This is a genomic window from Dyadobacter sediminis (assembly GCF_005860765.1).
In the GTDB taxonomy this organism is placed as follows: Bacteria; Bacteroidota; Bacteroidia; order Cytophagales; family Spirosomataceae; genus Dyadobacter; species Dyadobacter sediminis.
This window is the reverse complement of record NZ_VCEI01000021.1, coordinates 1,153,431-1,211,101: the sequence shown is the minus strand read 5'-3', so window position 1 is coordinate 1,211,101 and position 57,671 is coordinate 1,153,431. Positions and strand designations below refer to the sequence as shown.

Here is a 57,671-nt window from a genome sequence, read left to right as displayed (position 1 = left end):
GCTTTTCATGACGCGAACACCCAATGGTGCGCGCTCATCCGGAATTCCTGAACTTAAAATAAGCTGGACGGATTTGTCATTGAGAACTTCGGCCTCGCTGGCAGCCTGTTTTACATTTGGGTAACGCTTTACAAACGCAGCCGCCAGATCCGCTTCTTTGGCATAAAAGGATACCAGTTCGCCGCCGCCTCTGGTTACCGCTTCAACCTGTCCGTAAATATGGCCGTGATTGATACCGATTACCGAAAACCTGATTCGGGGCGCCGGGTACTGTGCTGGGGTTTCCTGCGCCGGCTGCGATTTTACGGAAGCAAGTACTTCTTTTGACAAGGCCGGCATCATCATGAGACCGGCAGCGGTATTTACCGAATTTTTGATAAAACGGCGTCGGTTATCCTGTAAGTCTTTCATTGCTGTATCAGAAAGTTATAAATATGTATAAAAGCAACATTCGGCCGGATATAATGTAAACCCGGAAATTCATTGCGGTTTTATAAAACTTTATTTTCCCTGAAACTGCCGGTCAATTCCTATTTATTCCCGACCGAAATACCGAACGTAATGCGGGAATCATTGCGCCTTCTGGTGGCTTCCACCACGCTTTCATACGAATTCTCGAAACTTGTCCGCAGCGTAACCCATTTATTGATAGGAAGTTCAATGGACATAATTGTATTCCAGCGCAAATTGGAAAAGTCGTTCAATGCCGGCTGCAGAAAGGTAATATGGTTGAAACGGATCTTGTCCTGCAGCAAGGAATGCTTGCCTTTCACGCGGAAAGAGTTACGAATGGTTTTTACCAATGCTTTTTCCTGAAAATCGGTGGATTCATACAGAATCGCATTCGTAAGGCTCAGATTGTTGTTGATGTTCTGCACCAGTCTGTAACCGACGCCGGCGCCGATCATTTGACGCAGATCAATTTTTCGCAAATTACTCGTTTCCAGTGCGCCGAGCCCGAACAAATAGGTCTTTCTCTTTTTGAAAACATCTACAAATACATCCACATAACTGTCTCTTTCCGCCAGAATACCGTTCTGCTTTCCATAAGTAAACCTTGGATTGGTCGCAATATTAATGACCGGCCCGCTGAAAGTCACTTCGGCACGCAACACCATGAGGCTGCGGTTTACATTACCTTTGGCAAAGTTGCCGTCGCCGATAAAACGGTAACGAACCGTATCGATCAGTACATTCGGTATAATGAGCACACTATCCTTTCGGGGAACGGCCGTTGAATCGCCAGGCGACACCACAGTGCCGGACGGCTGCTGGGCAAATACCGGATAGGAAAAAAGAAACAGGCTGAAAGCAGCAAGCTTTGTAAAGCGGTGGAACGTCGAGTTTTTCATTAATCACTTTTGCAAAATAATAATGCCAAAAAGGGGAATAGTCGTTAGCTGTTAGCTACTGGCTGTTAGCTGTAAGTCATTAGCTAAAAAGCCACAACCGGTAGCCAACAGCTAACAGCCATCTATTTTTCCAGCGCTTTGACCTTTTCGAGCCGGCGCATGTGTCTTTCGGCACCTGTGAATTCGGCCTTCAGAAAGGCTTCTATCAATTCCTGCGCGACCATTTTACCGGTAACGCGTCCGCCCAGACACAGTAAGTTCAGATCATCATCCTCCACGCCCTGATGTGCCGAAAAATGATCGTTAATGAGTGCCGCGCGCACGCCCGCTACTTTGTTCGCGACAACCGAGGCTCCTACCCCGCTTCCGCAAACGGCAATTCCGCGCTCCACTTCCTGATTGACGATTGCATTGGCCAGCGGAATGACGAAATCCGGATAATCATCCTGATTATCAAGCCCGAAAGCGCCAAAATCCTTTATTTCATAGCCTTTGGAAGTAAGGAATTCGCTGAGACTTTCCTTTAATTCATAACCTCCGTGGTCTGCTGCTATTCCGATTTTCATACTTTTCATGTTTAATTTAATGATGTTTCCAGAACCAAAACCGGTCCGGATTAATTGTATAACTATATTTTTGAAAGCTGTTAGCGTTTAGCTTTTAGGATTGATTAATATTGGACCAGGAGAAGCCAGTAAAAACTTTCATCTGAATCAATTTAAAGAAGTGATTGTAACTAATTATTTCAAGGTTATCGGTATTACTGATTTACACTATATTAAACTCTTATTTACCAGAAAGCTAAAAGCCAATTGCCAAAAGCACACAGCTAAAAGTTAACAGCTGATTGCCAAAAGCTACTAAAACCGAATTTTTCAACGTTGTAATTGTCCTGTTCTGGCCTTTAACGGCAATTAAAGAATAAAAACCCTGAAAACAAGCATCTGTGCGCCGCTGAAAAGCGATTGATATGACCGGTTTCAACCAACATAAATTTGTATTCGATAATTTAAGCATTCAGGCACTTACGCATGCGCATATCCTGAAAAACAGCGCGGCTTTGCCTTCCACGGATCAAAGGGGCTATTTTGATATTCAGCCGGAAGATATTGCCGTTGATTACGCCTGTTTTAAAATCCAGCATTCTTTGTCCGACTTTGCCAAAGTCATTATCCGTCAGGATGCCGGTTCGCTGGCGCTTTACTGCGAGTGCCTGACGAAAGGGAAAAAACTGTGCGAGCACCAGATTCAGGTTCTGTATAATATGATGAACCGGAAAGACCTCCGGGCGTACTTTGATCCCGAATTGCGAAAAGAGCAGATACGGCTTGTGGCGGCGGATTACGGCATGCAGGATGAAGCGGATCTGGACGAATTTTTTCAGCTCGAATATGTAAATAAAACACTCCAGATTACGCCGAAAATAAAGGAACTGATCCCGGCTACGCAATCGGCGTTTGCCATTATAGAAAATGAGCTGGTTTCAGGGATTCCATCCGGGCCGGCAAACAAGGGTTTCCCGGAAAACAGGAAAACAATCGTCGTACTGGGCCAGAACCGCTATTACAATCATTTTTTCCTGGAACTGCATGAAATCCAGACTACAAAGGAAGGCAAACCGAAAAACCCGCTCGTTGCTGTCAATCCGCTGGATGTGATCTGGAAAACAAACAATCCGGAAGCGGTGAAATTTTACACGGCTGTTTCTGTTTTTCAGAATAATTTCCGCAAGAAAAATGCCGAAACGGACATAGAAGGCTTAAAATCCATTGCGGCAAACCCGGCCCGGCTGGATTTCTATTTTCACAATGCAGCCGTTTCCGAAAATATCGGCGCAAGTTCGATACTTCCGGTTCAGGTCAGGCATACGGCTGTGGATCTGGAACTGCTTATTCACCGGAAAGATCCGTTTTTCCATATCTCGGGAAAGCTCGTGATCAACGGCGTGGACCTTGATCTTGATGATGTGAAAATCCGGTATGATTACTTCGTGCTGCATTTGAATACGCTGTATCTGATCGACCGTGAAGCGGTTCTCAAGACCGTTGAATTTTTCAGCCGTCACAATCAGAAAATCGTTATTCACAAATCAAAGTTTGAGGAATTCCGGCAAAATGTCCTTTCCCGGATCGAGGCAAATTTCCGGATTACTTATTCTTACCTGAAACCGGCAACGCCCAGACAATTGCAGGAACAGGGTTTTGAACATGAAACCGAAAAGATCATTTACCTTGAAGATCTGGGTGATTACATTCTGTTCACGCCTGTCATCAAGTATGGAAACGTGGAAGTTCCGGTTTTTTCCAAAAGACAGATTTATTCCGTTGACAGTCATGGAAATCCGTTTACCGTACGCCGCGATGAAGATGCAGAAATCCGTTTCGGGAATGCTTTGCTCAGGCAGCATCGCGATTTTACGGATCAGCCGGAAAGAGAATTTTTTTATCTGCATAAGTCAAAATTCCAGGATGAAGACTGGCTTCTTTCCGCTTTTCAGGAATGGCAGGATTTGCATGTTACCGTACTCGGGTTTGACAAACTGGCAAAAAACCGGCTGAACCCGAACCGAGCGAAAGTATCGGTGCATGTGAGCAGCGGCATCAACTGGTTTGACACGACGATAAGCGTACTGTTCGGAAAGCAGAAGGTTACCCTTAAAAATCTGCATAAAGCGGTTAAGAACAGAAGCAAATACGTGCAGCTCGGTGACGGCACACAAGGCATTCTTCCGCAGGAATGGATGGAAAAATTCTCAAAATTCTTCGCAGAAGGAGAAATTTCAGAAGAAATAATCCGTACGCCAAAAATCAACTTTGCTTCCGTGTCGGCCCTGTATGAAGAAGCATTGCTGTCGCAGGAAACAAAAGACCAGATTGCATTTTACCAGGCTGCGTTCAACGATTTCCATTCCATCATTCCGGTAAAAGTCCCGAACGGCCTGAAAACATCTTTGCGCGAATACCAGAAACAAGGGCTGAACTGGCTGAATTTTCTGGATGATTTTGGCTTTGGCGGCTGTCTGGCCGATGATATGGGCCTTGGTAAAACGATCCAGATCCTTGCATTTCTACTGCTTCAAAGAAAAAAGAAGGCGCAAAATACCAATCTCATCGTTGTCCCAACGTCACTGATTTTCAACTGGCAGGCCGAAATGGAGAAATTTGCCCCAAGCTTGAAAGTACGCACCATCTACGGCGCATCCAGAATCAGGGAAATAAAGGATTTTGACAAGTATGAAGTGCTACTGACGTCTTACGGAACATTGCTTGCGGACGTTTCTTTTCTGAAAAAATTCTGTTTCAATTACATCATTCTGGATGAATCGCAGAATATCAAAAATCCGGAATCGCAGCGGTACAAGGCGGCGCGCTTACTGCAGTCGAAAAACAAGCTGGTGCTGACGGGTACGCCGGTTGAAAACAATACATTTGACCTTTATGGCCAGCTTTCCTTCGCTTGCCCGGGACTGTTGGGGAACAAAACGCAGTTTAAAGATTACTATTCCACGCCTATCGACCGGTTCAAGGATAACGAAAGAGCCCGTGAACTTCAGAAGAGGATCAATCCATTTATTCTGCGCAGGACCAAAAAACAGGTAGCAACCGAACTGCCCGATAAAACGGAAATGGTGCTATATTGCGAAATGGGAGAAGAACAACGCAAGGTTTACAATGCCTACGAACTGGAATTCCATACGTATCTTAATACCAAAAGTGAAGTCGATATTCCGCGCATCAGTCTGCACATTCTGCAGGGACTTACGAAGCTGAGGCAAATCTGCAATTCACCTGCATTGTTGAACGATGATTTGTATTACGGCAACGAATCCTCAAAAATCGCCGTACTCATGGAACAGATCGAAACAAAATCCTCAGGGCATAAAATCCTGGTTTTTTCGCAGTTTGTCTCCATGCTCGACCTGATCAAAAAAGAGCTCGGAAACAGGAATATCGGCTATGAATATCTGACCGGCAAAACCAAAGACCGTGCGGCGCGTGTTGACAATTTCCAGAATAATGAAAATGTCCGCGTTTTTCTGATCAGCCTTAAAGCAGGCGGAACCGGCCTTAACCTGACCGAAGCGGACTACGTTTACATCATTGATCCGTGGTGGAACCCTTCTGTTGAAAACCAGGCGATTGACCGGAGCTACCGCATTGGCCAACGGAAAAACGTGATTGCGGTAAGACTGATTTGTCCGGGCACGATTGAAGAAAAAATCCTGGAACTGCAGCAATCCAAAAAAGACCTTGCGGAAGATCTGGTCAAAACAGATTCGGCCGTACTTAAGACGTTATCCAAAAAAGATCTGCTGAACCTGGTTTCACCAAACTAGAACGGTTAGTTATCCGGAGAAATTTGAGCTTTCAGTCCAGATTGCGGCTGATTTCCTTAATCAGGTATTCCTTGGGATCGTTGAAATATTCCCAGAAGAAAATCCCTGCCAGCTTGTGTTTCTTCACGTATTTGCATTTGTCTCTTACCGATTTTTCGTCTTCGTACGTGATGAGCACTTTGGTGGAATCGTTGAAAAGATAAGGTGCCCGGGCTTTTTTGTCGTAGTATTTTTTGTAGCCGTTCTGATTGATCAGTGAATCTTTCAGCTTGGTGTAGCCGCCGCCCGGAACCGATCTGATGCGTTTTTCACCCAGTCCATTGTTTTTACCCGTTTCTGCTTCCCAGCCTTTTCCGTAGAAAGCCGCGCCCAATCCGATTTTGGAAGCCGGGACGCCTGCTGCGATAAAATTTTTAACAGACTGATCCGCAGACGAAACATCTCTGGAATTGCCATAACCGTAAAGATTGGTATGGTGCCCGACCGTACCGTTTTTACCACCGTAATCGTAAGTCATGATGAAAATATAATCCATATAGGGCTGCAACAAACCCATTTCGGTATTGTCAATAAAGGATTTTGAACCGCCGACGGCCGCTGTCAGCAAAAATTTCCTTCCTTTTTCCTTTTCCAGTATATTCAGTTCTTCACGCAATGCCTTGAACATGAGCGTAAAGTTCTGCTTGTCTTCCGGCCTGAAAACATTCCCTTCCTCACCGCGCATGGCAGGATATTCCCAGTCAATATCCACGCCGTCCAGATGATACTGCCGGATAATGTCCACGCTCGATTTTGCAAACAGCAGCCGGGAAGTCGGCGTCAGCACCGCATCTGAAAAATTCTCGCTCCATGCCCAGCCGCCGATTGAAATAAGAATCTGAAGATCCGGGTTTTTAAGCTTCAGTGCGTTCAGCTTCCTGAAATTGGTGGAATCCGTGGCCAAATTAGTCAGAACGGCAAGGCTGTCCTGAACGTTGACGAATGCATAATTGATATGCGTGAGTTTGTCCGCATTGATTTCTTCAGTATTCACCAGCCCGCGAAAACCGCCGACATAAGCATTCACAACATACTTTTTCTTTTTTTGCGCCAGCGTTTTATGAAAATGGAAGCAGCAAAATGCAGTTGTCAGCAGCAACAAACGAAGAAATGATTTCATGCTTACAAGCTTTGGTTCAGGGTTAATCAATGACAATTTTATGCGTCAAACGCGTGTTTTCAGTTTCCACAACAACGATATAAATACCCGGATGCAGCAAGCCAAGGTCAATTCGTGATGAAGGCTGCACATTCTGCTGATTTCTTAATATTCCATTCAAATCATAAATGCTGAGCTGGTATTGCGGCTTCGGTTTCAGATCAATCACCAAAGTTCGCCCGTAAGCATAAATCCGGTTCTGGTTTGTTAACGGCTCATTTGCAGTGATAATCGTAGATCCGCGAACAATGGAAATCAGACTGTAAGGCGAACTTCCGCCGGCATTGACGGCTTTGATCCGGTAGTAATAATCCGTTATGGCCAGTGAATCCTTGTCCTGATACTGCACTGCACTGGCCGGCAGGCGGGCTATTTCCCTGAAATTACCGTCCGTATTTTGTGATCGTTCCACAACAATGGCATTTGCATTGCCGGTTACCGGCGACCAGTTCAGCTGAATGAGATCAGGCGCAAGCGGTACAGCTGTCAAGTTTGACGGCATGTCGGGTACCGGAATTTGCTGCGTCGTCGCCGAACTCACCGCACTATATGCCGATGGCCCGATCAGGTTTACCGCCCTGATCCGGTAATAATATTTTGTAGCCGGCGCAAGATCCCTGTTTTCGTAACCGATCCTGTTGGCCGCAATGTCAGCAATTTTGGTAAACGTAACTCCGTCCAGCGAACGTTCAAGTTGAAAACCGGTTTCGTTCACTGCTTTATCTGTCCATGCAAGATTAATCTGAAAAGGTGAAACAGCCGTTGCAATTAATCCCGCCGGCGCATTGGGAACTACTTCCAGCGTCGTGGCACTCACCACGTTGGAATATGCAGATTTTCCGGCTGTATTTTTAGCCAGCAGTCGGTACCAGTATTTGGTTGTGGAAGCAAGACCGGTATCTGCATAAGCCGTAGCATTGGCGGTTATGTCGGCAATTTTAGCAAAAGCAGTTCCGTTCAAGGACCTTTCCAGTTCAAAACCTGTTTCATCCGTTGCGTTGTCAGTCCATTTCAGGTTGATTTCTTTTCCTGTTACCGTTGTCACGGCCAGACTGGAGGGCGCTTTCGGAATGGTGATTACCGGCGGTTTTGTCACGGCGCTCACAACATTGGAATAAGCTGAAAATCCGGATGCGTTTTTTGACCGTACCCGGTACCAGTATGTCGTTGAAGCAATAAGCTGCAGATTCTGAAAAGCCTTGCTGTTTGCAGGAAGATCGGCAATCCGGACAAAAACTTTGCCGTCCAGCGAGCGTTCCACTTCAAATCCGGTTTCGTCCAGAGAAGCATCCGTCCATTCCAGATTAATCTGCACCGGAGAAACAGCCGTAGCTTTCAGACTGGCGGGTACCACCGGAACTGCAAGGGAATATGCAGGCGGCGACAATACCAATAGGTTCATGATCAGGGCATATAGCACAAACCGCATGGCAGGCATGCAATGTTTTTTCATAAGTTGAGTACAAATTATTGAGTCAAAACAACGCTGAACGCTTTTTCAGAGCCAGCTTTTTCGCTTGAACCACATATAAATCCCGACCGTAATCAATGCCATCGCAAACAGGGTGACAGGATAACCGTATTTCATCTGAAGCTCCGGCATGTAGCGGAAATTCATTCCGTAAATGCCTACAATGAACGTCAGCGGCATGAAAAATACCGAAAACAAAGTCAGAATGCGTACAATTTCGTTGGTCCGCTGGGAAGATATGGAAAAATAGATCATCACGAGCTGATTCATGTTCTCAAAAAGTGTATCGTAAATGTTCTGAAGTTTTACAAACAGATCCCTTGTATCTCTGGTATTGGCATTGCCTTGTTCCGGCGTATCTATTTTTTCCATGATATCGTGCGAAAGCATAATGACCCTGCGCGTTACTTCCACTCTCCGACGCAAATAGTAAAGCCCTTTCAGCATTGCAGGCTTTCTGTTTTTCAGAAACATATTGGCTTCGTAGTATTCGATATCGCTCGTCAGTTTAATAGAAGGCTCTTCGTACGTCGTGAGACAGACTTTTATAATTTCATTGACAAGCTCGTGCGTATTGCTGCATGTATTCTGTTCTTTCTGGCTGTTCCGGATTGCTTCCGGTGCGAGCCATGCTTTTCGGTGCAGTGTTATGATCCGTTCTTCATTCATGAATATGGCCACACTGTCAGTAAGTTCCGGAACCGTATCCGCCTCCATTGTGACTTCCTCGGCATGTACTCGGAAAATAATAAAAGCATAACCGCCGACATTCTCGAATTTGGGAAGATGATCGGGCTGGCGCCAGTCTTTTATCGAAGAATGGTGCAAGGAATATTTTCTGGTTAACTCATCAATTTCTTCATCACTCGGATTTTCGGCATCCAGCCATTCAAAACCGTACTCGGAACTTTCGGTAATTACATGGATCATAATTATTTGTCAGGTTTCGCATCCAGGATAAAGCGCAGCGACTGATCTCTGGTAAAAAGCGCAACAATCCAGTTATATAATGTCTTGACCTGATTACGGTAACGGATCAACGAAAACAAATGCACCACAAGCCACATCATATAAGCAATAAACCCGTTGAAATGCATTCCCGACAAGTCCGCAACGGCTTTGTTCACGCCGATGATCGCCATGGAGCCGCGGTCATTGTAATGAAAGTCGTGCAGCGTTTTCCCTTCTATTAATGCCCTGAAATTTTTGGCAAGCGTCCTTCCCTGCTGAATGGCAACCTGCGCAACCTGCGGATGTCCGTCCGGGAATTTCTCATCGGTCGTCATCAGGCAAATGTCACCGATTGCAAATATATTCGTAAAGCCTTTTACCCGGTTATAACTGTCCACCAAAACTCTTCTGCCTTTTCCTATGGCTTCCTTGGGGAGTCCCGGCAAGGCAATGCCTGTGACGCCGGAAGTCCAGATCAGCGTTTCGGTTTGTATGGCATGGCCGTTTGCGAACGTTACGACGCCATTCTGAAAATCCTTTACGGCATGATCCAGCAGCACATTTATTCCAAGTCCTTTCAGTTCGCCCAGCGTATCCTGCTGCGATTTTTTTGTCATCGGGTTCAGCACATTCGGAAGCGCATCCACCAGGTAAATCTGTACTTCGTCTCTGTTCAGTTCGGGATAATCCCTTTTAAAAATATTCTTGTGCATTTCAGCGAGCATGCCCGAAATTTCCACGCCGGTCGGACCAGCGCCGGCTACAACGATGGAAAGCAGCTTTTTCCTTTCATTTACGTCCGCAATTTTAGTCGCCTTTTCCTTGTTCCATAAAATATGGTTCCGCAACGCCAGCGCATCTTTCACCGTTTTCATGGGAACCGCATATTTCTTAACGTTCTCCATTCCGAAGTAGTTGGTTTCGGTACCTGTCGCAAAGATGAGATAATCGTAGTAAACGTCTCCGGTGTCCGTTAAAATTCTGTTTTCTGCCGGAAAAACTTCCTGAAACAATCCCAGATTGAATCTTAAATTGCTCTTTTCCTGAAAGAACTTCCGGAACGGATAACAGATGTTGGAAGGATCCAGAAATCCGGTGGCAACCTGATAAAGCAGCGGCGGAAAGAAGTTGTAATTGTTTTTATCTACGATAGTTATATGAAAGAGATTGTCTTTTGCCAGTTTCTGCGCAAGGTTTATTCCTGCAAATCCGCCTCCGATAATTACTACTTTTTTTTGCTCCATGATATCTGATCTTTTTGACGGAAATAATCCACGTTGGATACTATAATTATGCCCGAAGTACGATGCAGCGCGCAGTTCAGGGCCATTTTCTGCTTTTTCCCGGTCAGTAGTGTGAAATTCTTTACTCAGTCATAATTTCCCTTCTTCATTTCATACCTTCCGCCAGAAGCCAGTGCCGCTCATTGTACTGGCATATCGTTTTTAGCAGTCCGGTTAGATTTAACCTTCATTCAAAAATTGTAAAGATGAATTACGAAATAGATACGAAAGGCCAGACGCAGGAATCACAGCCGGGCATTGAAAAAGAAATGGATCCGGCACCGGTTATTATCCGGGAGAATTACAAAGGCAGCAGCAGGCTGGAAGGAAAAACGGCTCTGATTACGGGCGGCGACAGCGGTATCGGACGTGCCGTTGCCGTACATTTTGCACGTGAAGGTGCCGACATTGCCATTGTATACCTGAATGAGAACGAAGATGCACAAAAAACAAAATCGCTTGTGGAAGCCGAAGGAAAAGCCTGCCTGCTGATCCCGGGCGATATCCGCAGCGAATCCTTCTGTAAAGAAGCCGTGGAACGTGTTGTAAGCGAATTCGGGAAACTGAATATTCTGGTGAACAATGCCGCCGAGCAGCACCCGAAAGAGGACGTGCAGGAAATTTCCGCCGAACAGCTCAAAGATACTTTTTCGACCAATATATTTTCTTTCTTCTATTTTACACAAGCGGCACTTCCGCACCTGAAAGAAGGCGATGCGATTGTGAATACGACTTCGGTAACCGCTTATCACGGAAGCCCTGCGCTGCTGGATTATTCCTCTACGAAAGGCGCCATTGTAGCGTATACCCGTTCGCTGGCGATTAATCTGGCAGAAAAGAACATCAGGGTAAATGCCGTTGCACCCGGCCCGATCTGGACGCCGCTGATCCCTGCTACTTTTGATTCTGATAAGGTAGAAAAATTCGGCAAAGATACGCCTCTTAAACGACCCGGACAACCCAGCGAAGTGGCGCCGTGCTATGTGTTTCTGGCCAGTGAAGATGCGTCCTACATGAGCGGGCAGGTTCTGCATCCAAATGGCGGACAAGTTGTTAACGGATAAAAATCAAACAAAGCTGTCATTGCGACAGGAAAGTCCGGATGTGTTTTCCGGCCTATTTCCAGCATCAATGACAGCTTTGTTTTAAGACAGCTCTTCTATTTTTTTCCTTTAAAAAGCCATTTCTGAATTGCTTCTTCCAGCGTATCCTTTATAACCGGTTTGGTAAGATAATCGTCCATTCCGGCTTCAATACATTTTTCACGTTCTCCGACAACGGTTCCGGCGGTCAGTGCAATAATCGGGATCTTTCTATCTGTTTCCAGCATCCGTATAGCTCCTGTGGCTTCATAACCGTTCATTTCAGGCATTTGTATGTCCATGAAAATCAAATCGGGATCAGATTGCTGATAGGCCTTGATGGCTTCTTTTCCGTTTGCCGCTTCAATCATTCGGACATTGGGAAGTATCTTTTCCAGCATCGTTTTAACCAGCAGCATGTTGATTTTATGGTCTTCCGCAATCAGAACCGTTACTTCCTGATGGTTATAGGCGCTGACTTTGCCTTTTTCATGTCCTGAATTGCTCGGTACGTCATGCCCGTTTTTCAGATTTATCTGTGACAAGGTGTGAAACAGCTGCGGAATCTTGACCGGTTTGATCAGGAAATGCTGAATGTTGAGTTCTTCTTTTACCGAATTGAGCATTTCTTCCTCAAACGAGTCATTAAGCAGGATAACAGGCTGGTTTGCAAGCTCCGTTTTGATGTTTCTGATCCTGCGCACGGTCTCAATTCCATCCTGTCCTGGCATTTTGAAATCCATCAGAATAACATCATACCTGTTTTCCGCAGCCAGTTTTCTGATTGCTTCATCGCCGTTCTGAACATAATCTGCACTGATATTTTTGTTGTTCAGAATATCTTTCAGGATACGCCCGTTTTTCAGATTGTCATCTACGATCAGTATTTTATCAATGTGCTCGTTATTTTGCCAGGCAAACTTGTTCTCGCCTTCCACAGAAGAAAACGTTACATCAAAATAGAACGTACTGCCCACATCCACCGTGCTCGTCAGCTGCAGTCTGCTGTCCATTAGTCCCAGAAGACTGTTGGAAATCGTAAGGCCGAGGCCCGTTCCTCCGAAGCGCTTTGTTGTGGAAGAATCTTCCTGTGCAAATGCTTCAAAGATTTTCCGCTGGTTTTGCAGCTCGATCCCGATTCCTGTGTCCCTTACGGAGAACCTGAAACTGTTTTCCAGATTACTCAAAGGAGTCAGTAATTCTATTTTAAGTTCGATTTCACCGGTTATGGTAAACTTTACGGCGTTGCTCAGCAGATTGACCAGAATCTGCCGCAGGCGAATGGAATCCGTCCAGACGAACTGCGGAATATCCGAAGGAATATTCAGCAGCATTTCCAGATGTTTTTGCTGTGCCTGATAAGTAACCATATCCATGACTTGCCCGCAGATTTCCAGCAAGTCTGTTTTCTCCATCGTAAGTTCCAGCTTTCCGGCTTCAATTTTGGAAAAATCCAGAATGTCATTGATGATATCAAGCAGCGAATTGGCAGACTGGAAAACCATGGACATGTACTGCTGCTGCGTTTCATCCAGACTGGTTTTCATCAGCAGATCGGTGAAACCGACAACACCATTCAGCGGTGTACGGATTTCATGGCTCATGTTGGCCAGGAATTCCGATTTCAGTTTATTGGCGGATTCGGCATGTTCGCGGGCTTCCAGCAATTCCTGTTCAGCCTGCTTCCGGAGCGTAATATCTCTGATGACGGCCTGAATGATTTCCTGTCCGTTGATACTGATCCGTGTTAACAGTACTTCGGCGACAAATGTGCCTTTGATCTTGCCAAAACGCTTGTAAGTCCATTCAAAACTATGGCTTCCGTCTTCATACACTTTATTGACGTGTTCTATCGTAATGCCTTGCCCGCTTTCCATTTCTACCATCGGGTTGTTGGACAAATTGCCCAGCGGCATTCTCAGCAGTGAACCAACGCTATCCAGCCCGAACATCATCAAGGCCGCATGGTTGCAATCCAGGTATTCATGACGGTTAAAAAGGATTACGGCATCACTTGTAGAATCATACAGGCTTCTGAACTTGGCTTCCGAATTTAGCAGCTCCACTTCATGGCGCTTGCGCAGCGTAACATCCTGAAAAGCCCCGTAAACCCTTTCGCAAAAGCCATTGTTCATATCCGCTTTTCCGATGGTCCTAACCCACAGCTCATTTCCTTTGCTTGTAATGAGCTGCAGTTCCATATCCCAGGCCGTACCGTGCGATACCGCTTCGTAAACCGCTTCCGTTATGATCTGGCGGCTCGGGCCTTTATAAAAGGAAATGGCAGACTGCAGATCAGGCATAAAATCGTCATCCACTTCATGAATTTCCCGCACAATGGACGTCCATGTAATTTCACCCGTCCGCGGATAAAACTCCCATCCTCCTACCCTGGCCACGCTGTTGGTCTGTTCCAGCATGTCCTTCATCCTGCGCATTTCATCATCCGTGTTTTTACGGGATGAAATGTCTCTTTCCACTGCTATGTAATTGATGCAGTTTCCTTTATCATCACAAACCGGGGTAACTTTCAGATCAACCCAGTATTTTTCACCATTTTTCTTATAACAAAGCAGTTCCTCCTGAACAATGTTGTTACTGATGCATGCATTGTAAATCCGGTCAACAGTTTCTTTATCCGTTTCCGGCCCGCCCATCATTTTCTCCGGCCTCATTCCTTTTACTTCCTTCCTTGTATATCCTGTCTGGTTTTCACAGGCTTTGTTGATCCATGTAATGTAACCTTTGTTATCCGTTATGAGGATGTAATCCGTCGTATTGGATGCGACAATCGCCAGTTCCTTCAGACGTTCTCTTGAATTTCTGAGCTCTGTAATGTTGTGGCTCGTCAGTATGATTTCCTTGCTGACCGGATTCACATTTGCCATCGTGCTGCTCCACGACCATGATCCGTCCTTGTGCATAATCCTGTGTTCCACGCCTCCTTTTACCGAATCTTGTGAAGTCAGGATTTTGTGCAATGCCTTGAAGCAGATTTCAATATCGTCCGGATGAATAAAACTGATGAACGATTTGCCGACGGTTTCTTCCACCGAATAGCCGTACATGGTCGTCCAGCTTGGCGACACGTATGTAAAAATCCCATCCGGGGAAATGGTGAAAAGGACATCGTTCATACTCGAAACCAGCACGGACAAATCTTCCTCCACCTTTAATTTCTGCGTAATGTCATACCCGATGCAGAATACTTCCGTAACCTGTCCCGCTTCGTTCCGGATGCCTGTAAATTCCCACTGGGTTGTATTTAATTCTCCTTTCAGCGACAGCTTTCTCAGAACGACAGCGTGCGGTATTTCCGGTTCCAGATAGCATTTCCAGCCGGTATCCAGGCACTTTTGTACATCTTCCGGCACAACGCCCAGCAACGATGACTTTCCGTATATGATATCTTGTGTAACCCCGTAAAAATTACAGAAATAATCATTTGCGTAAAAATAATTTCCGGCAATATCCACACCGACAGCATAGATGCTGCTGCTGTGCAGAAACGTTTTGTACAACGGATTGTTATAATCGGAACTCGGTCCGGCTTCCTCTGTTCTTTTGAATCCTGAAATGATCCGGATCAGTTCACCGCTGTTGTTATATATTCCCAGCGCATGCACGGTCAGAAACAGTTTTTCAGACTTGTTTTCGTTGATATGGATCCGCTTGCTGAATTCTTCGTTGCTGTTACTGAAATGGTTCCGGGCATTTTCAAGGTATTCCGAAAGTATTTCTGATTGCAACAGTTCGTCGGGTTCATTGTTTTCCGGTCTGGAATCCATTCCCAGCATTCTGTACAATTTATCATCTGCCCAATATCCGGAAACTTCTGATCCTTCCCATATCATCAATCCGTCCGTTGCCGAATCCAGAATAAAATCAAAAACATTTTCATTTTCCTGCAGAATGCTATACAGCTCTTTTTTCAGGTTATTCATCTTTAAAAGCCTTCCAAATTTAATTTCATTCTGCATGTGTTTAAATGATGTACAAGGTAACTCTTAATTTAGTCAGATGGTTAAAATCAAGCGTGCTAGTTGTAATACTTTTACTAATTTCCAATAATTACTACTACTTTCCAAGAAGCATTACATATAAAAGATTAGTGTGTAGTCATAAATTATTGTAACTGTCCGTTACTAATAATTCAAGTACAAGCATCCATTTCGGTCATGACAAAAACTGCACAATTTCAATCAAATCCTGCAATTACCTTCCCAAGTACCTAAAAAACCTGACCGGCATGTACTATACTTCAATTCTTTTTCTCCGGCACCTTTGCTCCTGCTTTCCGTGCTTCCGACAAGCCAATGGCAATGGCCTGCTTTTTTGAAGTTACCTTTTTGCCCGAACCCGTTTTAAGCTTTCCTTCTTTTTGCTCGTGCATGGCTTCCTCCACTTTTTCTCCTGCTTTTTTTGAATACCTTGCCATCATTTCAGGATTTAAGTCACGAATGGTTTATATTAACGATTGTTGCCGGGTTTAAGTTGTCAGTAAACCCGTTACAACAAATCTTGTACCAAAGAACCGCAATCAGTGACAAAAAGAATTGCAATGCACTTTATAACAAGCCATTTATTCCCATGAAACCATCTTTATTGCTAACCGGATTACTGGTTCTTCTTACAAGCCTCCTGCATACTTATGCGCAGCAGCCGGATTTGTACTTACTGAAAAATGCCACCATTATAGATGGAACTGGCACGGCCTCCAAAGAAAATCAGGATATCCTGATCAGAGGCGAGCGCATTGAAGCCGTCGGAAACGGGATTAAAGCGGATGGAGCAAAAGAAGTCAGCCTGAAAGGCAAAACTGTCATTCCGGCGATCATTTCTGCTCATGCACATATCGGAACGCTTAAGGGAACAACTTCCTCGGCCGAAAATTACACGCGTGAAAATATATTCAGACAACTCAGAAAATACCAGGATTATGGCGTCAACTCCATACTGGTGATGGGAACGGACCGTCCGCTCATATTCAATGGTCTGCGCGATTCCACAGTCGCCGGACTGTTGCCCGGGGCACGTCTGTTTTCAGCAGGATACGGTTTCAACACGCCCGATCCTTCGCCCGGCTCGTGGATGAACCTTTTGCAAAGGCCCGCCACGCCGGAGGAAGTGCCGGCCATGATGGACAAACTGGTTCCGCTGAAACCGACTGTCGTGAAAATCTGGGTGGATGACCATGGCGGCAATGCACAGAAAATGAAGCCCGAAATTTATACCGCCATTATCCGGGAAGCGCACAAACGAAACCTGCGCGTGGCAGCGCATCTGTTCTACGCCGAAGACGCACGCGCGCTGACCGAAGCCGGCATCGATATGATTGCACACAGCATTCGTGACAAAGTAGCGGATGAAGATCTTCTTGCAAAAATGAAACAGCATCATGTAACCTACATTCCGACCCTGTCGCTGGACGAATATCAGTTTGCCTATGCCGGCAATCCCGACTGGATCAATGATGAATTTTTTAAAGCTTCACTCGAACCCGGCGTTTTTGAAATGATCACCGATAAGGCTTATGCCGAAAAAATCAGAAACTCACCGGATTATGAAAAGAACATGGCGGCATTTAAGACAGCATCCGAAAACCTGAAAAAGATATTTGATGCCGGCATCACCGTGGCATTGGGAACGGATTCGGGCGCCTTTCCGGTAAGAACACAGGGATTTACGGAACATCTGGAAATGGAACTGATGGTGCGCGCCGGGCTTACGCCCTTGCAGGCCATTATGCTGGCCACGTTAAATGCAGCCAAAGCGTTGAAAATCGATCCTGATTACGGCAGCATTCAAAAAGGCAAAAAAGCGGATCTGATCATTCTGAGCGACAATCCGGAAAAAAATATTAAAAACACGCGTAAAATCGAATCGGTCTGGAAAGACGGAAAGGAAGCGAGCAAAGGGCCTTTGAAAAAGTAAAAACACATGTAAAGATGAGTATCTTGAATATAAAACCGGAAACGTTCCTTTTCAGCGACGACGGAAAAATCCCGAACAGCAAATTCCCTCTGGTCGTTTATAGAAATGCATTTTCTGAAAGGTCCTTGCAAGGTGCCGCCTGGATCGAACAAAGATTTGAAAGCAACAATTGGACAAATTCATGGCGTAACGGCGTATTTTCCTATCATCATTATCACAGCATTTCACACGAAGTGCTGGCCGTTTATGCCGGAAATGCCTTGCTGCACATGGGCGGTGAAAAGGGAGAAAAAATAACGGTCAATGCCGGCGATATCCTGATTATCCCCGCGGGTGTCGGTCACAAAAAACAGGATGCTTCTGCGGATTTTGCCGTTGTAGGCGCTTATCCGAACGGCAGCGACTATGACATTTTGAGAGGTGAGCCGGGTGACAGGCCAAAGGCCCAGCAAAATATTGCACGTGTACCGATGCCTGAACTGGATCCGTTATACGGCAAAAGTGGTGAATTATCAAAAATCTGGATTTAACCTGATCCGAAACAGCATGTAAAAATGAACATTGAATTCAAAAGACTGGACCATATTATGCTCTGCATTCCGGAAGGAGCAGAAAATGCAGCAAGGGAATTTTACGGAAATATTTTAGCACTGGAAGAACTTACAGACCTGGGTTATCCGCTGCCAAACGGAGCCATTTGGTTTCAGATAGGTGATATACAGTTGCACATCCGGGCTGAGAAAAATACTGAATTGTCGCAAAGGCATCCTGCTTTCGAGATAAAAAACCTTGAAAGCGCACGCTACTTACTCGAACAGCACGGCATTGCCATCCGAAACGACAGCCCGATCCCCGGCAGAAACCGCTTTTCATTCCGTGACCCGTTCGGAAACCGCATTGAACTGATTGAAATGGTTTGAAGAAAAAGGAAGGGAAAGAAGGAGGAAGGAAGTTAACATTTTCGGTTATTGATTGTCATGAGGTTGTCATGGCGTGTCATGAAGTTGAAATGGATTGTCATGAGGTTGTAATGGGTTGTCATGGATTGTCATGAATTGTAATGAGGTTGTTATGGGTTGTAATGGATTTTTATTTTGGTAAAAAAGAGTGTTTTTAGTGAGTCATGAACGGGTTCTTTTACTGCCTCTAATTGCGAGATAACAACCCCCTGACCAAAAATGACAACTTCATAACCATAAACAACAACCTAATGACTAAAAATGGCAACCTCATGACCAAAAGTGACAACCTCATGACCAAAAGTGCAACCTCATGACCAAAAGTGAGATGCCATTTTCCACGACAGAGCACTTATCTCCGCCGGCAAATACGCCAACGCTGCCGCAAGCACTTATTTGAGGTCCATATTCTGCAAAAAATCGTATTTGGCAAAAGTAATCCTAAATTTGCAGCGCGTTTGCAGAAGACACCGCCGATTTATAATGCTTAAATTTTTTTACCGAATCCTGATCCTTATTGTTCTGCTTGCAGGAATTGCTGAGATTGTATTGAGAGTAAAATACGGATTCTGCAACTCTCCGCTTTACATTTCCGATCCGGATTTTGAATATGTCTATGCTCCGAATCAGGATGTCAAACGTTTCGGCTATGCACTGCGCACCAATCGTTTTTCCATGCGAAATGAAGAAGTTTTGCCTACGGACAGCCTGGTTATCCTGCTGATCGGCGATTCGGTTGTGAACGGCGGAAGTCTTACGGATCAGGACAGCATTGCTTCGACCATCATGGAAAAATGGTTTTTACGCGATTTCAAAACAAGGGTCCGGGTGCTGAATATTTCTGCGGGTTCATGGGGGCCGGACAACATTGCCGCATACCTTAAAAAGTACGGAACGTTCCAAGCAAAACTGATGTGTCTGGTGACGAGCAGCCATGACGCGCATGATATCATGTCGCATCAAAGCCCGGTCGGTATCGACCCCGGAATGCCCGACAAGCAGTACAAAGTGGCATTGTATGAATTATGGGACCGTTACGGATGGATGTTTTTTTATTTTTACGACACGCTGTTTTCTTCGCCAAAAACGGATCAGAGTCAGCAAAACAATCCGCCGGACTCCACCAAAACGGAATCCGTCAAACAGACGGAACTGAACAATGCCGGCATCCGGAAGCCCGGACTTGTTTTTAATCCGGGTTATGAACAGCTTTACGAACTGGCGCGCGAGCAATCCATTCCGCTGTTCATTTATCTGCATCCCGAAATTTCAGAAATAGAATCCGGCCGTTTCAATGATCAGGGTGAGGAAATTATTGATTTTGCCAGGAGCAGAAACATCCGTTTGGTCAATGAATTGCAGTTGGGCATCTCCACAAAACTGTACCGGAATATGGATGTGGTGCATTATAACAGTCAGGGGCAGGTTTTTATGGCCAATAACCTGTATCCGTTGTTTCAGGAATACCTTAAATTTAAAAGATAATGCGTATTCTCATCATTCACAATCAGTTATGGGCGCATTACAAATCAAGGCTGTTCAGTGAAATATACAGTTCGTTGAAAGAAAAATATCCGGAAAGCGCTTTCCTTGTTGTGCAGATTGCCTTGTACGAAGCAAGCCGCAGTGCCATGCAAAGCGACGAAAGCATTGTTTACGATTACCCGTATCAAGTACTTTTCAGCCGCAGCCTTGATTCCGTTCGTTTCCCGGAAAGGCTGAAATCGCTTTTCAAAGCTTTCCACACATACAAACCGACGGTCCTGAATATTACCGGTTATTTTGACTGGGCGCAGGTGCTATTGATGTTTTATGCCCGAATGCGCGGTGTAAAAGTGGTTTTGTCTTCTGAATCTTCGTCCGCCGATCACAACCGCTCCGCCCTGAAAGAACGGTTGAAACGTTTTATTGTAAACCGGGCAAATGCATTCTTTTGTTTTGGCAAAACCTCGGCACAATATCTGGAAAGTCTGGGCGTAAATCCGGCCACTATTCTGGTACGCAACGCAGCAGTTATTGATGAGGAAATAATAAGAACGCGGTATGATCTGGCAAAAAAGCAGTTCGGCAATGAGCATTTAATCCGAAAATTCATTTTTACCGGCCGGCTTGCTCCTGAAAAAAACCTTTCCTTGCTGATCCGGGCATTTTATAACGTCCAGCATACCGATTCGGGTTCATGGCAATTGCTGCTGGTCGGTGACGGACCGGAGCGGGATTTACTCGAAAATTTAACAAGAAGTCTGAACCTGGCCGATAAAGTGACTTTTGCAGGCGGATTTCCGTGGTATAAAGTGCCCGAATGGCTTGCCAAAAGCGATGTGCTTGTACTGCCGAGCAAATCGGAGCCGTGGGGCTTGGTTGTGAATGAAGCGATGACGTGCGGCATGCCCGTTCTGGTTTCGGATAAGTGCGGATGCGCAGCCGACCTGGTGGAACCCGGAAAAAATGGTCTTACTTTTGATCCCGAAAATCAGTCAGCACTGGAAGAAGCCATGCGTTTTTTTATGCAGAACCCGGACCGGATCGTACCCATGGGAAATGAATCCATGAAGATGATTGCGCCTTTTTCGTCGAAGCACGTTGCTTCCCGGATGGCTGACTGCTACAAAAGCCTGAGCCGGAAAGGTTAAAAAGCTAAAACTTACAGATACTGAATTCAAGCATGCGGATTTTAAATATATGTGCATATACATGGGCAATCGGAGGTCCCGCCCGGATTATTTACGATCATACCAGTGAAGTAATCCGGCAGGGACATTCGGTGGACATCCTGAGCCCGATGACGCCGGGCGAGAAAATGTACCCGGTTCCGGAAGGCGCCCGGCTTATTGCCTGCGCACGCACTACGCCTGTAAGCGATATTTACCGCGAGTTTTCTCTGGACATGTATAAATACCTGAAAGCGCATATCGGCGAGTATGATGTCATTCATATGCATGGCATCTGGCATTTCGGAAGTCTGGCTCCGTTTCTGATTCCTAATAAAGCGGTGAAGGTAATTACGATTCACGGGCTGCTGGACAAATGGGCCGTGGCGCACAGCAAATGGAAAAAACAGATTGTTACCGCACTTTATCAGAAAAAACTGCTGGGAAAAGCAGATCTGATCCAGATCAACAATACGGATGAAGAAGAAGATGTGATCCGCTATCTTGGTTACAGGCCGGCCAACATGGTGATCGTACCCAACGGCATGAAACTTTCGGAATACAGCCAGCTTCCGCCAAAAGGGCTTTTCCGTTCCAGGCACCAGATCCGGAAAGATCAGCAGATGATTTTGTTCATGGGAAGACTGAATATCAAAAAAGGACTTGACCTGCTTCTGCCTGCATTTCTGGAAATTCATAACAAGCTGCCGGAAACCATTCTGGTCCTGGCCGGGCCGGATGACGGTTACAAGCAGGAAACCGAGGATTTTATCCGGAAAAATAATTTGAGCGAACGTGTCAGGCTTGTCGGTATGCTTACGGATACCGACAAAAAAGAAGCACTTTCCGATGCCGATCTTTTTGTTCTGCCGTCGTATTCGGAAGGATTTTCCATTGCAGTGCTGGAAGCCATGGCCTCAAAAGTACCCGCGCTGGTTTCTGACCGGGTCGGTTTCGGCGACTACATCCGCCGCTGCAATGCTGCTTATCTGACGCCGCTCAGCAGCCAAGGTGTTGCAGAAGGATTTCTTAAAATATTACAAGATCATGCATACGCTCAGGATATCGCAAATCGGGCATATCAGATGGTATCTGAAAATTTTGACATACAAGTTGTAGCCAACCAGTTATTGGAAGAATACAAGAAAGTTCAAAAAAGTACGTAACTTTGAAAGGTTCAAGCACCAGCAATTGGCCATTTTGTCCTGTCTAACATTGGGTATGATCGATTTATCCGTCATCATTTTAACACACAACGAATCAAAACATATCGGGCGCTGCATCAAAAGCCTGCTTGCCGTGACGGATAAAATTTTCATTGTCGATTCCTTTTCCACAGACGATACCGTTGTCCTTGCACGCAGTCTCGGCGCTACTGTAATCCAGAATCCCTGGGTTTCCTACTCTTTTCAGTTTAATTTCGGTATCCGGAACAACCCGTTCAACACCCGCTGGCTGATGCGCATGGATGCGGATGAATACATTTCCGCCGAGCTTGCCGATGAACTGAACAATACGATCAACAGCATTCCGGAAGACGTATCGGGTTTGTATGTAAAAAGGCGCGTGATGTTTATGGATAAGTGGATCCGCCGCGGCGGCTATTATCCGATATGGCTGCTCAGGATCTGGAGAAACGGGCACGGAACATGCGAGGAACTCTGGATGGATGAACACATCAAGCTCAGCAGCGGCAGTACGGCACAGCTTCAGAACGACATTGTAGATCACAACCTGAACAATCTGACCTGGTGGACGCAAAAACACAACAATTATGCGATCCGTGAAGTCATTGATCTGCTTAACATCAAGTATAATTTTGATAACAAGGAAACCGTTACACCCGGCTTTTGGGGAAGTCAGGAACAGCGTACGCGTTTCCTGAAAATCAAGTATGCCGGCCTGCCTTTATTTACAAGGCCGTTCATTTATTTTGTTTACCGCTACCTTATCAAAGCCGGTTTTCTGGATGGCGTCAAAGGACTGATCTGGCATTTTCTTCAGGGATTCTGGTACCGGTTTCTGGTCGATGCCAAAATCTACGAGGTTTATTACAAGGCGGGAAAAGACAAGCAGCAAATTATTTCACATTTCAGGACAGAGTATGGAAAAGACCTCAAGAACCCAAACCAGTCTGTCCGCGTATAACAACAGCTGGTACCGGCCCGGAAGCTTTCCGAAACAAATGGCATGGTATATGGCTAACCGGTTGTTTTTGAATACGTATTTGCCGTGGCCGATGATTGTCAAAGTTTTTATTTTGAAGTTATTCGGCGCAGAAATCGGAACCGGTATTGTCATAAAACCAAAAGTGAACATCAAATATCCGTGGTTTTTAAGCATTGGAAACAACTGCTGGATAGGTGAAAATGTGTGGATTGACAACCTCACAATGGTGACTATGGAAGCAAATGTCTGCCTTTCGCAGGGAAGTATGCTGCTGACAGGAAACCATGATTATACAAAAAGTACTTTTGACCTGATCATCAAACCGATTACGCTGGAAAGCGGTGCGTGGATCGGGGCGAAAGCCACGGTTTGCCCGGGTGCAAAAGTGGGATCGCATGCAGTGCTAACCGTGAACTCGGTTGCATCAGGCGATCTGGAACCTTATGGAATATATCAGGGAAATCCTGCTAAATACTTAAAAACAAGAAATTTAACGCATTGAAAGTAAGTATCATCACGGTTGTATATAACGGTGCACAAACCATCCGGCAGTGCATTGAATCGGTTCTTGCTCAGGATTTTCCTTCGGTTGAATACATTATCATTGACGGCAACTCGACGGACGGAACGCAGGAAATAGTCCGGTCTTACGGGCGTGCCGTTGCCCGGTTTGTCAGCGAACCCGACAGCGGAATTTACGATGCCATGAACAAAGGCATACAAATAGCATCGGGTGATGTAATCGGAATCCTGAATGCGGATGATTTTTATGCGTATGTTTCTGTTATAAAAGACGTTGTGAATCAATTGTCGGCAGGGAACTTTCAGGCGTGTTACGGTGACTTACAGTATGTTGACGCGTCTGATGAAAACATTGTCAAGAGACAATGGAATTCCGGAAAGTACAGCTCCGGCGCATTCCTGAACGGATGGATGCCGCCGCATCCTACATTTTTTGTCCAAAAAGAAGTGTATGAAAAATTCGGCAAATTCAGGCTTGACCTCGGAAGCGCAGCAGATTATGAACTGATGCTCAGACTTGTGCATAAACATGGAATCAGCATTACTTATGTACCGAAAGTGCTGGTCAAAATGCGGATCGGAGGCGTAAGCAACAGTACGCTGAAAAACAGGCTGGCTGCCAACCGGAATGATCTGAAAGCTTGGAAAATTAACAATTTGCGCCCGAGATTTTACACGTTGTGGCTAAAACCATTAAGAAAGCTGATTCAATTTATTTAATCCGGAATAAATACAACTTGTTCCGATTATTCCAGTAAATTTCGGCAATTGAATTCCGGCCAGATTCAACAACCATAAAACTTATATTACGCTTATTGCAGACACTATGAAATTAGAACTACCTCTTCAGATATTAAGCGAAGGAAATTTCGGCAACATTATCCATCACGACGTTTATCAATGCCTTCTTTCTTTTCTGATTGCCTGTTTTCTTTCCATTATTTCCATTCCGATCATTATCAATCTGTCCAATCTGCTGCACCTGACCGCAAAGCCGGGATTCAGAAGTTCGCATGAAACAGAAACGCCGACACTGGGCGGAATCGCCATTTTTGCGGCAACACTTATTGCCTATTTTCTATGGCCGCATTCCGAAAATATTCTGGATTCCAATCTGATCAGCCTGGCCATGACCGGTGTGATTATTCTGTTTTTTCTGGGCATCAAAGACGATATTCTGGCCGTTGATCCGACCAAAAAACTCATTATCCAGATTTTCGCATCGCTGATTCTGGTGGCAATGGGCAATTTCAAGGTTGATAATTTTTACGGCATATTCGGCATTCATGACGTTTCCGATTTTATCAGCATTCCGCTGACGGTCTTTATTTTCATTGCGATCATCAATTCAATCAATCTGATTGACGGCATTGACGGCCTGGCGGGCGGCATCAGCCTGATTGCCGGACTTGGCTTCGGGATCTGGTTTATACTGAACGACCATTTTTCCTTTGGCTGTCTGGCTTTTGCCATGTCGGGATCACTGCTTGGTTTCCTGCGCTTCAATTTTTCCAAAACCAGCAAAATTTTTATGGGCGATACCGGCTCGCTGATCGTCGGATACCTGCTTTCCATATTCTCTGTCGAATTTCTGACCCTGAATGTAGGTTATCAGCACGACCCGAATGCTTATTTCAATGCGCCGATCATTGTGATGGTTTTGCTTATTGTCCCCATCTTTGATACACTCCGCGTTTTCATTGTCCGTATCTTCAAAGGCGGATCGCCGTTCATTGCCGACAGAAACCACATGCATCACATCCTGATCGACAGCGGACTGAACCATTTCTGGGCTTCGTTCACACTCTGGATGGCCACCATCGTAAATACCACCCTGTTTTTTGCATTTCATGGCGACATAACCAATACGGCCTCGCTTTATGTGTACATCGGTATGTTCGCATCTTATATGATTATTGCCACCGTACTGAAAAGAAGAGTTACCAGCAGGAAAAGAAAAAGAAACCTTGCAAAAAGCCCTTCGTTCAACGACGATACGATTTCCGCTTCCAAGAAGCTGTTCAGAAGACAGTAAAAGCCTGCATTTTCGGCTATTTTTAATATACATGGCCAAATTCATTGCCTTGTATCGAATGTTTGTACCTTAGCATGAAATAATTGACTACAGGTATGAATAAAAAAATCAGAAAAGAAGACGCCTTACACTACCATTCCAAAGGCAGGCCTGGTAAAATTCAGGTGATTCCTACCAAAGAAACAAGCACACAGCGCGACCTTACGCTGGCCTATTCGCCCGGCGTGGCAGAACCCTGTCTCGAAATTGCCGCCAATGTGGAAGACGCCTATCTTTATACGGCAAAAGGCAATCTGGTTGCAGTCATCAGCAACGGAACTGCCGTGCTCGGACTGGGCGATATAGGGCCGGAAGCCTCAAAGCCTGTTATGGAAGGCAAAGGACTTCTGTTTAAAATTTATTCGGACATTGATGTTTTTGATATTGAGCTGAATACCAAGGATGTTGATGAATTTGTAAGAACCGTTAAAATCCTTGAACCGACTTTCGGCGGCGTTAACCTTGAAGATATCAAAGCGCCGGAATGTTTTGAAATTGAAGCCCGCTTAAAAAAAGAACTGAATATCCCGGTCATGCACGATGACCAGCACGGAACGGCCATCATCAGCGCTGCCGCCATGCTGAACGCGCTTGATCTTGTAAAAAAAGACATTGCCGAAATCCGGATTGTGGTTTCCGGTGCCGGCGCTTCCGCGGTTTCCTGTACCAAACTGTATCTCGCACTGGGCGCAACTCCTGCCAATATCGCCATGTTCGACACCAAAGGACATATTCACAACGGCAGAACGGATCTTGGCGAAATGAAAAAACAGTTTGCCACAGACCAGGTTTACGAATCGCTGGAAGATGCCATGAAAGGCGCAGATCTGTTCCTCGGGCTTTCTACGGCTGATATAGTATCCAAAGACATGGTAAAATCCATGGCCAAAGATCCGATTGTACTGGCTATGGCGAACCCGAACCCTGAAATTCCTTACCCGGATGCGGTGGAAGCACGCGAAGACGTGATTATGGCCACAGGGCGTTCGGATTATCCAAATCAGGTCAATAACGTACTTGGATTTCCGTACATTTTCAGAGGTGCGCTGGACGTTCGGGCGACTGAAATCAATGAAGAAATGAAGCTGGCCGCCGTGCATGCATTGGCCGATCTTGCCAAAAAACCGGTTCCTGACATTGTCAACCTTGCCTACAATGAAACCAATATTGTTTTTGGCAAAAATTACATTATCCCGAAACCTGTTGACCCGAGATTGCTGACAACCGTTGCGCCGGCCGTAGCCAAAGCTGCGATAGCAACCGGAGTAGCCCGAAAAGTGATTACGGACTGGGACGCCTACGAGCAGGAACTTTCCAGCAGGCTTGGCCGGAACGAGCAGATTTCAAGAGTCATTTTGAATAAAGCCAAACTGGCGCCCAAAAGAGTTGTTTTTGCAGATGCAGAAAATATTCAGGTGCTCCGCGCTGCACAGCAGGTTCGGGACGAAGGCATCGCTATTCCGATTTTGCTGGGAAACAACGAAACCATTCTGAACCTGATCAAGGAAAGCAAACTGGATCTGGGCGATGTTTCCATTATTGACCCGAGAGCCGAAATAAACGATCATATCGTGGACGTCTATGCCTCTGCGCTTTATGAAAAAAGAAAAAGAAAAGGTTTGACGCCGATTGAAGCCCGCAGGACCATTTATTTCAAAAGCTATTTTGGCTCCATGATGGTGGAAAACGGCGAAGCGGATGCATTCATTTCCGGCCTGACCCGTACTTATCCGGATACGATCCGGCCTGCGCTGCACGTCATCGGCAAGGATGAAGGCGTAAACAAGGTTGCCGGTATGTATATTCTGCTGACACCCAAAGGCCCGATTTTCTTTTCGGATACAACCGTCAATCTTAATCCGACCGTGGATGAAATTGTGGAAATTACGGAACTGACGACAAAGGCCGTTGAACGGTTTAATATTCAGCCGCGCGTTGCGCTGGTTACTTATGCCAATTACGGAAGTGCCGGCGGAGAGGATGCAGAAAAAATGAGAGACGCAGCCGCGATCCTTAAAAAGAGAAACCCGTCCATGATTGTAGACGGTGAAATGCAGGCGCACCTTGCTTTCAATACGGAGCTTTTAAAACAGAACTATCCTTTCAGTGATCTGGTGGACGGCGGTGCGAACACCCTTATTTTTCCGAACCTTTCTGCCAGCAACATTGCCTATAACCTGCTGAAAGAAGCTGCGGAACTGGAAACCATCGGACCTATTCTGTTGGGGATGAAAAAACCCGTTCACGTTCTTCAGATCGGCAGTTCGGTACGGGAAATTGTAAATATGGTCGCCATTGCCGTTGTGGAAGCGCAGATGAAGCAGTAAGATTGGAGCAGAATCAAAAATTTAAAAACCAGCCGGATTTCAAAATCCGGCTGGTTTTTAAATAAATCAGGGTTTCAGCTTGACGAAAGACGGATCGTACAATTTTAAATGAATTTGTTTGAGTTTGGTTTCAGGCATTTTGATCACCTTTCTGTCATACGTCATCAATCCGTTTATTTCCACTTCCACGTCTGTAGTCTGCGTGTAAACGGCAGCAGACAACCCTTTCCGGATCAATGGCTCGAAGCGTCCGATGAATGATTCGTATTTGTTGTAAAGTTCTTCCGGATTTTTAAAACTCTGATAGCCCCAGTTATCTTTCTGCTGCCACGTATGCTGATCTACAGGCAAGCCCAGTCCGCCGAATTCACCCAGCACAATAACCTGTTTTGCACCGAAAAGATCAGGTCTCGGCATGGCCGGTGCTGGATAATTATGCAGGTCCATAATGTGTCCTACAGGAAAGAAGTTACCGCCGCTTGCGCTGTTCACCAGTCTGCTCGGATCGTATTGCATTGTCCAGTTCGTAATTTCTTCGGTCTTGAACTGGCCCCAGGCTTCATTGAACGGAACCCACACAACGATGGAAGGAAAATGGTAATTCGCGTCCATGATCGCTTTCCATTCCGTTTTATACATTTGTTCTGATTCAGGCGTACGTTCCTTTTCCGTTTCATTTCCGGTTATTCCGGGATGCGGTTCCCAGTTGTTGCCCAAGTCGCCGCTGGGCATATCCTGCCAAACCAGCATGCCGAGTTCGTCACAGTAACGGTACCATCTTGCCGGCTCCACTTTTACATGTTTCCGGATCATGTTGAAGCCCATTTCCTTGGTCTTGATGATATCAAATTTCAGCGCTTCGTCCGTAGGAGCAGTATAGAGCCCGTCCGGCCACCAGCCCTGGTCCAGCGGGCCGTACTGAAACAGGAATTGATTGTTCAGCATCATGCGCTGTACACCGTTTGCGTCCGGCTGCATGGATATCTTACGCATGGCAAAGTAACTCTTCACTTCATCCATAACCTTTCCGTTCCGGGTAATGCTTATCGTCAGATCGTATAAAAACGGGCTTTCAGGCGACCACAACTTCGGATTGGCGATATTGAGAACGGCATTGGAGCCGGCTTCAAATTCCTGTTCGGCAACGGTTGCGGAACCATCCGAAGCCACGATCCTGATCTTATCACCGGACGCGGCATTGGCGATGTCCGTCTTCACCGTCAGCGTTTGCTTGTCCACATTGGGCGTTGGTTTGATGCCTGCAATGTAACTGGCGGGAACCGTTTCCAGCCATACCGTTTGCCAGATTCCCGTTACGGGCGTATACCAGATACTATGCGGGTTCTTGATCTGCTTGCCGCGCGGCTGCGGTCCGTCGCTGCTCGGGTCCCACACACGCACACTGATTTCCTGCTGTTTTTTCTTCGTCAGCAATGCGGTTATATCCAATGAAAAAGGATCGTAGCCGCCCTGATGGGAACCTGCCGGCTTGCCGTTTACAAACACATCGCATTTCCAGTCCACCGCACCGAAGTGAAGCAATACGCGCTCATTTTTCAGTTTCGGATTAAAATCAACCATACGCTGATACCACAGAATACTGTCTTTCCCGACTGTTTTTCCAACGCCGGACAAAGCCGATTCAACGGCGAACGGCACCAGAATCTGACCGTCGAAAGTTGCGGGCTTTGCATCCGTTTCACTTTTCGGCAAGATGGAATAGTTCCACAAACCGTTGATGTTCATCCAGTTTTTGCGCACCATTTGCGGTCTGGGGTATTCGGGATGCGGATTGGATGCATTTACTTTTTCGGCCCATTGTGTTACAATCTTTCCTTCAACGTATTTCCATTCAGCGGGCTTTTGCGCAAGTGTGCCTTCATTGAAAAACAAGAGCACAGCACCAATTAATAGCAGTATTTTTTTCATTAAAAATTCAGGTTATTGAAAAACAGAACTCGGTATTATTCATAAAAGGTCGGTTTCAGATGGCTCTACTGTCATCTTGGTTAATCGGGAATGCATATATATGCCTGATTCAATCCACAGGCAAGGTTAAAGGAATTTCAAAGTTTCCTTGCTAGATTTGGTTATCACTCCATTTAATCCATAATTCATGAAAACGCTTTACTCTGTTTTTCTCGCCGTTTTAGTTTATATGCCGGTTTCAGCACAAGACTATTCAGATAAAATCACACTGGCCATTCATGGCGGCGCCGGAACCATTACACGTGCCAATATGACGCCGGAAAAGGAAAAAGCATACAAGGAAGTGCTGAATACGGCATTGCAGACCGGCTATCAAGTGCTGAAAAAAGGAGGAACAAGCGTTCAGGCTGTGGAAGCTACGATAAAAGTGATGGAAGATTCGCCGCTTTTCAATGCAGGAAAAGGCGCCGTATTTACCAATGAAGGGAAAAATGAGCTGGATGCATCCATTATGGAAGGCAAAACGCTGAAAGCCGGTACCATCGCCGGTGTAACAACCATCAAAAACCCGATCAGTACGGCCATAGCGGTGATGGAAAAGTCACCGCATGTGATGATGGCCGGCAAAGGAGCAGAAACTTTTGCCAAAGAACAGGGTCTTGAAATTGTAGACCCGTCGTATTTCTATACCGAATCCCGGTTCAAAGCATTGCAGCGCGCCAAAGAAGAGGAAAAAACGGAACTGGACCATAATGCAAAAGAGGAAAAAGAAGTAAAAAAAGGCCCTAAAACCGGCGCACTGGAAGAAAATGAACTAATCTTTACAGAAGGAAAAAAATTCGGTACGGTCGGCTGCGTTGCACTGGACAAATTCGGGAACCTTGCGGCAGGAACTTCCACCGGCGGCATGACGAATAAAAGGTACGGACGCATCGGCGATGCGCCGATTATCGGTGCCGGAACGTATGCCAACAATGCAACATGCGCCGTTTCCGCGACCGGGCACGGCGAGTTTTTTATCCGTTCCGTTGTGGCTTACGATATTTCTGCCCTGATGGAATACAAAGGAATGTCGCTGAAAGATGCAGCCCACGAAGTAGTGATGAAAAAGCTCGTGGAGCGCGGCGGCGAAGGCGGTATCATTGCTTTGGACCGGCACGGAAATGTAGCCATGCCGTTCAACAGCGAAGGCATGTACCGCGGTTTTATCAAAAATGACGGTAAAAGCGAAATACTGATTTACAAGGATTGATTTGGCTCAGGATTTGTACATTTGTTTATTGCCCTGTCAATACAAAATGATGCTATCCCAACGTTCTGATCTTAGCAATGTCACTTACCGATTCCTTTTTAATTATATGAAATCAGTTTACAAAATATTCTTATTTCTGCTGCTGCTCGGCCCTGCCGCCTATGCAACGCATTTACAAGGAGGCGAAATTATGGCTTCGCAAGTAAGCGGCCAGACTTACAACATCAAGGTTCGCCTTTATCTCAACACTGAGAACGGAGCGCAGGCCTCAGAAGCGCAAAATGCAGTAACCGTTTGTTTTGGCGATGGCAACACCAAAGATTTTTCCAGAATTTCCATTACGCCGATTCCCGGGAACAACAAAGTAGTGGTTGCTGAATACGACGGCCAGTATACTTACCGGGCTGCCGGCATGTTCCAGATTTCCGCCTCAGTGGATAACAGAACGGGAAATCTGCTCAATTTATACAATGCACAAAACACTTCCATGTTTCTTTGGACCGTTATCGACACGCAGGTTGGCAATTCCACGCCTGTGTTTCCTTATCTGGTATTTGAAGCCGGCGTAAAGCAAGTATTTTCACTTGATCTGAAACCTTCGGTAAAGGATGCGGACAGCGTAACGATCCGTCTTCCAAAACTCAGCAAAGCATCGCCGGGAACCTGCGGCGTGCGGATGGAAGACAAAACGTACATGTACCCGAATGAAGTCAGTGCAAGCGGAACTTTCAAGGTAATCCCTGCTGAAAACAAACTGGTTTGGCAGGCACCGGAACATGTCGGATCCTATGTTTTCGCCATGATTGCGGACGAATGGCGAAACGGAGTCATTATCTCGCAATCCTGTCGTGAAGGCATTATTGAAGTTTTGGACAAACCCGGCCCCGTTGTAGACATTCCGCCTTACGAAGCAGCGGGTACAAACGGCGGCCCGATTACATCCGTTCCCAATCCGGATGCTCAGGAAATAGCCATATCCATTGAAGCTTACCCGATTCCTGCCGACAAATTTATTACTGCCAGAGTTTACAGCCAAACGCGTTCCGTTATCAAACTGCAGCTTGTGGACCTGAACGGCCGGACACTTCGTCAGATAGATTCCAAAGTTCCTGTTATTCAGTTGGAAGGAGAATTTGACCTGAGTAATCTGGCAAGAGGACTTTATTTGATTCGCGCAGCTAACGACAAGGAATCCGTAACCAAGAAAATTGTTCATTAATCCGAATTATTTCGGTTCCGTTCATGGTAATTACATTAAAATAACGTCATTGGTATAAAGACTGCTTACCGGATTCATTATGAAACAGCTTTTATCATAGGTTAATTATAATGAAGAAAAACGGCTGATCCTGAGATTAGCCGTTTTCTTGTTTTTTAGCTGTTGCTTTTAGCTATTGGCTGTTTGGCTGTTAGCTATGTATGCTGATTGTTGGTTTGGCCGGAAATACTCCATTTAGTTTCCAAGCTCTCCTGCTCCGCTGGCCACATCAATGGACGTCACCTTATCCTGAAACATCAGGCTTTTAAGCAGCATTTCCTTGATCATCGATAAGTGCGTGTAAGTAATCATATGACCGGCATTGTAGAGAAAAATATACTGCGCGCGTTTGCTTTGAATGTGCTTTTTGGCAAAGTCAATGTTGGTCGGATCGGCAATCCAGTCATTTCCCCCCTGAATGACGGTTGTAGGGATATGCAGATTTTGCCAGACGGGAATAAGTTTTTTCAGTTCGTCGGAATGGCTGTATTTTTCCGCAGTGGCCGTATTGAATTCACCGGGAAGAAAAAGCTGGATAAAGGCATTTTTGCCCCATTTCGAAAACCAGTAAAACCTTTCTTTTTCCGGGTCAATGACGGGCGAAACCATAATCAGTTCCTTTACCTTGTCCTGCACCAGAGAAACGAGCTTGGCGGCTATCGGCGCGCCGTATGACCTGCCGAGCACTGTTACTTTTTCCTTGCTTTTATTAAGGTCAAATACGGGAAGCAAAGCGTTGGCCTGTGTAGCAATGGAAGTTACATGACGGCGTTTTTTCAGTTTTGATTTCCCGTATCCTACCCGATCCACCGAAACGATGTGAAAATGCTTCTGGAGATCTTCATCGTCCATAAGGTTCATATAACCCCATAAAGATCCCGGTGCCCCGTGTATAAGCAGCAGCATAGGCAAGGTGTCGGCACCTACGCTGGCTATGCAAAGTGAAAGTGTGTCATTCTGAATGAGTTGTTCTTTGGGCTTGACTTTTTTCAACGAATAGTGCTTTCTTACCTGTTTGGCCGAAATAGTATATCTTGAAAAACAGGACGAAAGCGATACGGATACAAGCAAGATGACAACGACAGACCGAAATGATTTAAAACTTAGCATATAACTTACAAAATGTTACTGTATTTTATAACTTCACAGGATATTTGAATATACGGTTTTATCCTGTAAAAAGTAAACGCTGGCTGCCCTTTTTGCAAAGAAGCAGCAATTATTAAATTTTTCCGGCTAATTATTTGTTCAGTGTAAAAAATCAGTGCCAGATATCATTGCGACTGCGTAGGTCTAACTCTTAATGTTAATGACAGCCAACCACCAAGAATTTCTTCAGCGCCTGAGCAGGCAGAATGAAACCTATATTTATAAGTTGCCTTCCCGGCATGACGCCGGCAAATTCATTCAGGATCTGATTAATTTCTTGTTCCCGATCAGTCAGGATTGCCCGAGCTGCCCGAACAAGGATCTGGCTGTAAAGTATGCGGATCTCCGAAACAGTCTGGCCTGCATGCTGCATCCTCTGCAGCCCCAGCTGGAACAAAGCAGTGAAGAAATACTTGATTGTATATTTTCCCGGATTCCGGAAATTTATGAAATGCTGTTGCTGGATGCCCGTTCCATTACGGACAACGATCCGGCATCGGTAAGCATTGAAGAAGTAATTTCAGTTTACCCTGGTTTTATGGCGATTGCCACTTACCGTTTTGCACATTTGTTTGCTGTTTGCGGAATCCCGCTGCTGCCCAGAATGCTGACAGAATTCGCACATAGCCAGACGGGCATTGACATTCATCCGAATGCAACCATCGGACATTCATTTTTTATAGATCACGGAACCGGTGTTGTGATCGGTGAAACGACGCATATCGGCAACAATGTAAAATTGTACCAGGGCGTAACGCTCGGCGCCACACACGTATCTAAATCCCTTGCTTCCAGCAAACGCCATCCCACCATTGAAGACAACGTAGTTGTTTATGCCAATGCAACCATTCTGGGTGGCGATACTGTTATTGGCCACGACTCCGTTATTGGCGGCAATGCATGGCTTGTAAAAAGCGTACCTCCACATTCCCAGGTTTATCACCAGAGTAAAATAGAGATACGCCAGCAAACCGTTTCGGCTGCTACATAATACTTCGGATAAACCGGCGGATGCCTTCCATATAAACCGGCTCGGCCTGTGGAAATGCATACCTCGGCTGGGTCGTCATGGTGATGCTGATAAAACCGTATGTGAGACACCACCATTCGTAATAGGTTTTGGTGACGTGCTCGCCCGATTTGGGACGCAGACTTGCGATCATTTCCCATACCGGATTTCCCTTGATGCTCATGGCTTCGGAATATACCTTTCTGGAATCGCAGTAAGCACCTTCCAGATTGAACATAACCTGAAAAACTTCCGGGTTTTCAAAGGCGAAATTCCAGATATGCTGCGCGACTTCCACGAGTTGCTTCTGCGGATTGCTGAAATGATTTTTTATTTTTATAAACTCGGCCTGAAGAAAGTTAAAACCTTCCACCCGTATTTCTTCCAGAAGCTTGTCTTTACTCTCAAAATATTCGTACAGAATCGGCGGGCTGTATTCGATCACTTCGGCTATTTTCCGGATTGAAACCGCAGTCCATCCATCTTCACGGGCGATCACCTTGGCTGTCTTAACGATGTCAGAGCGTACCTGAATTTTAACCCGCTCTCTTCGTTCCACTATTCCCATGCTTTAACGTTTCTTTATGATTGAGTAGAATGAAATGCTTTCAAATATAAACATATACTCCTTATTGCTCAAGAACATACTGCCGTACCGAGGTCAGAGAATTATTTCCGTAACACGGCCCGTCAGCAAGACACACGTACTAAATCTAACAGTAAAAAATTTATTTTCACTGAAAAAACGGTTTAAAAAGTATAATTTTTATTCTGTTTTTTTTGCGGGGCCGCTTTTTTCCAGCTTTTCTACCAAACGGTAATTTACATCCTGGGCACGCACTTTCACACGTGTATCATCGGGTAATTTGAGGTTGTTCTGATAAAGGTCCAGCCGTACGGACTTCTGATTGTCATTGACGTAGTTTCGCAGGACGGTACGCATCTGGCTTTTCAGGTTTTCATCCAGGATGGGAAAACAGATGTCGATGCGGCGGTGCAGGTTGCGGTGGGTCCAGTCGCAGGAAGAAAGGTATATTTCATCGTTGCCGCGATTGGCAAAATGAAAAATCCTTGTATTCTCGATGTAGCGGTCTACATGCCGGCTTACGACAATATTATCGCTGATGGAAGGAAGCCCGGAAATCAGGCTGCAGCTTTCGCTTACAATAATCTGAACGGAAACACCAGCCTTTCCGGCCTGATATAATTTATCAATCAGCGTATGATCCTGAAGCTGATTGATTTTAATGGTTATAAATGATTTGAGCCCGGCATTGCAGCTTGCAATTTCACGATCAATCAGATTGATGATTCGCTGCTGTAAGGTAAACTGGGTTACGAATAAATAATTGAACGGCAGATATTTATACTTTTTAGGTTCGTCCTGCGTGGACAGATACCCGAAAAGCAGTTCCAGCTCGTTTGTCAGTTCGCGGTTACTTGTCAGCAGCGTATGATCCACAATTTCGCGGCTGGTCATCCTGTAAAAACCGCCGGTTCCGAGCAATGCGTAACGTTCCCATCCTTTTTGTACTTTCCTTTTGACCAGCGCCATTTTCGCGTGGACTTTCAATCCCGGAATGCTGATGATGATCTTGATGCCGGCATCACGCATCTTTTTTGACCAATGCATGTTTTCCTGAATATCCAGCTTGCTGTTGAGTTCAATGTAAGTGGTGACGCGTTTGCCGTTTCTGGATGCGCTGATCAGCGAGTTCAGGATAAAGGAATTGGAATTGATCTTGTAAAGCGAAACATGAATTTCCCTTACATGCGGATCAATGGCTGCCTCATTAAAAAACCGGATAACCGGCTCGTAGGAATGATACGGCAAATGCAGCAGATGATCCGATTTCTGAATCGACTCAAATACAGATCCCGTATCATCCAGTCCAGGATTCTGTACAGGTTTCTGATAAGGATAATCCAGCCGTTTGGAAAGTGCGGGAAAAGAAACAAGTTCCTGCATGTAAATATAATGGCCGCGCTCGTGAAACTCATTCATCGGAACGGCTGCCTTCCGCATCAGATATTCACGCATGTAAAGCGGCATGCCCGATTCGTAGTAGTAGTGGGAAGGCAGTACAAAGTTGCGTTTTTCAAGCTGTTTCAGAATGCGTAGCGCGATCGGTGCCGGATATTCGTCTTCAACGGTCAGCTCCGTATTCCTTTCGACACGCAATGCATAACTTTCCAGAATCTCGTATCCGGGAAACAGCAAAGGCAGATTTTCACGGATAATATCTTCCAGAAAAGCGACATGCCGTTTCCCTTCCAGTTCAGGCAGTTCAATGAACCGGCCGAACGGTTCAGAAGGCACGTTCACTGCTGCATACCAGTCTTCCTCCGAATCGCCGGCGGGCTGCATTCTGACGATGAGGTACAAATGCCGGGAATCAAACAACTGCAACTTTGAATTGCGCCTTCCATCCAGAAAAACAGGCTGAAGGTACCTGAACAGTTTATTCACAAAAAACCTGCGTAGAAAAGGCCGGTGTTCGTCTGCAAATGCTTCGCGGTAATACCAGTGGATTCCCTGTTCCTGCAATGCAGGCAGTATCCGGTTTACCAGAATGAGGTTGAATTCACGAAGCTGGTTTTCAACGGTCTCGTAAACATGTTCCAGCAGCGAATCCGGAAAGATATTGAGCTTGGAACGGATATCATTGCTTACTTCGCCCATTGCGAGCAAACCCGGAATGCGTGCACGGAAAAATTCTTTGGTTTCATATGCATACAATCCAAGAAAGCGCAGGCGTTCCCTAACCGGTACGGTATCATCATCGGCTTCCAGCAGTAATCTGTAATTATTCGAAAGCCAGCTCAGATTTGTATCGAAGTAAGGATAAGCAACATCTATCATTGAGTATGGTGAAAAGATTACAATTGTGCTACAATATAAATACATTTGGCGGGTAAGGATATAACTTTGCGTGACAAAAATTAACAATGCATAGTCCGAAGCAGACGTTGTATCCTTTTTTAAAAACATAATTTTATTACTATGCGCTATCAATTATTGGGCAGATCCGGATTGCGTGTTTCAGAAGTTTGCCTCGGAACAATGACTTTTGGAACCGAGTGGGGATGGGGAGCAGACAAACATGAAAGTTTTAAAATTTTTGAAACCTTTGCAAGCGCAGGCGGAAATTTTATTGACACTGCAAACCGATATACAGAAGGCTCCTCGGAAAAATATGTAGGGGAATTTATTGAAAGTGACCGTGACCACTGGGTACTTGCGACAAAGTTTACGCTGAAAGACCGGAACAATGACCTGAACTACGCCGGCAATCACCGCAAAAACCTGATGCGTTCCGTTCTGTCCAGCCTGAAAAGACTTAATACCGAATACATTGATCTGCTTTGGGTTCACTTGTGGGACAATACAACGCCCGTGGAAGAAGTAATGAGAGGACTTGACGATCTTGTTTCGCGCGGACTTGTTCACTATGTCGGGATTTCCGATACGCCTGCATGGATCGTTTCACAAGCCAACACAATTGCCGATTTCCGGGGCTGGAATGCGTTTGCCGCGATCCAGTTTGAATATTCACTGCTGCAGAGAACGCCTGAAAGAGACCTTATTCCAATGGCCAGGGCACTGGACCTTGCCGTAACGCCTTGGGGAACGATCGGCGGCGGCGCGCTCACCGGAAAATATTTACGGGGCGAAGCCGGGCGCGTTCCGGACGACAGCGCCAGACGTAATGAGCACAGCAGCCTTATTGCACAGGCCGTTGTGGAAGTTGCAAATGAACTGGATGTCACGCCTGCACAGGTCGCCATTAACTGGACGCGTCACCGCAATCAGGTGATGATTCCGATTATAGGCGCTTCCAGAGAAAAACAATTAATAGATTCTCTTGGCTGCCTGAACTTCACTATTCCTGATGCTATGATTCAGCGGTTAAATGAAGTCAGTAAAATAGAACTCGGGTTTCCGCACGAGTTTCTCAAATCGGACGGCGTCAAGGAAGAAGCCTTTGGCGGATTGTTTGAAAAACTCGATAATCACCGCGGCTAAAATTCCTCCGGCCTTCAAATCAAAGCATACAGCCAGGTTTGAAGGCCGTAGGAATTACTTTATCTATTTGCCCCATTTTTCGGGCGCCAGCCGCCATGCACTCAGGCTTTCCAGCTGGGTACTGTCAATATAATGATGTTCAAGAGCCGTTTCAATCAATGCATTGTAATTGCTGATGGCATCCAGACGAACATTTTTTTCCTTGAAATTTTTTTCTGCTACTTCAAAACCGTAAGTAAAAATAGCAACCATTCCCGCTACTTCTATGCCGGCTTCGCGCAAAACGTCCACGACTTTGAGCGAGCTTCCACCTGTTGAAATCAGGTCTTCAACGATGATAACCGATTGTCCTTTTTCCAGTCTGCCTTCAATCTGATTGCCCATGCCGTGCTTTTTGGGCTCCGGACGCACATAAGCAAACGGAAGTTCCAGTAATTCTGCCACCAGCGCGCCTTGTGCAATGCCGCCGGTTGCCACTCCTACCACGGCCTGAACGTCCGGATAGTTTTCCCTGATTATTTTTGCCAGCACTTTTTTAATGAAAGTTCTGGTATCCGGAAAGGACAAAGCAACTCTGTTGTCGCAATAGATGGGTGAAAGCCATCCCGAACTCCACTGAAACGGGTTTTCAGGTCTTAATTTGATGGCTTGCGCTTCAAGCAGCAATTCTGCAATTCTTTTACTGGTGTCCTGGTTTTCTGGCATTTTAGTCTTCGGATTCTTCTTGAATATTGTGGTTAATCAGTAATAACTTGTCAATGCGGCTTCTGTCCATATCCAGGACTTCAAACTCAAAATATTTCCATTTGAATTTTTCACCGGTTTTGGGGATATTTTCCAGTATATGCAGCACAAAACCGCCCAGCGTATTGAAACCTACAAGTTCACGCCTCTCTATATCGGTCATATTGATACTGAAATACTGAAGAAAGTTATCGAACGGCAACTGTGCATCAATCAGGTAACTTCCGTCTTCCCGCTTGACGATTTCCGTGGCTTCTTCCACATCTTCTGAAATATCGCCGACGAGCGCATCCATGATGTCATGCATGGTCAGTACGCCGAGCAATCCGCCGTACTCATCCACAATGATCCCGAAATATACGCGCTGTTCCTTGAATTTTTCCAGCGCCTGATAGGCACGGTTGCTTTCCGGCAAATAGACCGGATCTTTGACAATCGCGTTCAGATTGGCCATTTGTGCTTCAATATCAGTCGCAATGAGATCTTTCACATACACAAGTCCGACGACATTGTCAACGGTATCCCGGCAAACCGGATAAATGGAATGCCGCGATTCAAAAATTTTGGCCTTGTTTTCCTCCACTGTATCTTCCAGGTCCAGCCACACTATTTCTTGCCGGTTCGTCATAAGCGATGTTACTCTTCTGTCGCCGAGCTGAAAAACATTGTGTACGATTTCCTGTTCAATTTCTTCAAAAACACCGCCGGAAGTTCCTTCCTGAATAAGGCTTTTGATTTCCTCTTCGGTAACCGAACTTTCACTCGGCTTGATGTTCAGGACTTTAATAATCAGGTCACTTGAAAAACTCAGCAAAGCAATAAACGGAGCCGTAATGGTTGAGAGCAGGTTCATCGGGCGCGCCATAAACCTGGAAATCGCTTCCGGATTCGCCATTCCGATCCTTTTCGGCACCAGCTCGCCCAGTACAAGCGAAAGATACGTGATGATAACCAGCACAGTACCGACCGCCAGCGAATGGCTGTACGGGTTCAGAAAAGGAATGCCGGCTATAAATTTTTCAAGATTGGAAGTAATATTGTCGCCGCTGTACATACCCGTCAGCAGTCCGATCAGCGTAATCCCGATCTGAACGGTTGACAGAAACCGGTTTGGAGAACTGGCGAGGTGCAATGCGGCCTTTGCACTGGCATCGCCATTTTTCGCAGCAGATTCAAGACGGGATTTTCGGGATGAAACGAGTGCGATCTCGGACATGGAAAAAACACCATTGAGAAGCACTAAAAGCAGAATGATCAGGAGTTCCAAGAACTGTATATTTGTTAACAGTACAAATTTATCAATAATAATCACTGCCTAAACTAAACTCTTTACTTAATTTTGGCATCCTATCACGTACCATTTGAAAAATGATCATTTTTTTTGACGACCGTCCATTCAGAATTGTACGGACCAATCAGCTTTCTGCCTCGGAAACCTCAGGTTTTGACCATGTCATTGATCTGCGGCTTGAGAAAATCAAAAAGACCATGCTGACCGGCCATATTCTGTTTCTGAACTCTACTGCAACCACGGCCGTACAGGTTATACAGCTTCTGGAAAAGGAATTACCGAAGCAAATGCTTTCCATTACGATGGCTACACGCGAAAAATCGGAAGTGGAAGAGAAAATAAAAGGATTGTATAAAGTAATCAAAGCTTCCGGCGGCGTAGTTGTAAAAGACAGCAAATGGCTTTTTATGTTCCGCAGAAAAAAGTGGGACCTTCCGAAGGGAAAACTGGATAAAGGAGAAAATTCAAAAACGGCTGCAATAAGGGAAATCAAGGAAGAAACCGGTGTAGATGCTGCCATCCGGGATAAAATCTGCACAACATGGCATACGTACAGTCTGAACAATAACCGGATCCTGAAACGTACAAAATGGTACCTTTTTGATTGCATCGACGATTCGGAAATGCAGCCTCAGGCCGAAGAACAGATTGAAAAACTGGATTGGTACTCGCCGGCAGAAGCCAAATCAATCCTGATCAATTCTTACAGTTCGATACGCTATGTCATTGACAGTCTGAACAAAATCCACAAAGTCAACGAATAAGCAGCTTATCTGATAAAACTATCCTTCCTGACTCAGTTTATTTAACTCCGAAAGCGAATAAGGCAGAAAATTGTCCACGCCTTGCCCGTAACGGTGCAGATCGCGGATAATGCTGGAACTGATCGGCGCAAGATTAGGCGAAGTGATCAGAAATACCGTTTCAATTTCCTCGTACAAATACCTGTTCACTTGTGAAATGCCGTTTTCATACTCGAAATCGGTTGTATTGCGCAAACCTCTCAGCAGAAAGGTAGCGCCGAGCTCGCGGGCCGTATGCGCAGTAAGGTCTTCATAAGTAATCACCCGGACATTTTCCTGATGATCAAACGTCCTTTCGATCATTTCTTTCATAACTTCCAGCGGGAAATAACGCTTTTTGGTAGCGTTATTTCCTATCCCGATCACCACTTCGTCAAAAAGCCGCAACCCGCGTATGACAATATCTTCATGCCCTTTGGTAAAAGGATCAAAAGAGCCGGGAAATAATGCGATACGCTTCATAGTAGCTTGATTTACAGATCAGGATGAAACAAGGTAAGTATTGAAAAGACCGAAATATCTGTGCCCGGGAACATGTGCGCACTGGGTGCTGTACCGCAGCGTTGTAGGTCCGTTCCCGATATGCAGATTGGGGAAAAACTGTGAAAGTTCTGTGTATGTGTCCGAAGAAGCTGTTATTTCACCGTAGCAGATCACTTTCATTTCCTCCGGAAGAAAATTCAGCTGGCTTAAAGTAAACAGGATAATGTAGGCAAGTTCCTGAAATTGTGAAAACCGGAACCGGTTGCAAAGTATAAGCTGCTGACTTTCTGTTATGATCAGCGTGAAATAATCCTTTTCAAAATAAACAGAAACAATCCGGAATTCTTCATGTTCCGCGTGGCTGACCAGTGCGCCGATGATCAGCGGACTTGTCAGATGATAAAATGTAATGCTGGACGAGCCGAAATGATTGATCATCCAGTCGTACCAGATTTGCGGGATACTGAAAACATTATAGGCATGAACAAGCGGCAGCTCATGATATAAAACTTTTTCATCCTCCGGAACGGAATTTCCCAGCGCAAATTCCAGATAATCCCGGATGGCGTTCTTATCAAAAATGACACTCGGAATCAGACTGAAAGCATGCGAGTTGATCGCAATCCTGACATTTTTCCAGTTATGGGAAGACCATAATAAATGACCGGTAAAAATCCTTTTCAGCTTTTCGAAGATTTCATTCGGATTCAGAACGGTTTCAAAACCGTAATCTTCCAGCCAGATGCATTCCATATTTTCATCACGGACAATGCAGAAACGAATGCGCCTTTCATCCACTTCAATACACAGCGTACAGAATGGAATGCTGGCCTCGTCAAATGAATTATCGCCTACAAGCAAGGTAGGAATAACTTCAATGACTTGGTTTTCAGAATGTGCCACAATAAAACGGGTAATTATTAATTAGTATTCAATTTAGTCGGCTGTTCCGGAGATGTACCTTTCAAGCTGTAAAATCTCATCCAGTGCATGCACATGCGAAAATAAGGCATGCAGCTCATAATCCTGAAACTTACTGAGTTCTTCCCAGCTCATAAAACGGACATCGGCAATAATCTGGTTTTCCGCCGGCAATTCAGGATCAGTGCCTTTTTCCGGCATGCCTGCAAATGATTCTATTTCGAAGAATAATTCAATGGCATGCAGCGGAGCCTGAACATGTTCGTTTACAAAAAGCAGCTTTCCTACTTCTACATCCAGACCGGTTTCTTCTCTGAATTCCCTTTTTAAAGCCGTTTCGGCTGTTTCCCCAAAGCTGATCCCGCCGCCGGGCGGACTCCAAAAAAACCCGTCTCTGCCGTAAAGCGAATGATTGATCAGCAATATTTTATCATTGACCATGCAGATTCCGCAAACGCGGACACGCACAATGCCGCCGTATAAAATTTCTATCTGATCATTCAGTTTTGACAAAGCCTGATTTTTTGGAGCGGTAAATATAAACATCCTGACAGAATTGACAAGACATAATTCTGTCAGGAAAGGCGTTTCTGCCGGAATAAAGCAGAATTTGTCTTTCTGAAAAGATGCAGTTTAAAAAATAACGGGTTTGTAATCAGTAATAAGGACTTCCTGAAATGTAGCTTTCCAGGGTATTGATGTGCTCCTTTTGTTCGTACATAATGGCCGATACAATATCATTGATGGAAATAATACCGACCAGCCTGCCATGCTCATTTACAGGCAAATGGCGAATATGCTTGTCAGACATGATCTGCATGCAGTCCTCAATCTTCTGATCCGTTTCCACGGTAATTACCTTGCTCGTCATTACTTCCCGGATCAGCGTATCGCGTGAAGCCCTTCCCTGAAGAATGACTTTTCTGGCATAATCCCTTTCCGAAAATATTCCGATGAGTTCGTTATCTTCCAGCACCAAAACCGCTCCGATATTTTTGGCAGCCATCAGCTCAAGAGCCTCGAATACCGTATTATCCTGCGTTACTGACCAGATTGCATTGAAAGGCTTGTTGCCCATTACATGATGTACCAGCATAGACGATTAGGTTATAGATTGGAGATAAAAGGAAACCGAATATAGAAATTTGATCCGTTAAAATCCAACTATTTCTTAGTATATTTTTGTAACTAATCAGCCACTTTGATATTTGCGTCGCTTCCATTAGCTTCGTTATTATGGAAACAGATAAAATTTTACCTTCCCAGCTGCTGCGCAAACGTTTTCCTTTTAAACCTACTGAGGGTCAGCTCCGTTTTTTTGCCAAGATGGACGATTTTCTGATCGAGGAATCAGGACTGGAACGGTACCGCGACTGTTTTCTGCTGAAAGGATATGCCGGAACGGGTAAAACAACGATTATAAGTACGTTAATAAAGGTTCTGAAAAACTTCGGGTATAAATCCGTGCTGCTTGCTCCTACCGGCCGGGCTGCCAAAGTAATGTCCGGATACTCCGAAAAAATTGCGCTTACGATTCATAAAAAAATATACAAGCAAACGGCAGATTCCTTTTCTGGCACACTGACATTCCAGCGTCAGAAAAATTATCATGACAACACGCTGTTTATCGTGGATGAAGCATCCATGATTACCGACGAGGCCGATTTTGGCAACCGCAGCCTTCTGGCCGATCTCATTGAATTTGTATTTGAAAACCCCGGAAACAAGCTGATGCTCGTCGGCGATGTAGCCCAGCTTCCGCCGGTCGGCCGCGAATTGAGCCCGGCACTGGACGGTGAATATCTGGAAAGAACTTTCTATATGTCTGTTTTTCAGGAAGAACTCAGGGAAGTCATGCGGCAGGATGAAGAATCGGGCATTCTTTACAATGCAACGCTGCTCCGGAATGAACTCAGCGCAGAAAAACCCAACATTCACATTACAACAAGATCTTACCGCGATGTTTTCAAGATGACGGGTGAAAAGCTGGAAGAAGGGCTGCGCTATGCTTATGACAAGTTCGGGCAGGAAAATTCCATCATTCTGACACGCTCCAACAAGTCTGCAGTGCAGTATAACGAATTTATCCGGCGGGCCGTTAACTTTTCAGAAGAAGAAATTGACGCCGGCGACCGGCTGATGGTTGTGCGGAACAACTATAACGTACTCGATGAGGATTCGCCTGCGGGATTTATTGCAAATGGTGATTTTGTAGAATTACTGAAAATCAGGAAAACGGAGGAAATTCACGGGTTCCGGTTTGCAGATGTGGTTTTACGCCTGACGGATTATGAAAAACAGCCGGAGTTTAACGCCAAGATTTTTCTGGATACGCTGCATTCCGCTGCTCCGTCCCTTTCGTCGGACGATAATAAAAAACTGTACGAAAGTATTCTTGAAGATTATTTTCACATCAAATCAAAGAAAGAGCGCGCGGAAGCGTTACGGAAAGATCCGTATCTGAATGCCCTTCAGGTAAAGTTTGCCTACGCGCTTACCTGCCATAAAGCGCAGGGCGGACAATGGAGCAGCGTATTCATTGATCAGGGTTATTTGCCTGAAGAACAGATCAATGCGGAATTCATACGATGGCTTTATACGGCAATTACACGCGCTACGGACGAGGTTTTTCTGATGAATTTCCATCCGCATTTTTTCAAATAATTCAGTGCGCTGCCGCCCGTTGCAGACGGTCGTTGATGGCAAGTCCGAGGCTGTACGCAGGAACGCGTTCAGCAATAATCTTTTCAACAGGCAACGTGTCCAGTTCTCTCAGGTAAGCAAAAAGGTTGTGCGCAGCTTCCTGCATATTTGCATTAAAACTTAAAACGCGCTGATTTTCAATATTTACGCCTTCCAGATATTTGTCAAACAAAAGATAGCCGGTTTGCTCGTTACCGTTTTCTGAAATTACTTTATTCCGCAGAAAAAACGCCTTTCTCGGCGCATAGTGGCTTTTCAGCATGCCCGGCGCTTTGGGGTCTGAAGAGGAATTCGGCATCAGCGTCACTTTCCCGATCACTTGTTCAATGTCGTCCACGGCAAGGCCGCCGAGCCGGTAAATGATCGTTTCATTATTTTCAAACCCTACAATCGTTGATTCAATGCCTACGCTGCTTTCGCCGCCGTCCAGGATATAAGGGATTTTATCTCCCAGTTGCGCATTGACGTGCATGGCGTTTGTCGGACTGATGTAACCGAACGGATTGGCGCTTGGAGCGGCAAGCGGGAAGTCCAGCCTTCCAAGCAGATCCAGCAATATCGGGTGATTCGGAATCCTCACCGCCACGCTGTCCAGTCCGGATGTGACCAGATCGGGTATGACCGTTTTCTTAGGCAAAAGTAAAGTGAGCGGACCAGGCCAGAAATTTTCTGCAAGTCTGCGGGCTTTCTCAGGGAAATCCGAGACATACTGCATGACTTTTTCAACGGAATCCGTATGAATAATCAGCGGATCAAACGCCGGACGGTTTTTCACCTCAAAAATAGACAAAACGGCCTTTTCATCCAGTGCATTGCCTGCAAGTCCGTACACCGTTTCAGTAGGAATGGCTACAAGTTCTCCTTTTACAAGAGTCTCTTTTGCCCGGTCTAGATCGTTTCCTGTAACTGCCAAAATCATTCAATTTGATTAACAGATCAAAATTAACGAGATGTATTACAAGCGCAGCTATTTTTTAGCGTTAGTTAAAGAATATTCAGGTACCAAAGTTAAAAAGAAGCCGTTTCTGGTCACTGCAAAGTATTTATTGCAAGATTTTAATTGAAATTCCACATTCCATTTAGATTTGTTTTAAATAAACTTTAAAATGTATACGAACGGCTACTCTTATATAATCCGTGTTTATATTTAATGATTAAATAGTATTTTTATAAACTACCCTTTTAACTATGTTTCAAATCAAAGAACAGCCTGTCGTTTTTGACGTCTGCATTATTGGCTCGGGAGCAGGAGGCGGAATGGCGGCATACCAGCTTGCAAAAGCGGGTGCCAAAGTGGCTCTTTTGGAGGCAGGCGGATATTTTGACCCTGCTGATCCTAAATATATTACGCAGCTTAAATGGCCTTGGGAATCACCGCGCAGAGGTGCTTCCAATCATCGCCCGTTTGGTGACTTCGACGCAGCGTGGGGCGGCTGGGACATTGAAGGCGAACCTTATACGCATAAAAACGGTACAGAATTTGACTGGTTCCGTTCAAGGATGCTGGGCGGCCGTACCAATCACTGGGGCCGGATTTCGCTCCGTTTCGGGCCAAAGGATTTCAAGAGAAAAAGCATAGACGGACTGGGCGACGACTGGCCGATCAGTTACGACGATGTAAAACCGTACTACGATCAGGTGGATAAACTGATCGGGGTTTTTGGAACGGTTGAAAACATGGACAACGAGCCGGACGGAATTTTCCTGCCTCCGCCGAAACCGCGTCTGCACGAACTCTTGCTTAAACAGGCCGGAAAAAAGGCTAATGTGCCTGTGATTCCTTCCCGTCTTTCCATCCTTACAAAACCGATTAACGATCAGCGCGGCGTTTGTTTTTACTGCAGCCAATGTTCACGCAGCTGTCAGGCCTATGCGGATTTCTCGTCCTCTTCAGTGCTTTGTATCCCGGCTGTAAAAACCGGAAATGTAACGCTGATCAATAATGCCATGGCGCGTGAAGTACTGACCGATCCGGTTTCCGGACTGGCAACAGGCGTTTCTTACGTGAACCGTGAAAAACTGACCGAACACACGATCAAGGCGAAAGTAGTTGTATTGGCAGCCAGCGCAGGGGAATCCGCAAGGCTTTTGCTGAACTCCAAATCGGAAAGACATCCGGGCGGACTTGCCAATTCAAGCGGTGTCGTCGGAAAATACCTGCACGATTCTACCGGTGCATCGCGTGGTGCATTTCTGCCGCATCTGATGGACAGAAAAAGATACAATGAAGACGGCGTGGGCGGTATGCACGTGTACACGCCTTGGTGGCTGGACAACAAAAAACTGGATTTCCCGAGAGGTTACCATATCGAATACGGCGGCGGAATGGGTATGCCAAGCTATGGTTTCGGCTCAGGCATCGAGAATATGAATGGCAAATATCCGACTGCAGCAGGCTTGATGAAACCGGCCGGCGGATACGGCGCTTCGCTGAAAGAAGATTACCGCCGTTTCTACGGCGCTTACGTTGGAATGGCCGGACGCGGTGAAGCTGTCCCCGATATCAACAACTATTGCGAAATTGACCCGAACGTTGTAGACAAATACGGAATCCCTGTTTTGCGTTTTCACTACAAATGGTCTGATTACGAGATCAAGCAGGCCAAACACATGCATGATACGTTTGAAGAAATCATTCATGCACTGGGCGGCGTAGCAAGCGGTACAAAACCCGGCGCTGATACCAACTACGGAATTGCAGCACCCGGCCGCATTATCCATGAAGTGGGTACAGTGAGAATGGGCGATGACCCGAAAACTTCTGCATTGAACAAATTTTCACAGGCTCACGACGCGAAAAACGTGTTTGTTGTAGACGGCGGATCGTTTGTTTCGCAAGCGGACAAAAACCCGACCTGGACCATACTTGCACTTTCCATGCGTGCATCGGAATACATTGTCAATCAGGTTAAGCAAAAGAATATTTAACCATTTGAACTTAGTTTCAAATCTTATTAAAATATGAAACGCAGAGATTCATTAAAAGCCCTGACACTTAGTTCGCTTGGCATTACCGCGCTCAACCCGCAGGTGGCGCTTGCCGAACAAAGAGAATTGGATACACAGATGCCGCCTGAAACACCGCTCAAAATACCGAACGGACGTACAAAGGACGAGGCAATCCGGGATGCGAAACTTCTGAAAGAGAAGTTTCTGACTCCTTCTGAAATGGCAACCATCAAAGTTCTTGTAGACATCATTATTCCGGCTGACGAAAAATCAGGCAGTGCAACGCAAGCGGGAGTTCCTGATTTTATCGAGTTCATTGTGAAAGATATGCCGCAATATCAAACTCCTTTACGCGGCGGTTTGAAATGGCTTGACCTTGAATCGAACAAAAGATTCAAGAAAATATTCACTCTTTGTACCAAAGCACAGCAAATCCAGATTGTTGACGATATTGCATATCCGGAGAAAGCCAAACCCATGCACAGCCAGGGTGTCGCTTTTTTCAATATGATGCGAAATCTGACAGCTTCCGGTTTTTACACAACCAGAATCGGGATTGATGACCTCGGCTATGTTGGAAATACACCAAACGTCTGGGAAGGTGTTCCTGCTGATGTGCTGAAACAATACGGAGTAAGCTACGATTCGTAGCTGCTGCATGATAAACAGGAAAAGGCCTTTGATAAAATTCATCAAAGGCCTTTTTAGTTATTATCAGATTATAATCAATACAGCTTTTGACGCTGCTCTTTTACCGTTTCGTCTTTCAGGAACTCGTCATAAGTCATCAGTTTATCCAGAATTCCTTTCGGACCGATTTCGATAATGCGGTTGGCAATCGTATGCACAAACTGGTGATCATGTGAATAGAATAACAGACAGCCTGAAAAATCAATTAATCCATTGTTCAGTGCCGTAATGGATTCCAGATCCAGGTGGTTTGTAGGATCGTCGAGTACCAGAGCATTCGCACCGGAAAGCATTGTTCTGGAAAGCATGCAGCGTACTTTTTCACCTCCTGAAAGCACTTTCGCTTTTTTCAGCGACTCTTCCCCGGAGAAAAGCATTCTTCCCAGAAACCCGCGGATAAAGCTTTCGTCCTTTTCCTCCGAATATTGGCGAAGCCAGTCCACAAGATTAAGGTCTACATCAAAAAACTGCGTCGGATCTTTTGGAAAATAGGATTTGGTGATGGTTACGCCCCAGGTATAAGTTCCTTTATCCGCTTTCTGAATTTCGTTGATGATATCAAAAAAAGAACTGATGGCAAGAACATTGCGGCTTACAAATGCAATTTTATCCCCTTTGTTCACTGTAAAACTAAGGTTATTAAAAAGCTTGGTGCCGTCTTCGGCAGTTTTGGACAAACCTTCAATGCGCAGCAGCTGATCGCCGACTTCTCTTTCCGACTTGAAAGCAATGTATGGGTATTTGCGGGAAGAAGGCTTTATATCATCAATTGTCAGTTTTTCAAGCAGTTTGGCGCGGGAAGTGGCCTGCTTGGATTTGGAAGCATTCGCACTGAACCTTCTGATAAAATCCTCCAGTTCCTTCCGCTTGTCTTCAGATTTTCTGTTTGCATCCTGACGCTGTTTCAGTGCAAGCTGACTGGACTCATACCAGAAAGAATAGTTTCCCGTGAACATCTGAACCTTGCTGAAATCAATATCGACAACATGCGTACAAACCTCATCCAGAAAGTGCCTGTCGTGAGAAACAACAATTACGGTATTCTTGAAATCAGCCAGGAAGTTTTCGAGCCAGAGTACTGTTTCAACGTCCAGGTTATTAGTAGGCTCATCGAGCAGCAGCACATCCGGATTTCCGAACAATGCCTGCGCAAGCAAAACCCTTACTTTGTCATTGGCATTCAGATCGCCCATAATGGCGGAATGAAGTTCCTCGCCAAGTCCGAGTCCGCTCAGCAGCTGCGCTGCTTCAGTTTCTGCTTCCCAGCCGTTCAGGTCAGCAAATTCCGCTTCCAGTTCCGCCGCTTTTTCACCATCGGCATCTGTAAAATCCTCTTTTTCGTAAATGGCTTCACGTTCTTTCATGATCTTGTAAAGACGTTCATGTCCCAAAATCACCGTGTCCATTACAGTATATGCGTCAAATTCAAACTGATCCTGTTTCAGAAAAGTCATCCTTTCACCCGGATTCATTTGAACTGTACCGGTTTGCGGCTCTATTTCACCGGAAAGGATTTTTAAAAAGGTCGATTTTCCCGCTCCGTTCGCTCCAATCACTCCATAACAGTTTCCCGGGACAAATTTTATATTTACTTCGTCAAATAATATCCTTTTGCCGTATCTTAAGGATACGTTCTGAACCGTAATCATTGTAAATCAATTTTTATGAATGAAACCGCAAAATTAAGAAATTCACGCCGATTTCATATGTTTGATATTATTAAAAGCGAAGAAAGCGGACTGATAATCAACAGTCCGCTTTCTTTATGTATCTGTTGCACGTCAGGGAATAACCCTTAAGGTATGCGCTCCTTTTCCGACACTTATCTTTGCATCCTGTTTTTTCAGAGAAGGTGTTTCGCCCTTGGTAACACTCCAGAATTCAACGCCGCCATTTCCCATTCCGTATTCGAGGTATTCAAAGACGGAAACAGCGAGATTTGAACCGTCTTTGTCAAAGGCTGCACTTTGCGGATAAATTCCGTCAAACGGATAATCGGCCACTTTGGTCAGTGCGGCGTCTGCTTTTCCGACTTTGAACAAAGTAATGGAAGCTCCTGCTCCTGTTCCGGCTTCTGTCCATGGCGAGTCGCTTTTTCCTGCATTCACAGCGACCAGCCGGGAACCGTCCGGACTGATGGCAAAAGAACCCGTATTGATACCAGCCAGAACCGGGCTTGCAACTTTATGCTCAACGGCGCCATCCATTGAAAAATCCACAACAAAAATTTCGCCCTCAACCGCAGTTTTTCCGGGAGTGCCTTTGGTGTCCAGTATAAAGTAATGTTTTCCATCTGCGGAAAATTTTCCAAACGAAGGCTGTGTTCCGACTTTCACGGGCTTGCCGACAATTTCCACGTTTTTAAGCTTGCCGCCTTCCCGAATGACTTTATACAATCCTACTTCCTTTGAATTACTTAAAGTAAAGGCAATGTAATCGCCGGAAGGATGCCAGGAAAGATCGGCAATTTTATCGGATGAGTCGATCGCTGCGGGCAGATTCAGGAACCTTGCAGGCTTGCCGTCCGGTCCTGCTTCGATAAACACCAGTTCTTTTCCGGTTTCACCCGTTGAAATAATCAGTTCATTTTTATTCACATCAATGGCCATCGGTTTTTTCCCGACCGGAAAACCGAATTTTGCCTTTGGCGAAGCCAGGTTTGTAATATCGACTACAAATAATTTTTCTCCTGCCGGAAATTCTGAAATCACATCTTTATATTCCGTAACGCCGTCTTCCGGCTTCACACGGCTTTCCAGCACATAAGCAAGTCCGCCGGCGGGAGGTACCGCCAGCGTTTTGGAAGATCCGAGTGCCGAATTTGAAACCATTGCACTTCCGATTCCTTTGCTGCCTCTTTCAACGGGAAATTTGATTGTACTTAACTGATCTTTTGCTGTAATGTCTCTTAATAGCTTTCCATCAACGAGTGCAGAAGCCGACAAATCAGCATCCGAAACAACAACCAGGCCACGTGCATTGAAGTTAATGGTTGATTGGGCAACCGCCGGGATTGCTCCCACTGCCGCCAAACCAGCAAATAAAACGACTTTTTTCATAAAAAGAATTTAGGTTACAGTGATTGAAAGTAAATAGAACGATCAGATCGAACTAAACCTTGTAAAGAATCTTGCTTTATAAGGACTTTAAAAATGGCAATATAACAAAAAAGAAAACCCCGGTAAATTGCTACCGGGGTTTGAATCTCAGGAAGAAAAGGGACTAAGCTGCTGCAGTAGTAAGTGCGTTCACAACTTTCGCCAGTTTTGATTTCTGGTTTGAAGCCTTTTTCTTATGGATAATATTTTTCTTTGCCAAACGATCCAACATTGAAGAAACAGTTTTGTAAACTTCAACAGCTACTGCCTTATCAGTCGTTTCACGCAATTTTTTGATGTATGAACGTGTAGTTTTATGCTGGTAACGATTACGCAAACGTTTTGTTTCGTTAGCGCGGATTCTCTTTAATGCTGATTTATGATTTGCCATTTTATTGAACTGATATTTTCCTATTTTTCATTTCGATTTGCAAAAATAGAAATTACTGACAGAAATGCCAAGCTTAGCCTGAAATATATTTGATCAATCCCGGCCCGACTTACTGCGGCATACGTTGCACATCGGAATTCAGGTACTCTTCAATGCGGTTTTCCAGCTCCGTATATGGAATATTGCTGTGCAATTGCCCTTCCACGGCAAGCGAGATTTTGCCGGTCTGTTCGGAAATGACAATCACGATGGCGTCTGTGGCTTCGCTCATGCCCATGGCCGCTCTGTGCCGGAATCCGAGTGAAGACGGAACATCCACGCCGTCTGCAACCGGCAGTACGCATCTTGCCGCTTTCAGCACGCCGTCCACAATGATGACTGCGCCGTCGTGCAATTCACTATACTGGTTAAAAAGGGAAACAAGCAAAGGCTTGGAAACACGCGAATCCAGCAATTCGCCGGTTTCTACGTACTTGCTCAGGTCATCGCGTTTGTTGACGACAATCAATGCGCCTGTAAAGTTGGCGGCAATGGTTTTGCTGGCGTCCACAATCTCTTTCAGGTTTTTCACTTTCAGGTCCAGCACCGAATTGCCAAGGACTTTTTTCAGGAGCCCGTTATTGGTATAAATGGTGGATTTACCGATGATGAGCAAAAAACGCCGGATTTCCTGCTGAAAAATAACAATCAGCGCAACGGCTCCAACACCCATAAAATACTGCAGAATGGCCGTGAGTAATCCCAGTCCGAGTCCTTTTACAACCAGATAAAACACATAGACAAACAGATACCCGAGGAAAACCCTGCTGGCAATACTTCCCCGAACCAGCGTATATACCTGATAAAGAAGAACTGAAACTAAAAAAACATCCAGGACGTCAGCCCAATTGATGTTCAGAAAACCCACACGCATAAGAAAATCAATATTATTCCGGGACTAAATTACTATTTAATTCATACTGTTACCAGCGGCAATCCATAGTTTTACAACTTCTGCCGCCTGTTTTACGTCATGCACGCGAATAATTGAGGCACCTTGCTGCAATGCCAGCGTGTTGAGTACGGTTGTTCCATTTAACGCTTCTTCAGCCGTTATATTCAAAGTTTTGTAAATAGTGGTTTTCCTCGAAATCCCGACAAGCAGCGGATAATCCAGCAAGTGGAAGGCACGGAGGTTTTTCATCAGTTCGAAATTCTGAGCAATGGTTTTGGCAAATCCGAAACCCGGATCAATGATGATATCGGCAACACCTTTCTGCCTGAGCACATCCGCTTTTTCCTTCAGATCTTTCAGAATGTCCGGAATCAGCTGATTATAGTTTGTCAATTGGTTCATCGTCTGCGGCGTACCGCGCATATGCATCAGAATGTAAGGAACTTTCAGCGCAGCGGCCACATCGAACATGCTGTCGTCCAGAATTCCGCCGGAAACGTCATTGATCATATGCGCGCCTTTCTGTACGGCCCGGCCGGCTACTGAAGATCGGAAGGTATCTACGGAAAGGATCAGTTCAGGAAAATATTTAGTTAACGGCTCAATCGCGGATTCCACGCGGTCTGCTTCTTCTTCCGGATCAATTTCCTTTGCCCCGGGACGTGTGGAATATCCGCCGACATCTATAATGCCCGCGCCTTCTTTCTGCATTTGTCCGGCCTTGTCCACCAGCTCGTCAACGGAGCTGATGCGGCTTCCGGCGTAAAAAGAATCCGGCGTTATATTGAGTATGCCCATTACAACCGGAGTTGACAGTTCCATCAGTCTGCCCCGGATGTTGAGCGTTTTTTTGCTAACTTGCATCATCATTTTTTAACTGAAACCGGCAAGGGAATGATTATGAATTCATTTCGGGTTCCCCGCCGTAAAGCCATTAACTAATTCAAAGCAGTGAAATCCACAGAATCGGAATATCAGGAAATCATTCAGTATTGCCAAGCGCTTTTTACAAAAAAGAACAGAGATTACGGAACATCATGGCGTATTCTGCGTATTCCGTCGCTTACAGACCAGATTTTCATCAAGGCGCAGAGAATCCGGACTATTCAGGAAAAAGGCGTACAGAAAGTGAATGAAGACGTTTCTTCCGAGTTCGTCGGCATTATTAATTACTGCGTTATGGCACTAATTCAGATTGCTTCTTCAGAAACGGGACAGGATATTCAGGATTCGGATCTGGCCAATCTTTATACTATGCAGGTCAATGAAGTAAAGGAACTGCTTTTCAACAAAAATCATGATTACGGCGAGGCTTGGCGCGATATGCGCGTCAGTTCCATGACGGACATAATTCTGATGAAATTGCTGAGGATCAAACAAATCGAGGATAATCAGGGGTTAACGCTGGTTTCTGAAGGTGTAAAGGCGGGTTATCAGGATATTATCAATTACTCGGTTTTTTGCCTGATCAAATCCAATGCATTGCAAACAAACTGACCAGCGTTTTGTGTTAAAGCATTTCTAATAGCATTATAAAAAATGAAAATCCTTGCCCAGATTTCCCGTATCGTCGTTGGCCTGCTGTTTATTTTTTCAGGTTTGATAAAATTGAACGATCCGATCGGAACACAGTACAAGCTTGAAGAGTACTTTGAAGTTTTTGCCGTGGATATGCCTTTTCTGCACGATTTCTTCATGGCGCTGGTTCCGCTTGCACTTTATCTCTCTGTATTTTTATGTACGGCAGAAGTTGTGCTCGGCATTGCATTACTCGTCCGCTACAAGCCGCGGACCATTTCATGGCTACTGCTGATCATCATTGTGTTTTTCACCTTCCTGACATTCTATTCGGCTTATTTCAACAAAGTTACAGACTGCGGCTGCTTTGGTGCCGCGATCAAACTGACGCCGTGGACATCTTTCGGAAAAGATTTGTTTTTACTCGCCCTGATCCTTGTGATCGTTTACTACCGCAAAAAATTCAAGCCTTTGCCGACAGGAATCATTATCGTGATTTCGACGATTGCTTCGCTCGGGCTTGCCGTGTATGTACTGCGTCATTTGCCCGTTTTGGACCTTTTGCCGTATCGCGTAGGCGCCAACATTCCGGCCCAGCTGAAACCTTCAGAGCCGCTGCGTTACCTTTATATATTTGATAAAGGAGGAAAAAAATATGAATTTGAAAAATATCCGAGTGACACAACGATGGTTTTCAAGGAAATGGTTGTGCTGAACGAAGATGCAAAGCCGAAAATCACAGATTACAAAGTCTGGAATGACGCGGGAGATTTTACAGAAGAGACTTTCAAGGGAAAAAAACTTTTCCTGATCATCAAAAGTCTGAACGATATCAATACGGCTGCTTTGCCTGAAATCAACAAGCTTATCAATCAGGTTAAAACGCAGGGTGTCGAACCGATTATCCTGACTTCGGGAAACAGTGAAGAAATTGTACGGTTCCTTTCCGGGCACCAGCTTAACGTGCCTTATTATTATGTAGATGCTACGGTTTTAAAAACAATTTCAAGGTCCAACCCCGGCTTATGGCTGCTGGACAACGGCACTGTCAAAGGCAAATGGCATTACAATGATACGCCGACTGCGGAAGAAGTGATCGAACTGGTTAAATAAACGGAAAGGCTGCTTGCTGAAACGGCGCACCATATTATGAAAAATATAGTACTCGTCGGAATGATGTCTTCCGGCAAATCAACTCTGGGTAAAAAACTGGCGCGTGCGCTGAACTACAAGTTTGTGGATCTTGACAAACTGATCGAAAAAGATCAGCAAACCGACATTCCATCCCTATTCAGGCAAAAAGGCGAAACTTATTTCCGGGAAACGGAATCAAGGATTTTAAAGGAAATAATGCCTGAAAGCAAAATTGTCCTGGCTTCCGGCGGCGGAACGCCTTGCTTTTACGATAACATGGACTACATCCGTTCGCTCGGAATCAGTATTTTTCTGGACGTTCCGGCTGCAGATCTTGTAAAAAGAATTGAAAACCACGGCAAAGATGACCGCCCGGTTCTGTCGGGAGCGGCTTCGCTGGAAGATGCATTAACCAGTAAAATACAGGAACGATTTCCCTATTACTCACAAGCTGACCTTACATTAAAAGGTGAAATTGACGTCAGTCATTTGCTGGAAGTTTTAAAGCCTTTGCTGTAAACAATGGCGCTTGCAGCAATTCTGAGAACATGGAATCGTACTTTTTACCGTTCAGATTTATATAAAAAATGCCTCGCCGTAACAGCCGAGGCATTTTTTCAGGTTATAGATAAATCCGGAAAAGCGATTTTTATCAGAAAGTAGTTCCGATTGTAAGCATTACATTGACCGGCTTGTTTGTAATTTCCACAGAAGAATAGTCCTGCGCACTGGCAAGCGTATAAGGGGTAAATGCCGTTTTGTAGGTCAAAAACGTTCCGGTAAGATCTGCAAAAAACCGGCTTCCTCTTACACCTGCTCCGGCTGAAAACAACAGTTTTTGTCTGTTCAAACCATCGGTTCTTGAATAAGGGTCACCTAGGTAAGCAACTCCTGCCCTCGCCCGGAAAATATTCATGCGGTATTCACCGCCAATCCGGAAATTTGCCGTATTTCTGTATGTATCTTTAATTTCAGCTTTTGTTTCATTTTTGAATGCCTCGTTGCTTGTGCTGCTAAGGTAATTGGTATTGGCGCCCATTCCGGCATAACCGACATACTCCACAGAACCGGTAATAAAA

The 57,671-nt window shown here is 45.3% G+C and carries 50 protein-coding genes (2 of these 50 cut by a window edge); 24 read left to right on the top strand and 26 right to left on the bottom strand.

The features are described 5' to 3' along the window. The 3 genes from FEM55_RS12270 to FEM55_RS12260 all read right to left on the bottom strand — a co-directional run. Positions 1–411, bottom strand: partial view of a Gfo/Idh/MocA family protein gene (locus FEM55_RS12270; protein WP_138281603.1) — the 5' portion only. 750 nt of this gene lie to the left of the window's left edge; 411 of the gene's 1,161 nt are visible here — the first part of the coding sequence; it begins with the start codon at positions 409–411; its stop codon lies beyond the left edge, outside the window. A gap of 119 nt (positions 412–530) precedes the next feature. Continuing rightward, positions 531–1,352: a DUF481 domain-containing protein gene (locus FEM55_RS12265; RefSeq protein WP_138281602.1), complete on the bottom strand. Its 822-nt coding sequence runs from the start codon at positions 1,350–1,352 to the stop codon at positions 531–533. A gap of 122 nt (positions 1,353–1,474) precedes the next feature. Then, positions 1,475–1,918 (bottom strand): RpiB/LacA/LacB family sugar-phosphate isomerase, encoded by a 444-nt coding sequence (locus tag FEM55_RS12260; protein WP_138281601.1) that lies wholly within the window; start codon positions 1,916–1,918, stop codon positions 1,475–1,477. A gap of 404 nt (positions 1,919–2,322) precedes the next feature. On the opposite strand from FEM55_RS12260, the gene FEM55_RS12255 reads away from it, so the two are divergent. After that, positions 2,323–5,688 (top strand): DEAD/DEAH box helicase, encoded by a 3,366-nt coding sequence (locus FEM55_RS12255; protein WP_138281600.1) that lies wholly within the window; start codon positions 2,323–2,325, stop codon positions 5,686–5,688. Positions 5,689–5,719: 31 nt separating this feature from the next. Here FEM55_RS12255 and FEM55_RS12250 read toward each other — a convergent pair whose 3' ends face one another. Genes FEM55_RS12250 through FEM55_RS12235 form a run of 4 tightly spaced genes read right to left on the bottom strand, consistent with a single transcriptional unit; the run spans position 5,720 to position 10,552 of the window. Next, a complete protein-coding gene (locus FEM55_RS12250; RefSeq protein ID WP_138281599.1) occupies positions 5,720–6,847 on the bottom strand; it encodes a glycoside hydrolase family 18 protein in 1,128 nt (375 codons plus the stop codon). Positions 6,848–6,869: 22 nt separating this feature from the next. Continuing rightward, positions 6,870–8,339 (bottom strand): fibronectin type III domain-containing protein, encoded by a 1,470-nt coding sequence (locus FEM55_RS12245; protein ID WP_138281598.1) that lies wholly within the window; start codon positions 8,337–8,339, stop codon positions 6,870–6,872. 45 nt (positions 8,340–8,384) lie between these two features. Continuing rightward, on the bottom strand, positions 8,385–9,287 hold the full coding sequence (locus FEM55_RS12240; protein WP_138281597.1) for a magnesium transporter CorA family protein: 903 nt from the start codon (positions 9,285–9,287) through the stop codon (positions 8,385–8,387). A gap of 2 nt (positions 9,288–9,289) precedes the next feature. Further along, positions 9,290–10,552, bottom strand: a complete 1,263-nt coding sequence (locus FEM55_RS12235; protein ID WP_138281596.1) for an NAD(P)/FAD-dependent oxidoreductase — start codon at positions 10,550–10,552, stop codon at positions 9,290–9,292. A gap of 245 nt (positions 10,553–10,797) precedes the next feature. Between FEM55_RS12235 and FEM55_RS12230 the strand changes: the two genes are divergently transcribed. Next, positions 10,798–11,655 (top strand): SDR family oxidoreductase, encoded by an 858-nt coding sequence (locus tag FEM55_RS12230; protein WP_138281595.1) that lies wholly within the window; start codon positions 10,798–10,800, stop codon positions 11,653–11,655. A 95-nt stretch (positions 11,656–11,750) separates the two neighbouring features. Here FEM55_RS12230 and FEM55_RS12225 read toward each other — a convergent pair whose 3' ends face one another. Together FEM55_RS12225 and FEM55_RS12220 are read right to left on the bottom strand one after the other, a co-directional pair. Then, complete coding sequence (locus FEM55_RS12225) at positions 11,751–15,617, bottom strand: PAS domain S-box protein (RefSeq protein ID WP_138281594.1); 3,867 nt, start codon at positions 15,615–15,617, stop codon at positions 11,751–11,753. A gap of 317 nt (positions 15,618–15,934) precedes the next feature. Further along, entirely contained in the window at positions 15,935–16,114 is a 180-nt protein-coding gene (locus FEM55_RS12220) for a DUF6496 domain-containing protein (protein WP_138281593.1), read from the bottom strand. A 149-nt stretch (positions 16,115–16,263) separates the two neighbouring features. Between FEM55_RS12220 and FEM55_RS12215 the strand changes: the two genes are divergently transcribed. From FEM55_RS12215 to FEM55_RS12165, 11 genes are all read left to right on the top strand, one after another. Further along, a complete protein-coding gene (locus FEM55_RS12215; protein WP_138281592.1) occupies positions 16,264–17,607 on the top strand; it encodes an amidohydrolase family protein in 1,344 nt (447 codons plus the stop codon). 14 nt (positions 17,608–17,621) lie between these two features. Continuing rightward, complete coding sequence (locus FEM55_RS12210) at positions 17,622–18,137, top strand: cupin domain-containing protein (RefSeq protein WP_138281591.1); 516 nt, start codon at positions 17,622–17,624, stop codon at positions 18,135–18,137. 24 nt (positions 18,138–18,161) lie between these two features. After that, positions 18,162–18,527 (top strand): VOC family protein, encoded by a 366-nt coding sequence (locus FEM55_RS12205; RefSeq protein ID WP_138281590.1) that lies wholly within the window; start codon positions 18,162–18,164, stop codon positions 18,525–18,527. 522 nt (positions 18,528–19,049) lie between these two features. Beyond that, positions 19,050–20,051, top strand: a complete 1,002-nt coding sequence (locus FEM55_RS12200) for a hypothetical protein (protein WP_138281589.1) — start codon at positions 19,050–19,052, stop codon at positions 20,049–20,051. Beyond that, complete coding sequence (locus FEM55_RS12195; RefSeq protein ID WP_138281588.1) at positions 20,051–21,199, top strand: glycosyltransferase family 4 protein; 1,149 nt, start codon at positions 20,051–20,053, stop codon at positions 21,197–21,199. Before FEM55_RS12200 ends, FEM55_RS12195 begins: the two co-directional genes overlap by 1 nt. 32 nt (positions 21,200–21,231) lie before the next feature. Next, positions 21,232–22,383: a glycosyltransferase gene (locus tag FEM55_RS12190; protein ID WP_138281587.1), complete on the top strand. Its 1,152-nt coding sequence runs from the start codon at positions 21,232–21,234 to the stop codon at positions 22,381–22,383. A gap of 55 nt (positions 22,384–22,438) precedes the next feature. Beyond that, complete coding sequence (locus tag FEM55_RS12185; RefSeq protein WP_138281586.1) at positions 22,439–23,365, top strand: glycosyltransferase family 2 protein; 927 nt, start codon at positions 22,439–22,441, stop codon at positions 23,363–23,365. Continuing rightward, entirely contained in the window at positions 23,322–23,888 is a 567-nt protein-coding gene (locus FEM55_RS12180; RefSeq protein ID WP_138281585.1) for a WcaF family extracellular polysaccharide biosynthesis acetyltransferase, read from the top strand. The genes FEM55_RS12185 and FEM55_RS12180 overlap by 44 nt, the downstream gene beginning before the upstream one ends. Continuing rightward, positions 23,885–24,628 carry a glycosyltransferase family 2 protein gene (locus FEM55_RS12175; protein WP_138281584.1) on the top strand — a complete coding sequence of 248 codons (744 nt, stop codon included), beginning with the start codon at positions 23,885–23,887 and terminating at the stop codon, positions 24,626–24,628. The genes FEM55_RS12180 and FEM55_RS12175 overlap by 4 nt, the downstream gene beginning before the upstream one ends. A gap of 106 nt (positions 24,629–24,734) precedes the next feature. Next, a complete protein-coding gene (locus tag FEM55_RS12170) occupies positions 24,735–25,943 on the top strand; it encodes an MraY family glycosyltransferase (RefSeq protein WP_138281583.1) in 1,209 nt (402 codons plus the stop codon). A 95-nt stretch (positions 25,944–26,038) separates the two neighbouring features. After that, a complete protein-coding gene (locus FEM55_RS12165) occupies positions 26,039–28,309 on the top strand; it encodes an NADP-dependent malic enzyme (protein ID WP_138281582.1) in 2,271 nt (756 codons plus the stop codon). A gap of 66 nt (positions 28,310–28,375) precedes the next feature. On the opposite strand, the gene FEM55_RS12160 is transcribed toward FEM55_RS12165, so the two are convergent. After that, positions 28,376–30,238 carry a glycoside hydrolase family 2 protein gene (locus FEM55_RS12160; RefSeq protein WP_138281581.1) on the bottom strand — a complete coding sequence of 621 codons (1,863 nt, stop codon included), beginning with the start codon at positions 30,236–30,238 and terminating at the stop codon, positions 28,376–28,378. A gap of 187 nt (positions 30,239–30,425) precedes the next feature. Here FEM55_RS12160 and FEM55_RS12155 point away from each other — a divergent pair, with 187 nt between their 5' ends. Then, positions 30,426–31,490 carry an isoaspartyl peptidase/L-asparaginase family protein gene (locus tag FEM55_RS12155; RefSeq protein WP_138281580.1) on the top strand — a complete coding sequence of 355 codons (1,065 nt, stop codon included), beginning with the start codon at positions 30,426–30,428 and terminating at the stop codon, positions 31,488–31,490. A 106-nt stretch (positions 31,491–31,596) separates the two neighbouring features. Then, positions 31,597–32,709, top strand: coding sequence for a T9SS type A sorting domain-containing protein (locus tag FEM55_RS12150; RefSeq protein WP_138281579.1), 1,113 nt, complete (start codon positions 31,597–31,599; stop codon positions 32,707–32,709). Positions 32,710–32,943: 234 nt separating this feature from the next. Here FEM55_RS12150 and FEM55_RS12145 read toward each other — a convergent pair whose 3' ends face one another. After that, positions 32,944–33,858 carry an alpha/beta fold hydrolase gene (locus tag FEM55_RS12145; RefSeq protein WP_138281578.1) on the bottom strand — a complete coding sequence of 305 codons (915 nt, stop codon included), beginning with the start codon at positions 33,856–33,858 and terminating at the stop codon, positions 32,944–32,946. A gap of 199 nt (positions 33,859–34,057) precedes the next feature. Here FEM55_RS12145 and epsC point away from each other — a divergent pair, with 199 nt between their 5' ends. Continuing rightward, entirely contained in the window at positions 34,058–34,888 is an 831-nt protein-coding gene (epsC, locus tag FEM55_RS12140) for a serine O-acetyltransferase EpsC (protein ID WP_138281577.1), read from the top strand. On the opposite strand, the gene FEM55_RS12135 is transcribed toward epsC, so the two are convergent. Together FEM55_RS12135 and ppk1 are read right to left on the bottom strand one after the other, a co-directional pair. Continuing rightward, positions 34,881–35,474 (bottom strand): TetR/AcrR family transcriptional regulator, encoded by a 594-nt coding sequence (locus tag FEM55_RS12135; RefSeq protein WP_138281576.1) that lies wholly within the window; start codon positions 35,472–35,474, stop codon positions 34,881–34,883. The genes epsC and FEM55_RS12135 overlap by 8 nt on opposite strands. A gap of 198 nt (positions 35,475–35,672) precedes the next feature. Then, a complete protein-coding gene (ppk1, locus tag FEM55_RS12130) occupies positions 35,673–37,769 on the bottom strand; it encodes a polyphosphate kinase 1 (RefSeq protein WP_138281575.1) in 2,097 nt (698 codons plus the stop codon). Positions 37,770–37,910: 141 nt separating this feature from the next. Between ppk1 and FEM55_RS12125 the strand changes: the two genes are divergently transcribed. Then, positions 37,911–38,933 (top strand): aldo/keto reductase, encoded by a 1,023-nt coding sequence (locus FEM55_RS12125; RefSeq protein WP_138281574.1) that lies wholly within the window; start codon positions 37,911–37,913, stop codon positions 38,931–38,933. 63 nt (positions 38,934–38,996) lie between these two features. On the opposite strand, the gene pyrE is transcribed toward FEM55_RS12125, so the two are convergent. Continuing rightward, on the bottom strand, positions 38,997–39,638 hold the full coding sequence (pyrE, locus tag FEM55_RS12120; protein WP_138281573.1) for an orotate phosphoribosyltransferase: 642 nt from the start codon (positions 39,636–39,638) through the stop codon (positions 38,997–38,999). Between the two features lies 1 nt (position 39,639). After that, positions 39,640–40,944 (bottom strand): hemolysin family protein, encoded by a 1,305-nt coding sequence (locus FEM55_RS12115; protein WP_138281572.1) that lies wholly within the window; start codon positions 40,942–40,944, stop codon positions 39,640–39,642. Between the two features lie 101 nt (positions 40,945–41,045). On the opposite strand from FEM55_RS12115, the gene FEM55_RS12110 reads away from it, so the two are divergent. After that, on the top strand, positions 41,046–41,732 hold the full coding sequence (locus FEM55_RS12110) for an NUDIX hydrolase (RefSeq protein WP_138281571.1): 687 nt from the start codon (positions 41,046–41,048) through the stop codon (positions 41,730–41,732). Between the two features lie 18 nt (positions 41,733–41,750). Here the strand turns inward: FEM55_RS12110 and coaD are convergent, their stop codons facing one another. From coaD to FEM55_RS12090, 4 genes are all read right to left on the bottom strand, one after another. Then, the gene (coaD, locus tag FEM55_RS12105) at positions 41,751–42,233 is read right to left on the bottom strand and encodes a pantetheine-phosphate adenylyltransferase (RefSeq protein ID WP_138281570.1); all 483 of its coding nucleotides are present in this window, start codon (positions 42,231–42,233) and stop codon (positions 41,751–41,753) included. A gap of 18 nt (positions 42,234–42,251) precedes the next feature. Then, positions 42,252–43,157, bottom strand: a complete 906-nt coding sequence (locus tag FEM55_RS12100) for a DUF3822 family protein (protein ID WP_138281569.1) — start codon at positions 43,155–43,157, stop codon at positions 42,252–42,254. 33 nt (positions 43,158–43,190) lie between these two features. Next, complete coding sequence (locus FEM55_RS12095) at positions 43,191–43,688, bottom strand: NUDIX domain-containing protein (RefSeq protein WP_229209214.1); 498 nt, start codon at positions 43,686–43,688, stop codon at positions 43,191–43,193. A gap of 142 nt (positions 43,689–43,830) precedes the next feature. Beyond that, positions 43,831–44,271, bottom strand: coding sequence for a CBS domain-containing protein (locus FEM55_RS12090; protein WP_229209213.1), 441 nt, complete (start codon positions 44,269–44,271; stop codon positions 43,831–43,833). 140 nt (positions 44,272–44,411) lie between these two features. Here FEM55_RS12090 and FEM55_RS12085 point away from each other — a divergent pair, with 140 nt between their 5' ends. Next, positions 44,412–45,839 carry an ATP-dependent DNA helicase gene (locus tag FEM55_RS12085; RefSeq protein WP_138281568.1) on the top strand — a complete coding sequence of 476 codons (1,428 nt, stop codon included), beginning with the start codon at positions 44,412–44,414 and terminating at the stop codon, positions 45,837–45,839. Position 45,840: 1 nt separating this feature from the next. On the opposite strand, the gene FEM55_RS12080 is transcribed toward FEM55_RS12085, so the two are convergent. Beyond that, the gene (locus FEM55_RS12080; protein ID WP_374756479.1) at positions 45,841–46,791 is read right to left on the bottom strand and encodes an L-threonylcarbamoyladenylate synthase; all 951 of its coding nucleotides are present in this window, start codon (positions 46,789–46,791) and stop codon (positions 45,841–45,843) included. Positions 46,792–47,066: 275 nt separating this feature from the next. On the opposite strand from FEM55_RS12080, the gene FEM55_RS12075 reads away from it, so the two are divergent. Beyond that, the gene (locus FEM55_RS12075; protein WP_138281566.1) at positions 47,067–48,806 is read left to right on the top strand and encodes a GMC oxidoreductase; all 1,740 of its coding nucleotides are present in this window, start codon (positions 47,067–47,069) and stop codon (positions 48,804–48,806) included. Positions 48,807–48,839: 33 nt separating this feature from the next. Then, positions 48,840–49,478, top strand: coding sequence for a gluconate 2-dehydrogenase subunit 3 family protein (locus FEM55_RS12070; RefSeq protein ID WP_138281565.1), 639 nt, complete (start codon positions 48,840–48,842; stop codon positions 49,476–49,478). A 74-nt stretch (positions 49,479–49,552) separates the two neighbouring features. Here FEM55_RS12070 and FEM55_RS12065 read toward each other — a convergent pair whose 3' ends face one another. From FEM55_RS12065 to folP, 5 genes are all read right to left on the bottom strand, one after another. Beyond that, on the bottom strand, positions 49,553–51,166 hold the full coding sequence (locus FEM55_RS12065) for an ABC-F family ATP-binding cassette domain-containing protein (RefSeq protein WP_138281564.1): 1,614 nt from the start codon (positions 51,164–51,166) through the stop codon (positions 49,553–49,555). A gap of 132 nt (positions 51,167–51,298) precedes the next feature. Next, a complete protein-coding gene (locus FEM55_RS12060) occupies positions 51,299–52,576 on the bottom strand; it encodes a lactonase family protein (protein WP_138281563.1) in 1,278 nt (425 codons plus the stop codon). Between the two features lie 163 nt (positions 52,577–52,739). Beyond that, positions 52,740–53,006: a 30S ribosomal protein S20 gene (gene rpsT, locus FEM55_RS12055; RefSeq protein ID WP_138281562.1), complete on the bottom strand. Its 267-nt coding sequence runs from the start codon at positions 53,004–53,006 to the stop codon at positions 52,740–52,742. A 109-nt stretch (positions 53,007–53,115) separates the two neighbouring features. Further along, positions 53,116–53,919 (bottom strand): diadenylate cyclase CdaA, encoded by an 804-nt coding sequence (gene cdaA, locus FEM55_RS12050; RefSeq protein ID WP_138281561.1) that lies wholly within the window; start codon positions 53,917–53,919, stop codon positions 53,116–53,118. A 36-nt stretch (positions 53,920–53,955) separates the two neighbouring features. Next, positions 53,956–54,807, bottom strand: a complete 852-nt coding sequence (folP, locus tag FEM55_RS12045; protein WP_138281693.1) for a dihydropteroate synthase — start codon at positions 54,805–54,807, stop codon at positions 53,956–53,958. A gap of 84 nt (positions 54,808–54,891) precedes the next feature. Here folP and FEM55_RS12040 point away from each other — a divergent pair, with 84 nt between their 5' ends. The 3 genes from FEM55_RS12040 to FEM55_RS12030 are packed head-to-tail and all read left to right on the top strand — an operon-like array spanning position 54,892 to position 57,111. After that, on the top strand, positions 54,892–55,437 hold the full coding sequence (locus FEM55_RS12040) for a DUF1599 domain-containing protein (protein WP_138281560.1): 546 nt from the start codon (positions 54,892–54,894) through the stop codon (positions 55,435–55,437). 42 nt (positions 55,438–55,479) lie between these two features. Next, a complete protein-coding gene (locus FEM55_RS12035; RefSeq protein ID WP_138281559.1) occupies positions 55,480–56,571 on the top strand; it encodes a BT_3928 family protein in 1,092 nt (363 codons plus the stop codon). 36 nt (positions 56,572–56,607) lie between these two features. Continuing rightward, positions 56,608–57,111 (top strand): shikimate kinase, encoded by a 504-nt coding sequence (locus FEM55_RS12030; protein WP_138281558.1) that lies wholly within the window; start codon positions 56,608–56,610, stop codon positions 57,109–57,111. Between the two features lie 133 nt (positions 57,112–57,244). On the opposite strand, the gene FEM55_RS12025 is transcribed toward FEM55_RS12030, so the two are convergent. Further along, positions 57,245–57,671 carry the end of a hypothetical protein gene (locus FEM55_RS12025; protein WP_138281557.1) on the bottom strand. The gene runs 1,127 nt beyond the window's last position, so the window shows 427 of its 1,554 coding nt (coding positions 1,128–1,554); its start codon lies off the right edge, out of view; its stop codon occupies positions 57,245–57,247.

Bases quoted from the DNA above. Each gene is read 5' to 3' on its own strand.
- FEM55_RS12125 (WP_138281574.1), top strand. From the start codon at position 37,911: ATGCGCTATCAATTATTGGGCAGATCCGGATTGCGTGTTTCAGAAGTT.
- FEM55_RS12065 (WP_138281564.1), bottom strand. From the start codon at position 51,166: ATGATTACGGTTCAGAACGTATCCTTAAGATACGGCAAAAGGATATTA.
- folP (WP_138281693.1), bottom strand. From the start codon at position 54,807: ATGATGCAAGTTAGCAAAAAAACGCTCAACATCCGGGGCAGACTGATG.
- FEM55_RS12075 (WP_138281566.1), top strand. From the start codon at position 47,067: ATGTTTCAAATCAAAGAACAGCCTGTCGTTTTTGACGTCTGCATTATT.
- epsC (WP_138281577.1), top strand. From the start codon at position 34,058: ATGACAGCCAACCACCAAGAATTTCTTCAGCGCCTGAGCAGGCAGAAT.
- FEM55_RS12190 (WP_138281587.1), top strand. From the start codon at position 21,232: ATGCGGATTTTAAATATATGTGCATATACATGGGCAATCGGAGGTCCC.
- ppk1 (WP_138281575.1), bottom strand. From the start codon at position 37,769: ATGATAGATGTTGCTTATCCTTACTTCGATACAAATCTGAGCTGGCTT.
- FEM55_RS12225 (WP_138281594.1), bottom strand. From the start codon at position 15,617: ATGAATAACCTGAAAAAAGAGCTGTATAGCATTCTGCAGGAAAATGAA.
- FEM55_RS12135 (WP_138281576.1), bottom strand. From the start codon at position 35,474: ATGGGAATAGTGGAACGAAGAGAGCGGGTTAAAATTCAGGTACGCTCT.
- FEM55_RS12060 (WP_138281563.1), bottom strand. From the start codon at position 52,576: ATGAAAAAAGTCGTTTTATTTGCTGGTTTGGCGGCAGTGGGAGCAATC.
- FEM55_RS12210 (WP_138281591.1), top strand. From the start codon at position 17,622: ATGAGTATCTTGAATATAAAACCGGAAACGTTCCTTTTCAGCGACGAC.
- FEM55_RS12195 (WP_138281588.1), top strand. From the start codon at position 20,051: ATGCGTATTCTCATCATTCACAATCAGTTATGGGCGCATTACAAATCA.
- FEM55_RS12255 (WP_138281600.1), top strand. From the start codon at position 2,323: ATGACCGGTTTCAACCAACATAAATTTGTATTCGATAATTTAAGCATT.
- FEM55_RS12245 (WP_138281598.1), bottom strand. From the start codon at position 8,339: ATGAAAAAACATTGCATGCCTGCCATGCGGTTTGTGCTATATGCCCTG.
- FEM55_RS12035 (WP_138281559.1), top strand. From the start codon at position 55,480: ATGAAAATCCTTGCCCAGATTTCCCGTATCGTCGTTGGCCTGCTGTTT.
- FEM55_RS12185 (WP_138281586.1), top strand. From the start codon at position 22,439: ATGATCGATTTATCCGTCATCATTTTAACACACAACGAATCAAAACAT.
- FEM55_RS12085 (WP_138281568.1), top strand. From the start codon at position 44,412: ATGGAAACAGATAAAATTTTACCTTCCCAGCTGCTGCGCAAACGTTTT.
- cdaA (WP_138281561.1), bottom strand. From the start codon at position 53,919: ATGCGTGTGGGTTTTCTGAACATCAATTGGGCTGACGTCCTGGATGTT.
- FEM55_RS12250 (WP_138281599.1), bottom strand. From the start codon at position 6,847: ATGAAATCATTTCTTCGTTTGTTGCTGCTGACAACTGCATTTTGCTGC.
- FEM55_RS12160 (WP_138281581.1), bottom strand. From the start codon at position 30,238: ATGAAAAAAATACTGCTATTAATTGGTGCTGTGCTCTTGTTTTTCAAT.
- FEM55_RS12230 (WP_138281595.1), top strand. From the start codon at position 10,798: ATGAATTACGAAATAGATACGAAAGGCCAGACGCAGGAATCACAGCCG.
- FEM55_RS12240 (WP_138281597.1), bottom strand. From the start codon at position 9,287: ATGATCCATGTAATTACCGAAAGTTCCGAGTACGGTTTTGAATGGCTG.
- FEM55_RS12110 (WP_138281571.1), top strand. From the start codon at position 41,046: ATGATCATTTTTTTTGACGACCGTCCATTCAGAATTGTACGGACCAAT.
- FEM55_RS12165 (WP_138281582.1), top strand. From the start codon at position 26,039: ATGAATAAAAAAATCAGAAAAGAAGACGCCTTACACTACCATTCCAAA.
- FEM55_RS12070 (WP_138281565.1), top strand. From the start codon at position 48,840: ATGAAACGCAGAGATTCATTAAAAGCCCTGACACTTAGTTCGCTTGGC.
- rpsT (WP_138281562.1), bottom strand. From the start codon at position 53,006: ATGGCAAATCATAAATCAGCATTAAAGAGAATCCGCGCTAACGAAACA.
- FEM55_RS12205 (WP_138281590.1), top strand. From the start codon at position 18,162: ATGAACATTGAATTCAAAAGACTGGACCATATTATGCTCTGCATTCCG.
- FEM55_RS12235 (WP_138281596.1), bottom strand. From the start codon at position 10,552: ATGGAGCAAAAAAAAGTAGTAATTATCGGAGGCGGATTTGCAGGAATA.
- FEM55_RS12155 (WP_138281580.1), top strand. From the start codon at position 30,426: ATGAAAACGCTTTACTCTGTTTTTCTCGCCGTTTTAGTTTATATGCCG.
- coaD (WP_138281570.1), bottom strand. From the start codon at position 42,233: ATGAAGCGTATCGCATTATTTCCCGGCTCTTTTGATCCTTTTACCAAA.
- FEM55_RS12265 (WP_138281602.1), bottom strand. From the start codon at position 1,352: ATGAAAAACTCGACGTTCCACCGCTTTACAAAGCTTGCTGCTTTCAGC.
- FEM55_RS12180 (WP_138281585.1), top strand. From the start codon at position 23,322: ATGGAAAAGACCTCAAGAACCCAAACCAGTCTGTCCGCGTATAACAAC.
- FEM55_RS12215 (WP_138281592.1), top strand. From the start codon at position 16,264: ATGAAACCATCTTTATTGCTAACCGGATTACTGGTTCTTCTTACAAGC.
- FEM55_RS12145 (WP_138281578.1), bottom strand. From the start codon at position 33,858: ATGCTAAGTTTTAAATCATTTCGGTCTGTCGTTGTCATCTTGCTTGTA.
- FEM55_RS12030 (WP_138281558.1), top strand. From the start codon at position 56,608: ATGAAAAATATAGTACTCGTCGGAATGATGTCTTCCGGCAAATCAACT.
- FEM55_RS12150 (WP_138281579.1), top strand. From the start codon at position 31,597: ATGAAATCAGTTTACAAAATATTCTTATTTCTGCTGCTGCTCGGCCCT.
- FEM55_RS12170 (WP_138281583.1), top strand. From the start codon at position 24,735: ATGAAATTAGAACTACCTCTTCAGATATTAAGCGAAGGAAATTTCGGC.
- FEM55_RS12220 (WP_138281593.1), bottom strand. From the start codon at position 16,114: ATGATGGCAAGGTATTCAAAAAAAGCAGGAGAAAAAGTGGAGGAAGCC.
- FEM55_RS12200 (WP_138281589.1), top strand. From the start codon at position 19,050: ATGCTTAAATTTTTTTACCGAATCCTGATCCTTATTGTTCTGCTTGCA.
- pyrE (WP_138281573.1), bottom strand. From the start codon at position 39,638: ATGCCAGAAAACCAGGACACCAGTAAAAGAATTGCAGAATTGCTGCTT.
- FEM55_RS12090 (WP_229209213.1), bottom strand. From the start codon at position 44,271: ATGCTGGTACATCATGTAATGGGCAACAAGCCTTTCAATGCAATCTGG.
- FEM55_RS12260 (WP_138281601.1), bottom strand. From the start codon at position 1,918: ATGAAAATCGGAATAGCAGCAGACCACGGAGGTTATGAATTAAAGGAA.